The organism is Pseudomonas sp. A39 (assembly GCF_058145955.1).
This window is the reverse complement of the sequence record NZ_JBYVMD010000002.1, coordinates 1-56769: the sequence shown is the minus strand read 5'-3', so window position 1 is coordinate 56769 and position 56769 is coordinate 1. Positions and strand designations below refer to the sequence as shown.

The following is a 56769-nucleotide window of genomic DNA, read 5'->3' as shown; positions in this document are numbered from 1 at the left end:
CACGTGGCCACCAAGTCGAACTGGTGCGCCCGCGCCAAGGCGTCGATCAGAGCCGTCCCAGCGATGACGAATTGCTGCTGTGTCGCGGCTGGCCGCTACCGGGTTATCCGGGCCTGCAATGGGGGCAGTCGTCGATGCACAAGTTGCTGCGGCGCTGGACACGCCAGCGCCCGGACGTGCTGTACATCGCCACGGAGGGGCCATTGGGCCTATCCGCCTTGCGCGCCGCGCGGCGTCTGGGGATCAGTGTGGTCAGCGGCTTTCACACCAACTTCCAGCAGTACTCGAACCAATACGGCCTGAGCCTGCTGAGCCGGATGGTCACCCACTACCTTCGCTGGTTTCATAATCGTTCGACCCTGACCCTGGTGCCCAGCGCCAGCCAGCGCCTGGAACTGGAACGCCGGCATTTCGAGCGTCTGGGGATGTTGGCGCGCGGGGTAGACAGCCAACTGTTTCATCCCGCCAAGCGCGACAATGCACTGCGGGAGAGTTGGGGGTTGAACAGTGAGCAAACCGCCGTGCTCTATGTCGGCAGGCTGGCGCAGGAAAAGAACCTGGGACTGCTCAAGCGCTGCTTCGAGACCTTGCAGGACAGCTACCCGCTGCGTCAGATGAGACTAGTCGTCGTCGGCGATGGGCCACAACGCGCGATGATGGAAAAGGAACTGCCGGAGGCGATCTTCTGCGGCACCTTGCGCGGTGAAGAACTGGCGCGGCATTACGCGTCAGGCGATGTGTTTCTATTCCCCAGCCTGACCGAAACCTTCGGCAACGTGGTACTCGAAGCGATGGCGTCGGGATTGGGCGTGGTGGCCTATGACCAGGCCGCAGCGACCCAGCATATACGCCATGGCTACAACGGCGTGCTGGCGATGCCGGGGGACGAGGATGCATTTTGCGATGCCGCCAACTGGCTGCTGGAGGACGCCGAAAGCCTGCGCCGCATGCGCCTGAATGCACGCCAGCATGCGAGCCGCCAGGGCTGGCCGGCGATTATCGAGCAGTTCGAGCGCCAACTGCGCGGGGTCTGCAAGGACGGGCACCCGGTGCCCGCCCTGTCGCCGCTTACACCAGGCTCGTCAACGCCTCACGACTGAAGGGCAGGATGTCGCCTTCGCGGCCTTCGCGCACCTTCACGGCCCAATCCGGATCCACCAGCAGGGCTCGGCCCACGGCGACCAGGTCGAATTCGTCGTTGTTCAAGCGCTCCAGCAACTTCTCCAGGCTGGCCGGTTGCGCGACCTTGTCGGTGTTGAACATGAACTGCAGGAACTCGCCATCCAGGCCGACGCTGCCCACGGTGATGGTCGGCTTGCCGGTAAGCTGGCGGGTCCAGCCGGCCAGGTTGAGGTCGGAACCGTCGAATTCAGGCTCCCAGAAGCGGCGGGTGGAGCAGTGGAAAATGTCCACACCCGCGTCAGACAGTGGCTTGAGGAACTCACCCAGCGCCTCGGGGGTTTGCACCAGGCGCGCGGTGTAGTCCTGCTGTTTCCACTGGGAGAAACGCAGGATGATCGGGAAGTCCGGGCCAACGGCGGCGCGGGTGGCCTGGATCAGCTCGATGGCAAAACGTGAGCGGTTGGCCAAACTGCCGCCGTATTCGTCGGTCCGCTGGTTGCTGCCTTCCCAGAAAAACTGGTCGACCAGATAGCCGTGGGCGCCGTGGATCTCCACGCCGTCCATGCCGATACTCTGGGCATCCTTGGCGGCTTGGGCGAAGGCGTCGATCACCGCCTTGATGTCTTGCTGGGTCATGCCGTGCACGACCACGTTGCCATCTTTGAGTTTTTCCATCGGGCCGTAGGCTGGCACGCTGGCGTCAGGTTCAGTGCCGATACGCCGTACGCTGCCCACGTGCCACAACTGCGGAACGATCTTGCCGCCTTCGGCGTGCACGGCGTCGACCACTTTCTTCCAGCCGGCCAAGGCGGCCTCACCGTAGAAGTGTGGAACATTGGGGTAGCCGTTGGACGCCTGATGGCCGACCACAGTGCCTTCGGTGATGATCAGGCCCACGCCGGCGGCAGCGCGGCGGCGGTAGTACTCGATCACCTTGGAATTGGGCACGCCGCCTGGGGAGAACGAGCGCGTCATGGGCGCCATGACGACGCGGGTCGACAGTTGCAATGCACCGAGCTGGAAGGGTTTGAACAAGGCCTGGACGGGCATGGGAGCACTCCACGAGAGACGGGGTTTATGATGGGGATCATATGGGGAGTGCAAAGCGCTGGGTAGCACTATTGATCTGAGTGATTAAGGGGTAAAAGCGGCAGAGCCCGGTTGCCGCTGACCTGTAGTGAGCGGGCTTGCCCCGCGCTGGGTGGCGAAGCCGCCCCAGTAAAAACGCCGCATTCTGTCTAGAAATGCGGCGTCTGATTTTAGGGCGGCTTCGCCACCCAGCGCGGGGCAAGCCCGCTCACCACAAAAGCCTCCCGGACGTGTTCAGGCCAGGGCTTTCTCAATGGCTTGGACGACCGTGGGGTCATCCGGCGCGGTGCGCGGGGAGAAGCGTGCGAGCACTCGCCCATCCTTGCCCAGCAGGAATTTTTCGAAGTTCCAGGTGATATCCCCAGGAAACTCGGCGCCTTCGCCCGCCAGCAGGCGGTACAGCTGATGACGATCGGGGCCGTTGACCTCAAGCTTGCTGCCCAGCGGGAACGTCACCCCGTAGTTCAGGCTGCAGAACTGCTGGATCTCTTCTTCGGTACCCGGCTCCTGGCCTGCAAATTGATTGCACGGCAGGCCGAGCACGGTAAATCCCTGGGCCTTGTACTGCTGGTAGAGGTTTTCCAGCGCAGCGTATTGCGGGGTCAAACCACATTTGGAGGCTACGTTGACCACCAGCACCACTTGCCCCTTGAAGGGCGCCAGCGGCAGCTCTTGTCCGTCCAAAGCTTTGAGTTTCAGGTCGTGGAAAGCACTCATGACGAACTCCAGATATCCCATGTTCTTCGCATTGCGGCCCTTCGAGATTACAACCCGCAAGCCTGCAATCATAGACGCCGATTGCAAAACTCGCCTGCGGGTTACTGAGCGGTCGGCCAGGGCAAAATCGGAATGGCCGTCACGGCGTTCTGCGGGCTGCCTTCGATCAGGCGGTCACTGTAGACCAGGTACACCAGCGTATTGCGCTTCTTGTCGAGGAAGCGCACCACTTGCATGGTCTTGAACACCAGCGAGGTGCGCTCCTTGAACACTTCGTCACCGTCCTTGAGCTCGCCCTTGAAGCGGATCGGGCCCACCTGACGGCAGGCAATCGAGGCTTCAGCGCGGTCTTCGGCCAGGCCGAGGCCGCCTTTGACACCGCCGGTCTTGGCGCGGGACAGGTAGCACGTCACGCCGTCAACCTTGGGGTCGTCGAAGGCCTCGACCACAATGCGGTCGTTGGGGCCGACAAACTTGAACACCGTGGACACTTGGCCAATTTCTTCGGCCGAGGCCAGCAGCGGCATGGCCAGCAGCAGGCCGAGCAATCCCTTCATGACACGCATTGTGTATTCCTTTGGTTAGACCAGGATCAGGTTATCGCGGTGCACCAGTTCCGGTTCCGCCATGTAGCCTAATAGTCCGACAATCGCGTCGGACGATTGTCCAATAATTTTCTGCGCTTCAAGGGCACTGTAGTTGGCCAGGCCGCGAGCAATCTCACGACCGTCCGGCGCCACGCACACCACCATTTCCCCACGGCGGAAACTGCCCTGCACCAACTTGACGCCGACCGGCAGCAAGCTCTTGTTACCCTGGGACAAGGCCGATACCGCGCCATCGTCCAGCACCAGGGTGCCACGGGTTTGCAGATGACCGGCCAGCCATTGTTTGCGCGCGGCGAGCATGCCGCGTTCCGGCGACAGCAGCGTGCCGATGCGCTCACCGGCCTTGAGACGATCCAGCACGCGCTCCAGGCGCCCACCGACGATGATCGTGTGGGCACCAGAGCGTGCGGCCAGGCGCGCTGCGCGCAGCTTGGTCTGCATGCCACCACGGCCCAGGGCGCCGCCAACGCTGCCGGCCACGGCATCCAGCGCCGGGTCATCGGCGCGCGCTTCATAAATAAGCTGGGCGTCGGGGTTGTTGCGCGGGTCGGCGTCGAACATGCCGTCGCGGTCGGTGAGGATCACCAGCAGGTCAGCTTCCACCAGGTTGGCAACCAGGGCGGCCAGGGTGTCGTTGTCGCCGAAGCGGATTTCGTCGGTGACCACGGTGTCGTTCTCGTTGATCACCGGGATCACCTTCAGCTCCACCAGCGCGCGCAAGGTGCTGCGGGCATTGAGGTAGCGCTTGCGGTCGGACAGGTCGTCGTGGGTCAGCAGGATCTGCGCCGTGTGGCGGCCGTGCTCGGCAAAGCTGGATTCCCAGGCTTGCACCAGACCCATCTGGCCGATGGCGGCGGCAGCTTGCAGTTCGTGCATCGCGCTGGGTCGCGCGGTCCAGCCGAGGCGGCTCATCCCGGCGGCAACCGCCCCGGACGACACCAGCACCAACTCAACACCGGCCTCATGCAAGGCCACCATCTGCTCGACCCAGACGCTCATGGCTGCGCGATCCAGCCCCTTGCCATCCGCCGTCAGCAACGCACTGCCGATCTTTACGACCCAGCGCTGCGCACCTGTCACTTTGCTCCGCATCATCTTCAACCTTAGATTGAGGGTTGCGCGACCCAGCGCCGCCCATAACGTTAAACCCGGATACTAAAACGCCGCTCTCTAAGGAGCGGCGTTCAAGTTTATCGCAACGGATCAGTCACGCACGTAAATGATTTCCGGACCGTCTTCATCATCCACGTCTTCTTCGTCCCAATCATCGTCGCCGATGTCGTGGACCGACTTCACGCCGCTGCGGCGCAGGGCACGCTGGTCGTCCAGGGCTTGCAGCTGGGCACGGGCTTCGTCTTCGATCTGCTGGTCAAGCTCGGCGAGTTCGGCCTTGAATACCGGGTCGGCCGCCAGGCGGTCGGCGCGGTCTTCGAGGTAGCGCATGATGTCGCGGGTCAGGCGCTCGGTGCCTTCTTTGGCGATGGCCGAGATCACGTAGACCGGGCCGGTCCATTCCAGGCGATCGACGATTTCCTTGACGCGCTCCTCGTGTTCTTCTTCGAGGATCTGGTCGCACTTGTTCAGCACCAACCAGCGATCACGCTCGGCCAGGGCCGGGCTGAACTTGGTCAGTTCGCTCACGATCACTTCGGCGGCGTCCGGGGCGCTGGTGTCATCCAGCGGCGCCATGTCCACGAGGTGCAGCAGCAAACGGGTGCGCGACAAATGCTTGAGGAAGCGGATGCCCAGGCCGGCGCCATCGGAGGCACCTTCGATCAGGCCGGGAATGTCGGCGATCACGAAGCTTTTCCAGCGGTCGACGCTGACCACGCCCAGGTTGGGTACCAGGGTGGTGAACGGGTAGTCGGCAACCTTTGGCTTGGCAGCCGAGACCGAGCGAATGAAGGTACTTTTGCCGGCGTTCGGCAGGCCCAGCAGGCCCACGTCGGCGAGCACTTTCATTTCCAGCTTGAGGTCACGCTGCTCGCCCGGCTTGCCTGGCGTGGTCTGGCGCGGTGCACGGTTGGTACTGGACTTGAATCGGGTGTTACCCAGACCGTGCCAGCCGCCCTGCACAACCATCAGTTTCTGGCCGGCCTTGGTCAGGTCGCCAATCACTTCCTGGGTAGCGGAGTCGATGATCGTGGTGCCGACCGGCACGCGCAGTACCAGGTCTTCGCCTTTTTTACCGGTGCAGTCGGTGCTGCCGCCGTTGGAGCCACGCTCGGCATCAAAGTGCCGGGTGTAACGATAGTCGACCAGGGTGTTGAGGTTTTCGTCGGCCATCATGTAGATGGAACCGCCGTCACCGCCATCACCGCCGTTTGGGCCACCGTTTTCGATGAATTTTTCGCGACGGAAACTCATGCAACCGTTACCGCCGTCGCCTGCTTTTACTCGGATGGAAACTTCATCAACGAACTTCATAACAAAACGCCTCTCGCCGCACGGACGAGCTTAAGAAACCAAGACATAAGACTCTTGCAAAAATGAGCGCAGCGACCTCAATCAACGACCGCAAATCCAGCGCTTGAGCCCATTACAAACAGCTTTGCAAGAGACTCACCCCACAAACGAAAAAGCCCCGTCGCAAGACAGGGCTTTTCCAGCGATCTCGCAATTAAGCTGCGACAACGCTCACGTAACGGCGGTTGAAAGCGCCTTTTACTTCAAACTTGATCACGCCTTCGATTTTCGCGAAGAGGGTGTGATCTTTACCCATGCCAACACCGTAACCGGCGTGGAATTGGGTGCCGCGCTGACGCACGATGATGTTGCCCGGAATGATTTTCTGGCCGCCATACATCTTCACGCCAAGGCGTTTGGCTTCTGAGTCGCGACCGTTACGGGTACTACCACCAGCTTTTTTGTGTGCCATGAGTCAATTCTCCTAGTGAGGAATTAGGCTGAAATTAAGCCTGAATACCGGTGATTTTGATCTCGGTGTACCACTGGCGGTGGCCCATACGCTTCATGTGGTGCTTACGACGACGGAACTTGATGATGCGGACTTTATCGTGACGACCTTGGGAGATCACTTCAGCCACAACGGTAGCGCCAGCAACAACTGGAGCGCCGATGTTCACGTCATCGCCATTGGCGACCAACAGAACGCGATCAAAAGTAACGGATTCGCCGGTAGCGACTTCCAGTTTTTCGATCTTCAGGTATTCACCTGGGGCGACTTTGTATTGCTTGCCACCAGTAACAATTACTGCGTACGACATGGTATTTCTCCGATAATCCTGCTCACCCAGCGCTTTATAAGAAGAGGTATTGGCTGGCATGGCTGCATGGGATGGACGTCCCGAATGCAATTGCGTAAGGCAGGTGCTGCCCAGGAAGTTCAGGGTGCGCGATTGTACGCAAGCTATGGGAGGCTTGCAAGTGGCCGTCTATCGCGCCTTGACACCCGGGGGCCTGGGTCCTAGCATGCCGCGCAACCCTTCTGGAGCGACTGTCGCTGATGCAACCCCAAGCTTTCTACCGCGCGGTCGCGGACGATTTTAGCGCCGTCGACGGCATCATCAAGAAGCAGCTGACTTCTAAAGTGCCGCTGGTCTCCAAAATTGGCGACTATATTACGTCGGCGGGCGGTAAGCGCCTGCGTCCTTTATTAGTGTTGCTGTGTGGCAAGGCCCTGGGCCGCGAAGGTGATGACCTGCGCCTGCTGGCGGCCACTATCGAATTCCTGCACACCGCGACCCTGCTGCATGACGACGTGGTCGACATGTCCGGCATGCGCCGTGGCCGCGAGACCGCCAATGCCATGTGGGGCAACGCCCCTAGCGTGCTGGTGGGCGACTTCCTGTACTCGCGCTCATTCGAAATGATGGTTGAACTCGGCTCGATGCCGGTGATGAAGATTCTTTCACAGGCCACGCGCATCATCGCTGAAGGCGAAGTGCTGCAACTGTCAAAGGTCCGCGACGCCAGCACCACTGAAGAAACCTACATGGAAGTGATTCGCGGCAAAACCGCGATGCTCTTCGAAGCCTCCACCCACAGCGCCGCCGCGCTGTGCGGCGCAACGGTCGAACAGGCCGAAGCCCTGCGCACCTTTGGTGATCACTTGGGCGTGGCCTTCCAACTCGTGGACGACCTGCTCGACTACCGTGGCGATGCCGAGACCCTGGGCAAGAACGTCGGTGACGACCTGGCCGAAGGCAAGCCGACCTTGCCGCTGATCTACACCATGCGCGAAGGTACGCCGGAACAGGCTGCCCTGGTGCGCAAGGCGATCCAGAAAGGCGGGATCGAAGACCTGGAGGCCATCCGTGCCGCTGTCGAAGCGTCGGGTTCCCTGGAGTACACCGCGCAACTGGCACGCGATTACGTGGCCCGTGCGATCAAGTGCCTGGAAGCCCTTCCAGCCAGCGAATACCGGGACGCCCTGGTTGAGCTGAGCGAGTTTGCGGTCGCGCGTACGCACTAAAATAATGTGGGAGGGGGCAAGCCCCTCCCGCATTTAGTTTGTATTACCTATCCAAGACCACGCCCTGCCTTGGCTCAATTCCCTATATAATGTGCGACTTTTAGCCATCCTGACTTTCAAGGAGCTGTAGTGAGCACGTTGCCACCCTGCCCGAAATGCAATTCCGAATACACCTACGAAGACGGCGCCCAGCTGATCTGCCCGGAATGCGCCCATGAGTGGTCCGCCAGCGGCGAGGCCGACACGGCCAGCGACGAAACCGTGAAGAAAGACTCTGTGGGCAATGTCCTGCAGGACGGCGACACCATCACCGTGATCAAGGACCTCAAGGTCAAGGGCACCTCCCTGGTGGTCAAGGTCGGCACCAAGGTCAAGAACATCCGCCTGTGCGACGGCGACCACGATATCGATTGCAAGATCGACGGTATCGGCCCGATGAAGCTCAAGTCCGAGTTCGTGCGTAAAGTCTGAACCTGTTGCTTCCATCCCGCGCCCGCCGCGGGATGGCGTTTCGCCCTCCCCGTTGATCGAACGCAATATCCACACAGAAAAAAACACAAACCGCCAATAGGCACTTGCTATTCTACGAATAAGAATTATTCTCATTGAACTCATCAAGGAGAACGACCATGACTTATTTGATCGATGCCTGGCTGGACCGCCCACACCCTTACCTGCGGATCCTGCATCGGGAAACCGGTGAAGTCTGTGCGGTACTGGAAGAAGAAGCGCTGAATGAACTGCAGGACCAGGGCGACCTGGACGTCAACGGGCTGAGCTCGAGTGAACCTGGGGTGCTGAAGGAGGTGGTGCGTAATCTGTTTCTGTTCTGCTATGCCCGAGCGTTGCGCCCGGCGACGGAGCTGAACGGCAAGTTCCATCCATGAACCACCACGCACATTCTGTGAGTACGGGCCTTATGTGGGACCGGGCTTGTTGTGGCGAGCACGCTTGCTTGCGCTGGGGTGCGAAGCGCCCCTAACTGCCGACGACTGCTGCGCAGCCGAGCGGGGGCATGCGCCCTCGCCACAACAAACCCGCTCCCACACAAGCCCAACACCCACAGAAATCAGCAGGTCTTACAGAACGTCGAGCAGCTCGACGTCAAACACCAGAACGCTGTGCGGCGGGATGCTGCCAACGCCTTGAGCGCCGTAAGCCAGTTCGCTCGGCACGTACAGGCGCCATTTGCTGCCGGCATTCATCAGTTGCAGGGCTTCGGTCCAGCCGGCGATCACGCCGCCCACCGGGAATTCTGCAGGCTGGCCGCGATCGTAGGAGCTGTCGAACACAGTGCCATCGATCAGCGTGCCGTGGTAGTGAGTACGCACTTGGTCTTCACGGGTCGGCTTGGCGCCGTCACCGGCCGTCAGCACTTCAAATTGCAGGCCGGAAGCCAGGGTGGTGATGCCATCACGCTTGGCGTTTTCAGCCAGGAATGCCAGGCCAGCGCCAGCCGCCGCTTCAGCCTTGGCGGCCGCTTCGGCTTGCATGATTTCGCGGATCACCTTGAAGCTGGCGGCCATTTGTTCCTGGTCGACACGGCTTGGCTTGCCGGCGAATGCGTCGGTCAGGCCAGCGAGGATCGCGTCCAGGCTGACGCCCGGTGGTGGGTTGTCGCGCAGTTGGTCGCCCAACTGACGGCCGATACCGTAGCTGACGCGGGTTTCGTCGGTGGACAGATTAACTTCGGACATGAAGAGGCTCCGCTGTAGGACAGCACGGTTTCCCGCGCCATCCAGAACTAAAAGGGCCCGCAGACTAGCACACAAGACCCGCCCATGATCAGCCCCCTCCCCCGTCAGCCACCGCGCTGGCACCCCTTCGTCGCTCTGCGACGAAATAGCATTTCAGATTCATCTCTTGTCGCCGATACAGCCCTACACAGCAGCTGGCTCCAAAATCAATAACCGTCCAGCACACCCCCATTTTTCTTGCGGAGCATTCAATGAACAGCTGGTTCGGCAACATCAGCGTCAACCTCAAACTCGGCCTGGGCTTCGGCCTGGTGCTGGTCCTCACCTCGATCCTGGCCCTCACCGGCTGGACCAGCCTCGGCGGCCTGATCGACCGCAGTAACTGGATGAGCGATATCACCCAGCTCAACGCATCGTTGACCAAACTGCGAATCGTGCGCCTGCAATACATGCTCGCCAACGGCGACGAAGCCGTGGCCCAGAATGTACAGACCAGCCTGGATGCTTTCGCGGCCCAGCAACAGAAACTCCTGGACAGCTTCAAGAGCCCGGAAAACCTCAAGCTGCTCAACGAGCAGAAAGGCGTCATCACCGCCTATCAACAGTCCCTGAACAAAATGCGTGAGGCCTACCGTAACGGCAATGCCTCTCGCCAGGTGATGGGCGACAAGGCCGATATCGCCAACGCACAGATCGAAGCGTTGGACACCAAAGTGCAGCAGATGCCCGAAAGCCCGGAGCGTTTCAGCCAATTCCAGGCCGTGACGCGAGCCAAAGAAGAGTTCATGTTGGCCCGCTATGAAGTGCGTGGCTACATCGCCAACGTCAGCCCGGACACCGAAGCCCGTGCCGCCGCACAAATTGAAAAAGCCATCAGTGGCTTGAAAGGTCTCAGCGCCGTATTCGGTGCGAGCGAGCAAAGCGCTTTGACTGCGCTTGAAACCGCCCTTGGCGCCTACCGCACGGCCGTGCAGAACTACAAGGCAGCCAACGCCAACATCGTCACCGCCCGTGCCGAGATGACCACACAGGGTGCCGACATCGTCACCATCAGCGACAAGCTGTACGAAATTCAACTGAACCGCCGCGATGCCGAAAGCGCCCAGGCCCGTAGCCTGCAATTGATCAGCACCTTGCTGGCCCTGCTGGTTGGCGTCATCGCCGCATGGGTCATCACCCGCCAGATCACCCGACCGATCCAGGAAACCCTGGCCGTGGTAGAACGCATTGCCTCCGGCGACTTGAGCCACAACATCCAAGTCACACGCCGTGATGAACTGGGCGTGCTGCAACAAGGCATCCAGCGCATGGGCACTACCCTGCGCGAATTGATCAGCGGTATTCGCGACGGCGTGACGCAGATTGCCAGCGCCGCTGAAGAGTTGTCGGCGGTGACCGAGCAAACCAGCGCCGGCGTGAACAGCCAGAAGATCGAGACCGATCAGGTCGCCACCGCGATGCACGAAATGACGGCCACTGTGCAGGAAGTCGCGCGTAACGCCGAACAGGCGTCCCTGGCCGCCGCAGATGCCGATGGTCAAGCCCGCGCAGGCGACAAAGTGGTCGCTGAAGCCATCGCTCAGATCGAGCGCCTGGCCGCGGAAGTGGCCCGTTCCACCGACGCCATGACCCACCTGCAACAAGAGAGCAACAAGATCGGCAGCGTGATGGACGTGATCAAGGCTGTGGCCGAACAGACCAACCTGCTGGCCCTCAACGCGGCGATTGAAGCGGCGCGTGCCGGTGAAGCCGGCCGTGGGTTTGCTGTGGTGGCTGACGAAGTGCGCGGCCTGGCCCAACGCACGCAAAAATCCACCGAGGAAATCGAAGGCCTGGTCGCCGGCTTGCAGAACGGCACCCAGCAAGTGGCCAACGTGATGAACAACAGCCGCAGCCTCACCGACAGCAGCGTTGAGCTGACGCGCAAGGCCGGTGTGTCGCTGGAGAACATCACCCGTACGGTGTCGAACATCCAGTCGATGAACCAGCAGATCGCCGCCGCCGCAGAACAGCAAAGCGCCGTGGCGGAAGAGATCAGCCGCAGCATTGTGAATGTGCGTGATGTGTCGGAGCAGACTGCTACGGCGAGCGATGAGACGGCCAAGTCGAGTGTGGAACTGGCGCGGTTAGGTAGCCAACTGCAGCAGATGGTCAGTCACTTCCGGGTATAAAACCGCAATCCCTGTGGCGAGGGAGCAAGCTCCCTCGCCACAGGCAAACAACCCCAGCCACTCACGGGGATTGCAAAAAAACCGCCCTACACAGGCGGTTTTTTATTGCCTGCGATTTGCCCTTCAGCCCTCGCCTTCCTCGACAAACACCACCCGATTTCCAAATGGATCCTTGATGCTCATCTCCCGCGATCCCCAAGGCGTTTCCTCAACCCCGGGCTTGGCATACCGATAGTCCTTGCCCGCCAACTGCTGCTGATAGGCATCCACGCCTTGCGCCTGAATCCGCACCGCCGCACCCGGCGAGGCATCGCCATGGTGCTCAGTCAAATGCAGCACACATTCGCCCAGCGACACCTGCAAATACAGCGGGAAATTCGCCTCGAAACGATGCTGCCAATCCACTTTGAACCCCAGGAAGTCGACGTAGAACTCCAAGGCCTTGGCCTCGTCGAAAATTCGCAGAATGGGGGTGACTTTTCCTAAGTGCATGGTGACCGCTCCGTGTATGAGAACGCCCACTATAGAGACGAAAACCCACGACGCAAATCCCCACTGCGTGCCAGGAAACGACCCGGCCGCTGGCCATTCGCCTGCCCGTCGCTGTAGCTCAACACGCCGTTGACCCATACCCCATCGATGCCCTCGGCCGCGCGCTGCGGTTCCTTGAAGTCCGCCACATCACGCACGCGCAACGGGTCGAACAACACCAGGTCAGCCCAGTGTCCCTCGCGGATTTCACCCCGATCAGCCAGGCCAAAACGCGCCGCGGACAAGCCGGTCATCTTGTGCACAGCGGTGTGCAACGGGAACAACCCCACATCGCGGCTGAAATGCCCCAGCACCCGTGGAAACGCGCCCCACAAACGCGGATGCGGGAACGGATCCTCAGGCAAACCATCCGACCCCACCATCGATAACGGATGCGCCAGGATCCGCCGCACATCCGCCTCGTCCATCCCGTAATACACCGCCCCTGCCGGTTGTAGCCGGCGTGCGGCGTCCATCAACGAAACGTCCCACTCAGCGGCAATCTCCTGCAAATCGCGCCCGCCCATCGCCGGGCACGGCGTCGACCAGGTAATGGTGATACGAAACGCGTCCGTCACTTGCTTGATGTCCAGGGTCGAAGAACTCGCCGCATAGGGGTAGCAATCACAGCCCACCGGATGGGTTTTGGCCGCCCGCTCCAGCGACGCCAACAGCTGCGGACTACGCCCCCAATTACCGGCACCCGCACATTTGAGGTGGGAAATGATCACCGGCACCTTGGCATGTCGGCCGATCAGAAACGCCTCGTCCATCGCCTCCAGCACCGGTTCGAATTCACTGCGCAAATGGGTGGTGTACACCGCACCGAACGCGGTGAGTGCCTCACTCAGTTGCAGCACTTCGTCGGTCTCGGCATTGAATGCACTGGCGTAGGCCAGGCCTGTGGATAAACCGAGGGCGCCGGCTTCGAGGCTCTCTTGCAACTGCACGCGCATGGCGGCGGTTTCATCCGCCGAGGCGGTGCGGTGCAGGTCGTCCATGTGGTTGCTGCGCAACGCGGTATGGCCGATCAACGCCGCGACGTTCACCGCAGGATGTGCACTTTCTACTGCAGCCCGGTAATCGGCAAAACGCGGGTAAGCAAACGCCTCACGCGTGCCCAACAGGTTCATCGGGTCCGGCGGATCGCTGCGCAAACTCACAGGCGATGCGCTGATGCCGCAGTTGCCGACAATCACCGTGGTCACGCCCTGGCTGAGCTTGGGTAGCATCTGCGGGTGGCGGATCACCACCGTGTCGTCGTGGGTGTGCACGTCAATGAAACCCGGCGCCAACACGCGGCCGGCGGCATCAATTTCATGCTCGGCCATGGCCGTCGACAAATCGCCAATCGTCTCGATGCGCCCGTCGCGCAGCCCCACATCAGCGACATAGCCGGGCGTGTTGCTGCCATCAATGATCAGCGCCTGGCGTATCAACGTGTCGTACTTCATTTCAGTCTCCAAGCGGCAGGCTGTCAGGGCCGCCGCGATAATCGTCCAGGGCCAGCTTGATCCGGCGCAGGCGCTCCTGGTTGTCGTCCGGCAGGGCCAAGGCCAGCTCGGTAGCGAGCAGGTCGATGGCCAGCAGCATGCCGTAGCGCGCTGCCGTGGGTTTGTAGATAAAGCTGGTTTCGGCCGGTTGCAGCGGCAGCAGCACATCTGTCAGTTGCGCCAAGGGTGAATCCGCAAGGGTGATAGCGACGATGCGCGCGTCGTAGTTGCGCGCCAGTTCCACCACGTCCAGCAGTTCGGGGGTGAGGCCGGTCAAGGAGCACACGATCAGCGCATGCTCCGGCCCCAGGGTCGCGGCCGTGACACGCATCATCACGGGGTCATGACAGGCGGCAATCGGATAGCCCAGACGCACCAGCCGTACCTGCAACTCATCGCTGCACAGGCTCGACGGGCCGCCCATACCGAACGCATGGATCATCCGCGCCTTGCCCAGCAGGTTGACCGCATCAACAAAGCTCGCCTGGTTGAACCCCGACAAGTGCTGCCGCAACGTCGCCTCGATATCCCCCAGGATCTGCCGATGAAACGCCGATTGCTCCGGTAACCCCGCAGGGTCGAGGAAGCGACTGCCGACCCCACTGGCCTGCGCCAATTGCAGGCGCAAGTCACGCAAGTCCCTACACCCCACACTGCGCGCGAACCGCGACAAGGTGGCCGTGCTGACCTCGGCCCGTTGGGACAATGCCTCCAGGCTGGCCGACGCGGCAAAGCCCACATCATCGAGCATCAGCTTGGCGATACGCCCTTCGCCGGCGCTGAAGGAATCCAGACGGGCGCGGATCTGGTAGAGGATGTCCATGGGGTCTCCGGGTTACAAAATGAGGCTCATAAAACAAGAGACAGGCCGTAGGTGAGACCGAATGCCACCACAGAAATCAACGTCTCCAGCACAGTCCAGGTCTTGAAGGTCTGGATCACCGTCATATTGAAGTATTCCTTGATCAGCCAGAAGCCGCCGTCGTTCACGTGGGAAAAGATCACCGAGCCCGCACCGGTGGCCAACACCAGCAATTCGGGGTGTGGATAACCCAGGCCCATGGCGACTGGAGCTACAACACCGGAGGCGGTGGTCATGGCAACGGTGGCCGAGCCGGTGGCGATCCGCATCAACGCGGCAAACAGCCACCCCATCACCAGCGGCGACAAGTGGAACGCGTGGGCCAGACCAAGAATTTCGTTAGTCACTCCGGCGTCCACCAGGATCCGGTTCAAGCCGCCCCCCGCCCCCACCAGCAAGGTGATGCTCGCGGTCGGCGCGAGGCATTCATTGGTGAACGTGAGGATCGACTCGCGGTTGAAACCCTGCGCAATACCCAAGGTCCAGAAGCTCACCAAGGTCGCCACCAGCAACGCAATCACCGAGTTGCCGATAAACAGCAGGAACTGGTTGAAACCGGTGCCCGGCGTGGAAATCACGTTGGCCCAGCCGCCGATCATCATCAGCACCACCGGCAACAGAATGGTGCCCATGGTCAGCGTAAAGCTTGGCAAGCGTGTACGCGGTTCGCGGTCGATGAACTGGCGTTCCAGCGGATTTTCCGCCGGCAGGTGAATGCGCGGCACAATGAATTTGGCGTAGAGCGGGCCGGCGATGATTGCCGTGGGGATACCAATGAGGATCGCATACAGCACGGTCTGCCCCACCGATGCGTTATACGCCAGCACCGCCATCATCGCGGCCGGGTGCGGCGGCACCAGCGCATGCACCACCGACAGGCCGGCGACCATCGGCAAACCGACCATCAGGATCGACACGCCCACACGCCGCGCCACGGTAAAGGCGATCGGAACCAGCAGCACAAAACCCACCTCGAAAAACAGCGGCAATCCCACCAGGAAGGCGATGCACACCATGGCCCAGTGCGCATTGCGCTCGCCAAACCGGTTGATCAACGTACGCGCCACCTGCTCGGCACCGCCGGACTCGGCCATCATCTTGCCAAGCATGGTGCCCAGCGCCACGACCAGGGCGATATGCCCCAGGGTCTTGCCGACGCCCGCTTCGTAAGAGCCCATAATGGTGTCCGCCGGCATCCCGGCCATCAGCGCCAAGCCGATGGACACCAGGGTGATGACGATAAACGGATTGAGCCGGTAACGTGCAATCAGCACGATCAAAGCAATGATGGCGATGGCAGCGTATGCCAATAGCCCGAAGCCCGGTGATGCGGCCATGCGGTACTCCTCGGAAAGGGTCACGTCGAATGAGTTGTGAAACTCATAAATCATTACCGAGGAGTGTTTTCAATTTTTATGAAAGTAATTTTCGCCCACGGACAAGCGGTGTCGCGATGGGATATGCCCGACAACCGTGTATGAAAATTCGAGGGGTGTTCTTACATGAAGATCAGACGATGCCGGAAACTCAATGTGCGCCATCGAGTCATAGAATGCGCCTCCACTCATGCCCAGGAACCCCGACCATGATTCGCACCGCCCTTGCCGCCAGCGCCCTGCTTCTCGCCCTCTGCGGCACCGCCTCGGCCGCCGACAACGCCGCCTTGAAAAAATGCATGGACAGCGCCAACACGACCGCAGACATGGTCAGTTGCAACGCCAAGGAAACCAAGGTGCAGGATGCGCGCCTGAACAGGGCCTACAAGACCGCCCTCGCCGCCCAGGAAGGCGCGCGCAAACAGCAACTGCAAGACGTGCAGCGCCTGTGGATAAAATACCGTGACGCCAATTGCGGTTTCGCAGGCTCCGCCACCGGCGGCACCCTCGACCAGGTCAACGGCTCAGGCTGCGTACTCGACATGACCCAAACCCGCGCCCAAGAGCTGGAAGACCTGGTCGGGCCATAACTGCACAAGCCGACCTCCCGTGGCAAGGGAGCTTGCTCCCGCTGGGCTGCGCAGCGGCCCCAAAAACCTTCGCAGCGCTGCGCTCAGCAGACCAGCCCGGTAATGCGGGAGCGGCTCTATCAGTCGTGGTGAACCTTGGCACGCTTGAGCAACTTCTTGCAGCGCTCGGACAAATGCAGCACCCGCAAGTGCTTGCCCGCCTTGGTGTAACGCTCACGCAGGGTCATCAAGGCGGCAATCGCTGAATAGTCGACAAAACTCAGGTGACGGCAATCCAGCGTCACTTGGTCCGGGTCGTTGGCCGGGTCGAACTGATTCAAAAACGGCGTGGTCGAGGCAAAGAACAACGTGCCATGCAGGCGATAGAGCTTGCTGCCATCGGCTTCCAGGTGCTCATCCGCATACAGCTCCCGCGCTTGTTGCCAGGCGAAATTCAGCGCCGCAATCACGATCCCGCACAGCACCGCCGTGGCCAGGTCGGTGAACACGGTGATCACCGTCACCGCGATGATCACCAGCACGTCATTGAGCGGCACCTTGTTGATCACCCGCAGCGACGCCCAGGCAAAGGTCTGCTGGGACACCACGAACATCACGCCCACCAACGCCGCCAGCGGGATGCGCTCGATCAACGGCGACAGGAACAGAATGAACAACAGGATCATCACCCCGGCAAACACCCCGGAGAAACGCCCGCGCCCGCCGGAGCTGAGGTTGATCACGGTTTGCCCGATCATCGCGCAACCGCCCATGCCGCCGAATACGCCCGAAACCATGTTAGCCGCGCCCAGCGCCACGCTTTCACGGTCCGGGTAGCCACGGGTCTCGGTGATCTCATCGGTGAGGTTGAGGGTCAGCAGGGTTTCCAGCAGGCCGACCATGGCCATCAGGAACGCGTAGGGGGCAATGATGCCCAGGGTTTCCAGGTTCCACGGAATCTGCGGTAGCGCGAAGGTCGGCAGGCCGCCGGCGATGTGGGCCATGTCACCCAACGTGCGGGTCGGCAGGCCGAGCAGGTACACCGCCAGGCCGACGCCCAGGATCGCCACCAGCGCGGGCGGCACGGCGCGGGTGATGCGTGGCAGCAGGTAGACGATGGCCATGGTCACCAGCACCAGGCCGGTCATCACGTACAGCGACGTGCCCGTGAGCCAGTGTTCACCGCTTTTGAAATGCTCCAACTGCGCCAGGGCAATGATGATCGCCAGCCCGTTGACGAAGCCCAGCATCACCGGATGCGGCACCATGCGCACCAGCTTGCCCAGGCGCAGCAGGCCGAAGGCGACCATGATCAGCCCGCCCAGCAATACCGTAGCCAGCAGATACTCCACGCCGTGCTGAACCACCAACGCGACGATCACCACCGCCATCGAGCCTGCCGCACCGGACACCATGCCAGGGCGACCGCCGAATAACGCGGTCAGTGTGCAGATGATAAAGGCGCCATAGAGCCCCATCAGCGGGTTGAGGTGAGCCACCAGGGCAAAGGCGATGCATTCGGGCAGCAGCGCAAAAGACGTGGTGAGGCCGGCCAGGGCATCGGCGCGCAGACGGGTGAGGTTCATGAGGTACCAGGGTAATGCGGGGGATAAGGCGGGGAATGGTACGGAATTGCGGCGAGGGGAGCTAGTCAGGGAGACCAAGTCGAACCCATCGGGGGCAAGCCCCCTCCCACAGTTGACCGAGTTCCACGCTTGGAATGCCAACAAATGTGGGAGGGGCGTGCCCCCGATGGCGACACCTCGGACTCAGGTGAACATCACACCATTTCGTGGCGAATCCACTCCACGACCGACGTACGCTTCGGCACCCAGCCCAGCAACTCACGGGCATGCTTGCCACGCACCCGGCTGTTGGAGCCCAAGCCATAGTTGGCCATTTCATAGCCCCACTCGGCTTCAGCGTCGGCCAAAGGCCAATCCTGCGGTTTGCCCAGGTTCAGGGCTTCGGCAATCGCGGTGGTCATGTCGATAAACGACGCCTCGCCACTTTCCACGAAGTAGAAGGTGCCCGGCACGTTCTTGGTCAGTGCCAGCAGGTACAGCGCCACCACGTCATCAATGTGCACGTTGGACCAGATGTTCTGCCCGCTGCCCACATGGCGCACCACGCCGCTTTTGCGTGCCTGCTTGAGCAGACGCGGCAATTGCACGCTGTCGCGCTTCACGCCCAGGCTGTGGCCGTAGATCAGGGTGTTGCAAATCACCGCTGAATTCACGCCGTCCTGGGCCGCCGCCAGGATCAGGTTGTCGATGGCCACGCGGGCAGCCTTGTCGACGGTCGGCTCCGGCAGATTGTCTTCAACGTAGATGACATCGCTGGACTTGCCACCCGACGCATCACCGACAATGCTCGAACCGCTGGTGTGCAGGAACGGCTTGTTCGAGCCCTGCAATGCCGCCAACAGGGTTTCCACGGCGACGCGATGGTCGCTGCTCGCGGCATTGATCACCGCGTCAGCCTTCTGCGCTTGTTCGGTCAACACGGCGTCGTCGTCAAGGGTGCCGATCACCGGGGTGATGCCCAAGGCGGTCATCTCAGCCGCTTGCTCAGCGCTGCGCACCAGGCCGGTTACCGTGTGGCCAGCCTTGACCAGGCCGGTGGCGATGGAACCACCGATAAAACCGGCGGCGCCGGTAACGAATACGTTCATGGAGAGTGCTCCTGACTGGGTAAGTGATGCGCTGAGTATCAAGGGCTCATCCCTGACGAATAAGCCCCTGCTGCCCAATTCACTCTTGCGTGCAGATCACGAATCAGCAGGCATACCGCGCCAGTTTGGCCTGGATAAAGTCGAGGAAACACTGGATGCGCAACGCCAACTGCGAGTTGCGATAGAACACCGCGTGGATCGGCTGGCGATAACCGCTGTTGAACGCCTCCAGCACCGGCACCAGGCGACCGGCGTCAATATCGTCGACGGTCATGAAGTTCGACAGGCAGCAGATGCCCTGCCCTTCCAGCGCCAATTGCCGCACGGTTTCGCCGCTGGACGCCGCCACGCGGGGCTGGATCAACCAGCGGTCGCCCTCCACATGGCGCAGCGGCCAGTGGTTGAGGGTTTCGGTCTGGGTGAACCCCAGCAGCGTGTGGCCCGCCAACTCGGCGACCGTGGTTGGCGTGCCGTGTTGCTTGAGGTACTCGGGGCTGGCGAGGATATGCAACGGCGTAGAACCGAGCGCGCGCGCATGCAGGGTGGAGTCAGCCAGGGCGCCAATGCGAATGGCGATGTCCGTGCTCTGTTCCAGCAGGTCGATGATCAAGTCATCGCTGTTCAGCTCCAGCAGGATCTCCGGGTAGAGGCTGCGAAACTCGGCGATGTACGGCACGATCCCATGCAGCATGAACGGCACGGCAGCATTGATGCGCAGGCGCCCCGCCGGTGTCTTCTGGCGCGACGACAGGCGCTCTTCCAGCGCCTCCATCTGCGCCAGGATCACCTTGGCCTGTTCGAAGAAGTACTTGCCCTCCTCGGTCAGGTCCATGCGCCGCGTCGTGCGGTTGATCAGCGTGGTGTCGAGCTTGGCCTCCAGGCGCGACAAGGTGCGGCTGACCGCCGAGGGCGTCTGCCCGACCTGCTCGGCGGCAGCGGAAATCGAACCGCATTCAATCACGCTGACGAAGATCTGTAGCTCATCGGATCGGGCTTTCACGGGCGCGCCTCGTTATCGGTTCACAGCAGCTTACACCGAGAAATTGAACACCTGCGCCAGATGCTGCTCGTAGCGCACCACATGAGCCTCGATGGCCGGGCGCTTCATCACGTCCCACTGATCAGCAGATGGCCGCCGAGCAATGCCATGCCGATGAAGAACACGCGCTTGAACAACAGCGCACTGATGCGCTGGCGCACCACCTGGCCCAGCCACATGCCCAACAGTGCCGGCACCAGCGCCAGCAATGACGCGTTCAGCTCTCCACCGTCCAAAGTGCCGCGCCAGGCCAGACCGGCAGCGAGTGCCAGCGTCGACACGGTGAATGACAGCCCCAGCGCTTGCACCAACTGATCACGGCTCAAGCCGAGGGCTTGCAGATACGGCACGGCAGGAATCACAAACACACCGGTCGCCGAGGTGATGATGCCGGTGATCCCCCCGCACAGCGGGCCCAGCCAGCGTTCGGTGTGCGGCGCTACCTTGAACGAGGGCAGGAACAAGCCGCTCAGTGCATACACCAGCAACGCCCCGCCCAACGCATGAACGACCCAGCCACCCCCGTCCATGCCCAGCCATAACGTGCCAAGCCCGGTGCCGAGGAAGATCAGCAGCAGCATCGGCCAGAGGCGCTTGATCAAGGCGCTCAAGTGACCGCCGAATGCCAGTTGCCACAGGTTGGTGACGGTCGAGGGAATGATCAGCAATGCGGCTGCCTGCGCCGGGAGCATAGCCAGGCCGAGCAGGCCCATGGCGACGGTGGGCAGACCGAGGCCGATCACGCCTTTGACAGTACCGGCCAGCAGGAAGGTGCCGATCACCAGCAGCGTCAAGGCGGGGCCGATATGTTGGTAGAACGCGAGGAAGGTATTCATGGGCGGATTGTCGAGCATTGAGGCACGTTGGAAAATGCGCCATATACTGAGGCAGACTCTTGTTTTGCCTGAGGCTGGTGCCCATGCACTTTGACCTGATAGACCTGCGCCTTTACCTGCACATCGTCGACACCGGCAACATCACCGCCGGGGCGGCCCGCAGTCATTTGTCCCTGGCCGCCGCCAGTGCGCGTATCCGTGCAATGGAGGCGTCGCTGGGTATCGAGTTTCTTCAACGCGGCCGCCGTGGCGTCACACCCACGCCCGCCGGTAAAGCCCTCGCCCGTCACGCCCGGCTGTTGCTGCAACAGGCCGAGCACCTGCAACAGGACCTGGCGGAATACGCCAACGGCGTCAAAGGCCAGGTGCGCCTGCTGTGCAACACCACCGCCCTCAGCGAATACCTGCCCGAACTGCTGGCGGACTTTTTGCGCGAGCATCCCAACCTCGATATCGACCTGCAGGAACTGCCGAGCTTGCGCATCACCCAGGCCTTGCGCCAGGGCACGGCAGACCTCGGGATCATTTCTGACGCAGTCGACACCCACGGCCTGCAAACCCTGCCGTTTCGCGATGACCCGCTGGTATTGATCATGCCGCTGGACCATCCGCTCACCACCCAACACGTGAGCTTCATCGACAGCCTTCAACACGACTACGTCGGCCTGGCCGCTGACAGCGCCCTGGCGGTGTACCTGGAAGAACAGGCGCTGCACGCCGGTTTCCGCTTGCAGACACGCATCCGTGCCGAGGGGTTTGATGGGGTGATTCGCATGGTCGCCCGTGGCGCCGGCTTGGGTATCGTGCCCCAGGCGGCACTGGAGCGTTGGCGCTCAGAGCACTGCTTCAAGGCCCAGCCGCTCACGGAGGACTGGGCCTGTCGCCGGCTACTGCTCTGCGCACGCGCATTTGAGCATCTGCCCGGTTACGCCAAAGCCTTGTTCGACGCCTTGGCCCTGCCCTTGCGGAAAAACCCGTAGTACACCGCCGACAGAATCAGCAGGAACGGCACGCCAAACACCAACGTCATCTTGAACGCCTCGGTGAAATAGGTGGTGACCATCACCGCGCCCATCAGCACCAGGCCCAGCAGCGTGCTGTAGGGAAACAGCCGCAGTTGGAACGACAGCTTCGGCCCGCCATGGCGCCTGCGGTAACGGCGGAAGCACAGGTGCGTGAGGAAGATCATGAACCAGGTAAAGATCGCGCCAAACATCGAGATCGCCATCATCAGGGTGAACGAGCTTTCCGGGTACACCACGTTCAGCAAGGTCGCCAGGGCAATGCCCGAGCTGGACAGCAGCAACGCGTTCAGCGGAATGCCGCTCTTGCTCAAGGCGCCCATGGACTTGGGCGCAAAGCCGGCGCGGGACAGGCTGAACATCATGCGCGTGGTGATGTAAAGCTGGCTGTTCATCGCCGACAGCGCCGCGATCAGGATCACGAAATTCATCACCCCGGTGGCGCCGGGAATACCGATGGTCTGCATCACTGTGACGAACGGGCTTTGGGTCTGCCCGGCCTGGTTCCACGGCACGATGGCCAGCATCAGCGCCAGGGTCAGCAGATAAAACACCACCAGCCGCACGAGGGTGGCGCGGAAAGCTTTCTTCACCGCCTGTTCCGGGTCCGCCGCTTCACCGGCGGCCACCGCGATCATCTCCACACTCAGGTAGCTGAAGATCGACACGATCACCGCGATCCACATGCCGCTCAGGCCATGGGGGAAAAAACCATCGTGGGCCGTGTAGTTCTGCACGCCGTAGTCCGGGTTGCCGGAACCGAATACCACGTACACGGCGAGGAGGATGAAGCCGACGATGGCGCTGATCTTGATCGTCGAGAACCAGTATTCGAAGTTGCCGAAGGTCTTCACGCTGATGGCGTTGAGCAGGATCAGCACGCTGGAAAACGACACGATCCACACCCATTCCGGCACGTTGGCGAACCAGTACTTCATGTACATCGCCACCGCCGTGACCTCGGCGCCCACCGCCAGCACAATCGCCGCCCAGTAGGCGTAGCGCACCAGGAAACCGGCCAGCGGGCTGATGTAGAACTCGGCGTAGGCGCCGAAGGAGCCCGAGGTGGAATGGGCCACCGTCATCTCCGCCAGGCACCCCATCAGCAGCAACGTAATCAACGCGCCGATAGCGTAGCTCACCAGCACACTGGGCCCGGCATAACCGATGGCGTAGGCGCTGCCCATGAACAGCCCGGTGCCGATGGCGCCACCGATGGCGATCATGCTCATCTGGCCGGAAGTGAGCTGGCGCCGCAGGCCCAGTTCGCGGTGGGTGATCTCGGCAAAGCCCTTGCCTGGCGTGGTCACGTGGTGTGCCCCTTTATTATTGTGATTGCACCGTTTGGATATTCACACAGACCCCCTGTGGGAGGGGGCAAGCCCCCGATAGCAGTGTGTCAGGTAGCTATAGGTTGAGTGACCCGACGCCATCGGGGGCAAGCCCCCTCCCACAGTTTGATCGGCGTTGTGTCAGGTGACGCTGTTACGGACTTTGAATTGCGGTTGGTCCCAGGTGCGGTTGTCGAGGATGTCGCCCAGGATTTCGACGGCATCAAACACTTCGGTAAAGCTTGTGTACAGCGGCGTAAATCCGAAACGCATGATGCGCGGCTCGCGGTAGTCACCGATCACGCCACGGGCGATCAAGGCCTGGATCACAGCGTAGCCTTCAGGGTGTTCGAAGCTCACATGGCTACCACGCCGGGCATGCTCACGCGGGGTGATCAACACCAGTTCATGGGCCGCGCAACGCGCTTCCACCAGTGCAATAAACAGGTCGGTCAACGCCAGGGATTTGCTGCGCAGGCTGGCCATGTCGGTCTGGGCAAAAATCTCCAGGCCGCATTCCACCATCGCCAGCGAGGTGATCGGCTGCGTGCCGCACAGGTAGCGTGCGATACCGGCACTCGGTGCGTAAGTCGATTCCATGGCGAACTGCCGGGTGTGCCCGAACCAGCCCGACAGCGGCTGACGCACCAGGTCCACCAACGCCGGGTTGACCCACACAAATGCCTGGGAGCCAGGGCCACCGTTGAGGTACTTGTAGGTGCAGCCGATCGCGTAATCGGCACCGGCCTGATGCAGGTCGATGGGCACTGCGCCCGCCGAGTGCGCCAGGTCCCAGAGGCTCAACGCGCCACACTCATGGCTCAGGGCGGTCAGCGCCTGCATGTCGTACATGTAGCCGGTCTTGTAGTTGACGTGGGTGAGCATCACCACCGCCACGTCCTGGTCAATGGCCTGGGGCAATTCGTCCGGGCTGTTCACCAGGCGCAAGGAATAGCCGTGTTGCAGCAGTTCGGCCAGGCCCTCGGCGATGTACAGGTCGGTGGGAAAGTTGCTCGCCTCGCTGACGATCACCTTGCGATTCGGCTGGCGTTGACGCTGCACGCTCAACGCGGCGCTGAGCACCTTGAACAGGTTGATGGAGGTGGTATCGGTGATCACCACTTCGCCGTCACGCGCACCGATCAGCGGTGCCAGGCGGTTGCCCAGGCGCTGGGACAAGTCCGCCCAACCGGCGCTGTTCCAGCTGCGAATCAGGCCATTGCCCCACTCTTCGACAATCACCGCCTGCGCCCGCGCCAACGCCGCCACCGGACGGGCACCGAGGGAGTTGCCATCGAGGTAGATCACCCCCTCGGGCAAGGCGAACTGACTGCGCAATGACGCCAGCGAGTCCTGCGCGTCGAGGGCTTGGCAATGGCTTCGATTGGTCATGGGCTGTCCTGGTTTTTATAAGTAAGAATGGACCAAATTTTGAACGAAGTTTTAGAGAATTTTCGTGCAAAGTGACGGGCAACAGGCTAATTAAGCTGTAGGAAATTCGAATTTAACCCCCAAACACGCGGATTTATTCTAACCATGATTCTTGACGCCACCGACCTGCGCCTCCTGCATTTCCTGCAACAGGATGGCCGCATCAGCAACCAGGAACTGGCGGAAAAAGTCGCGCTGTCGCCCTCCGCGTGCCTGCGCCGTCTGCGTCTGCTGGAGAGCGAAGGCATCATCTGCGGCTACCGCGCGGTGCTGAATGCCGAGCAGTTGGGGATCGAGCTGGAGGCCATCGTGCACCTGTCCCTGCGCCAGGATGTGGAGGATTGGCACGAGACGTTTATCAAGAAGGTGCAGGGCTGGCCGGAAGTCGCCAGTGCGTATGTAATCACCGGTGCCAGCAACTATGTGCTGCGGGTGCAGGCGCGCAATCTCAAGCACTTTTCGGACTTTATCGTGAACCACCTGAACCGCACGGCGGGGGTGATGGATATTCGCTCGGAGATTGTGTTGCAGAAGATCAAGGATCGGGATGAGGTGCTCGACTTGGTCGTGCGTAAGTAGCAGCAACACCACGGGTCAAATGTGGGAGGGAGCAAGCCCCCTCCCACACTTTTTGACCGCGTTGATCAATCTTCCAGGGCACGGACGCGTTGCATGCGCTTCTGCTCCACCGGGGCATCCGCCACCTGCAACTCAAAGTCAAAATCAATCTGCGCAAACCGCCCCTCCACGCCAAATTCGCGCGCCAGCTGCGGATCCTCACTGAAGCGAATCTCGGCGATCAACTCATCCCGCGTCGCGTAGGCAAAATCATCATGCAGGTACGGGTCGTCCGAGAGGTTGATCTGCGTGGTCAGGTGCCGATGCCCCGGCGCCGAAATGAAGAAGTGGATATGCGCCGGCCGCTGCCCGTGGCGCCCCAGTTGATCGAGCAACTGCTGAGTCGGCCCGGTCGGCGGGCAGCCGTAGCCGGATGGCACGATACTGCGGAATCGGTAGTTGCCCTGGGCATCGGTCTCGATGCGTCGGCGCAGGTTGAATTCGGATTGCGTCGGATCAAACCACGAATACGTACCGCCGGTGTTGGCCTGCCACACGTCCACAATCGCCCCCGCCAGCGGCTTGCCGTCGGTGTCGCGCACCTGCCCACGCATGAACAGCGGCACCGCGTCGTCCTGGCCATCGTCCAGCCGCGCCTCGACCTTCGATAACGGCGCACCGGCCACATACAGCGGGCCTTCGATGGTGCGCGGGGTGCCGCCGGATTTACCGGCTTCTTCATCAGCGGCGTCCATCAGCAAGTCCAGGTAATGCTCCAGGCCCAGCCCGGCGGCGAGCAGACCGGCTTCCTGGTGCTTGCCCAGCTCATTGAGGTAATTGACCGCCTTCCAGAACTCTTCCGGGGTCACGTCGAGGTCTTCGATGATGTTCACGGTGTCGCGCAGGATCCTATAGATCAGCGCCTTGGTGCGCGGGTTGCCGGCGTCGTTAAGGTTGCCGCTGGCTTCTTCGAGAAACTGTTGGGCATGGGCAGTCTGGGACAGTCGGGTGGACATGGTGCATTCCTCATCTTGTCATTATTGGGTGCATCACCGGCCTAGCGGTCGTCCTCATGGATCGACGACGGGTGCCGGCACAGGGCGTTCACTTCGATGGCCATGTAGGGGTAAAGCGGCAGTTGCATCAGCAGGTCGTGCAGCTCTTGCACGCTGTCGACGTCGAACACGCTGTAGTTGGCGTAGTGCCCGGCGATGCGCCACAGGTGGCGCCATTTACCTTGCTCCTGCAGCCGCTGCGCCAGCGCTTTTTCGTCAGCCTTGAGGCTGGCAGCGCGCTCGGGGTTCATATCGACGGGCAGGTTCACGGTCATTTTTACGTGGAACAACATGGCAGGCGCCTCTTAGTGTTTGTCACGACGGAAGAACGCCAAACGCTCTTCATCGATGGCCAGGCCCAAGCCCGGTGCGTTGGAGACATGCAGTTGGAAATCGCGGTACACCGGTGGCTCGGTGAGGATGTCTTCGGTGAGCAGCAACGGGCCGAACAGTTCGGTGCCCCACGCCAGTTTGTTCAGCGTGAGGAAAGCATGCGCCGACGCCAGGGTGCCGATGCCACCTTCGAGCATGGTGCCGCCATACAGGCCGATCCCCGCTGCCTCGGCAATCGCCGCGGTACGCAACACCGCGCGGGGGCCGCCGTTCTTGGCGATCTTGAGGGCGAACACCGACGCCGCGCCTTCGCGGGCCAGGTTGAACGCATCCTCGACACACTCAATGGATTCATCCGCCATGATCGGCGCCGGGCTCGACAGATTAAGCCGCGCCATGCCGCCACGGTTGTTGCGTGAGATGGGCTGTTCGATCAGGTCGATGCCGTTGTCACCGAGCACCTTGCACGCCCGCAGTGCCACCGCTTCGTCCCAGGCTTGGTTGACGTCAACGCGCACACTGGAGCGGTCCCCCAAGGCCTTTTTGATCGCGATCACATGGGCCAGGTCATGGCTGACTTCGCCCGCACCAATCTTCAATTTGAAGATGCGGTGGCGACGCAGGTCGAGCATTTTTTCCGCTTCGGCGATGTCTTTTTCGGTGTTGCCGCTGGCCAGGGTCCAGGCCACCGGCAGTGCCTCGCGCACGCGGCCACCGAGCAGTTCGCTGACCGGCAGGTTCAGGCGCTTGCCAAGGGCATCGAGCAAGGCGCTTTCGATACCGGACTTGGCAAACGTGTTGCCACGGATGCTGCGCTCCAGGCGCAACATGGCGGCGTTGATATTGCTGGCGTCCTGGCCGATCAGCAGCGGCGCGAAGTGGCGGTCGATGTTGACCTTGATGCTGTCGGGGCTTTCATTGCCGTAGCTCAGGCCGCCAATGGTGGTGGCTTCGCCGATGCCCTCGATGCCGTCGGCGCAGCGCAGGCGGATAATCACCAGGGTCTGGTTTTGCAGGGTGTGCATCGCCAGCTTGTGCGGGCGAATGGTCGGGAGGTCGACAATGATCGTGTCGATCGACTCGATGGGGCAAATCGGCATGGCTATACCCGCTGGGTTCTTTTTAGGTTTGAGCCGATTCTGTCCCTTAACTTTAAAGGCTTCCAATATAGAATGGGTCTCAAGCAATACCCGCAAGGTATGAAAGGAGCCGTTATGGAACTGCGTCACCTGCGCTATTTCCAGGTGCTGGGGGAAACCCTGAATTTCACCCGCGCCGCCGAACGCCTGCACATCGCGCAGCCGCCGTTGAGCCGACAGATCCAGCAATTGGAGGATGAACTGGGCGTCATTTTGCTCGAACGTAGCCGACCGCTGCGGCTGACCGAAGCCGGGCGGTTTTTCTATGAACACGCCAATGCGCTGCTGGAACAGCTGAACAAGGTCTGCGACAACACGCGACGTATTGGCCTGGGTGAAAAGACCTGGCTGGGCATCGGCTTTGCGCCTTCGACCCTGTACGGCGTGCTGCCGGAATTGATTCGGCGACTGCGCAGCCATGAGGCGCTGGAGCTGGAGTTGGGGTTGTCGGAAATGACCACCTTGCAACAGGTTGAAGCGCTCAAGGCTGGGCGGATCGATGTGGGGTTCGGACGGATTCGTATCGACGACCCGGCCATTGTCCAGCGCGTGCTGGTCGAGGACCGGCTGGTCGCCGTGCTGCCCGCTGGCCACCCGCTGCTGGGCGCGCCGGCCACGCTTGCTCAACTGGCCGCCGAACCGTTTGTGCTCTACCCCGGCAACCCGCGCCCCAGCTATGCCGACCATGTGATCGCGCTGTTTGATGCCCATGGCTTGGGCCTCAAGGTGGCGCAGTGGACCAACGAGTTGCAGACCGCCATCGGCCTGGTCGGCGCCGGCATGGGCGTGACGCTGGTACCCGCTTCGGTGCAGGTGCTGCACCGCGCGGATATTGGCTATACGCCGATTGTGGAAGCCACGGCGACGTCGCCGATCATTCTCAGCCGGCGGGTGCATGATCAGTCGCCGGGGTTGAGTCATTGCCTGCAACTGGTGGAAGAGTTGATCTAGCCACGCAGGCGGCGCGCATCATTGCGCTGCAACGTCTGGCTCGGCGACTCATCAAACAGCTTGCGGTACTCCGCCGAAAACCGTCCCAGGTGGGTAAAGCCCCAGCCCAGGGCGATCTCGGAGATGGTGCGGGTGGAGCCGTGCTCAAGGATTTCCTGGCGAACCGCACTCAGCCGGTACTTCTTCAAATAGGCCATGGGCGACAGGGCGAAGTATTTGCGAAAGGCATCGAACAGCTTGAAACGCGACACCCCCGCAGCGGCTTCCAGGTCTTCCAGGTGCACGGCTTCGCGGGCGTTGTCGTGGATGTACTGGCGCGCACGGATCAGGTAATGCGGCAGTTTCACCCCCAGGACATCGCGCAGTTCTTCGGAGTAGTTGTTCGGCTGGGCCAGGATAAGGCCCTTGATCAGCGAGCTTTCCAGGTCACGGGTAAAGGCAGCCTGCTCATACAGCTCGCTGCCGTGCTCCAGCTCGGCGATGAAGTAACGCGCCATGCGCCACCACGACGCCGACGCCCCCTCTACCGCGTCCATCACCGACTCAAAGCGCAACGGCGCGTCAATCGGCCGTTGCAGCAAACCTTCCAGCGACTCACTCATGGCCGCGCGCGTGATCACCACCTGCAACTTGCGGCAGTCGCCGGAGATCGCCAGCACCTGATGCTCGTTGGGCGAGATGATCACGCCCTGGTCGCGGTTGGAACTCAGGCGTTCACCGTTCTTGCTCAGCTCCTGCTCACCCACCAGGGGCAGGCTCAGGCTGTAGCTGCTGAAGTGCTCGGCGTCTTCGATGTCGATGGTCACGTCCGTGCCGTACTCGATCACGCCCAAGGTGGTGGCGCGGGACTTGAACACGTTGGCACTGTGGTGAAAACGCAGGCGCTCAGGCGTGGCGGTGGCCAGGCGATGGGGCCCGCAAATGCCGGACATCCAGCTGCGGGCGCCTTCCAGGTCGAAGCGTTGAATCGTTTGGCTGCTCATCAGGGTGCACCCACGGCGGTTAGGCTGTTGCGCGCTCTGGCGGCGCGTCGTTGGTGTAGGACAGCAAGTAATGCGCCACGCCAGCGCAATGGCCACTGGGTGGATAGCAACGGTCGATTAAGTGGATAAGAAGCGGTCTTTTCCGACAATTGCCCTGCCAGACAGTAGCGCATCCCGTCACCGTGCTGCACCGGGTTGGGTATTTGCTGCCCATTTTTCGGCCCAGGTTCCCCCATTAAGCGGATAGCCCGCGCCCTGCCCCGCTGCCTCTAATAAACCACCGATTAGCCCCTATCAAAAAGGTGCCTCCCATGAGTGGTGCAAGAAGCGTCGAGCAGTGGAAAACGTTTATCGAAGGCTGCCTGGACTTTCGCCCGGCAGACGAAGTATTCCGTATCGCCCGCGACATGTTCACCGAGCCGGAACTGTTCGATCTGGAGATGGAACTGATCTTCGAAAAGAACTGGATCTATGCCTGCCACGAAAGCGAACTGGCCCATAACCACGACTTCGTAACGATGCGCGCCGGGCGCCAGCCGATGATCATCACCCGCGATGGCGAAGGCCGGCTCAATGCGCTGATCAACGCCTGCCAGCACCGTGGCACCACCCTGACGCGGGTCGGCAAAGGCAACCAGTCCACCTTTACCTGCCCGTTCCATGCCTGGTGCTACAAGAGCGATGGCCGACTGGTGAAGGTCAAGGCGCCGGGGGAATACCCGGAGGGCTTCGACAAAGCCACACGCGGCCTGAAAAAGGCGCGTATCGAGAGCTACAAAGGCTTTGTGTTCATCAGCCTGGACGTGAAGGGCACCGACAGCCTGGAAGACTTCCTGGGCGATGCCACCGTGTTCTTCGACATGATGGTCGCGCAGTCCGCCACCGGTGAGCTGGAAGTGCTGCCCGGCAAATCCTCCTACACCTACGACGGCAACTGGAAACTGCAGAACGAAAACGGCCTGGACGGTTATCACGTCAGCACCGTGCACTACAACTACGTGGCCACGGTGCAGCATCGCCAACAGGTGAACACCGAGCATGGCGCTAGCGCAGGCAGCACCCTGGACTACAGCAAGCTTGGCGCCGGCGACGCCAACACCGATGACGGTTGGTTCGCCTTCAACAACGGCCATAGCCTGTTGTTCAGCGACATGCCCAACCCCAGCGTGCGCTCCGGCTACGCCACCATCATGCCGCGCCTGATTGAAGAACACGGCCAGCAAAAAGCCGAATGGATGATGCACCGCCTGCGCAATTTGAATATCTACCCGAGCCTGTTCTTTCTCGACCAGATCAGCTCGCAACTGCGCATCATCCGCCCCGTGGCGTGGAACAAGACCGAGATCATCAGCCAGTGCCTGGGGGTGAAAAACGAGTCTGACGCCGATCGCGAAAACCGCATTCGCCAGTTCGAGGATTTCTTCAACGTGTCCGGCATGGGCACGCCGGATGACCTGGTGGAGTTCCGCGAAGCCCAGCGCGGTTTCCAGGGCCGGCTTGAACGCTGGAGCGATATCTCACGCGGCAGCCACCGCTGGGAAACCGGCCCCACACCGAACAGCGAAGCCATCGGTATCCAACCAGCGATGACCGGCACCGAATTCACCCACGAAGGCCTCTACGTGAACCAGCATCGCAACTGGCAGCAGTTCCTGCTCAAGGGCCTCGATAACCAAGCGCTGAAATTGCGGGAGGTGGAATGATGAATGCGCAATTGCAGTACCAGATCGAGCAGTTCTTCTACCGCAAGTCCGAGCTGTGCGATGCGCAGGACTGGGACGCCTATGTGCAGCTGTTCGACCCGCAGAGTGAATTCCACCTGCCGCAGTGGGATTCGGAACACGTCTACACCCGCGACCCCAAGCGCGAGATGTCGCTGATCTATTACGCCAACCGTTCGGGCCTGGAAGACCGCGTATTCCGCCTGCGCACCGGCAAGGCGGCGTCGGCCACGCCGATGCCGCGCACGTTGCACCTGATCAACAACGTGCGCATCGCCGAGCGGGCGGAGGGCACGCTGGAGGTGAAACTGAACTGGCAAACGCTGTTCTATCGCCTGGCCACGTCGGAGCAGTTTTACGGCCACGCCACTTACACCCTCAAGCCTGATGGCGACAGTTGGTTGATCACCCGAAAGCACGCGCTGCTGCTCAACGACACCATCAACTCGGTGCTGGATTTCTATCACCTCTAAAGCACCCTTGTTGTGGTGGTGAGCGTGCTTTTTTGTGGTGAGCGGGCTTGCCCCGCGCTGGGGCGCGCAGCGGCCCCTGGTGCAGGCACTACGGTTTGACTGGAGAAATGCGGTGACTTTATTGGGGCCGCTACGCGCCCCAGCGCGGGGCAAGCCCGCTCACCACAAAAAGCACGCTCACCACAACAGGCCGTGCGTACGTCATAAATAGGCAGAGAACAACACATGAATCACAAAGTGGCCTTCAGTTTTGCCGACGGCAAGACCCTGTTTTTCCCGGTGGGTGCGAATGAAATCCTGCTGGATGCAGCGCTGCGCAACGGCATCAAGATCCCCTTGGATTGCCGCGAAGGGGTGTGCGGCACCTGCCAGGGTCGCTGCGAATCCGGCGACTACAGCCAGGACTATGTGGATGAGGAAGCCCTCTCCAGCCTCGACCTGCAACAACGCAAAATGCTCAGTTGCCAGACGCGTGTGAAGTCCGATGCGACGTTCTATTTCGACTTTGATTCGAGCCTGTGCAATGCGCCGGGACCGGTGCAGGTACGCGGCACGGTGAGCGCGGTACAGCAGGTGTCGACCAGTACGGCGATCCTGCAGGTACAGTTGGATCAGGCGCTGGATTTTCTACCGGGCCAATACGCACGGCTGTCGGTACCTGGCACCGACAGTTGGCGCTCGTATTCCTTCGCCAACCTTGCGGGCAACCAATTGCAGTTTTTGGTGCGACTGTTGCCCGACGGGGTGATGAGCAACTACTTGCGCGAGCGCTGCCAGGTGGGCGATGAGCTGTTGATGGAAGCGCCCCTCGGCGCCTTCTACCTGCGTCACGTCACCAAACCCGTGGTGCTGGTGGCAGGCGGAACCGGGTTATCGGCCTTGCTGGGCATGCTCGACGAACTGGCCGCCAATGGCTGCGACCAACCCGTGCACCTCTACTATGGCGTGCGCGGTGCCGAGGACTTGTGCGAAGCGGCGCGCATCCAGGCCTACGCCTCAAGCATCGCGGACTTCCGCTACACCGAAGTCCTCAGCGCTCCCTCAGAGGATTGGCCCGGCAAGCGCGGCTACCTGACCGAGCATTTTGACCTGGCCGAATTGCGGGACAGATCGGCAGATATGTACCTGTGCGGTCCCCCGCCAATGGTCGAATCCGTCCAACAATGGCTGGCGGATCAGGCACTTGATGGCGTTCAGTTGTATTACGAAAAGTTCACGCAGAGTAATATCTGACCCTCAGCACTTCTGAGGGGCTGATGCGGCGTGCACTCAACCCTGAGAAAAACAAGTAGAAGGGAATGTTAATGGCGGATGACATGGTTAACCCGGTAGGCCTCAAGCGTGGCCTGAAGAACCGGCACATTCAACTGATCGCCTTGGGAGGGGCGATTGGTACGGGGTTGTTCCTCGGCTCGGCCGGGGTACTCAAGTCGGCGGGGCCGTCGATGATCCTGGGCTACGCGATTGCTGGTTTTATCGCGTTCCTGATCATGCGCCAGCTCGGGGAGATGATCGTCGAAGAGCCGGTAGCCGGTTCCTTCAGCCACTTCGCCCACAAATACTGGGGCGGCTACGCAGGCTTCCTGGCAGGCTGGAACTACTGGGTACTTTACGTGCTGGTGGGCATGGCCGAACTGACGGCGGTGGGCAAGTACATCCAGTTCTGGTGGCCGGAAATCCCGACCTGGGTCAGCGCACTGGTGTTCTTCGTGGCGGTGAACCTGATCAACACCCTGAACGTGAAGTTCTTCGGTGAGGCCGAGTTCTGGTTTGCGATCATCAAGGTGGTGGCGATTGTCGGCATGATCGCGCTCGGCTGCTACTTGCTGTTCAGCGGCACCGGCGGCCCACAAGCCTCGGTCAGCAACCTGTGGAGCCACGGCGGGTTCTTCCCGAATGGCGGCATGGGGCTGTTGATGTCCATGGCGTTCATCATGTTCTCGTTCGGTGGCCTGGAGCTGGTAGGCATCACCGCTGCCGAGGCCAGCGAGCCGCGCAAAGTGATCCCGAAAGCGATCAACCAGGTGGTGTACCGAATCCTGATTTTCTACGTCGGCGCGCTCACCGTGCTGCTGTCGCTGTACCCATGGGACCAGCTGCTGCAAACCCTCGGCGCGTCGGGCGATGCCTACAGCGGCAGCCCGTTCGTGCAGATCTTCTCGCTGATCGGTAACGACACCGCCGCGCACATCCTCAACTTCGTGGTGCTGACTGCGGCGCTGTCGGTGTACAACAGCGGCGTGTACTGCAACAGTCGCATGCTGTTCGGCCTGGCCGAGCAAGGCGATGCGCCAAAGGCGTTGATGAAACTCAACAAGCAAGGCGTGCCGCTGCGGGCGCTGGCGATTTCGGCACTGGTGACGATGCTGTGCGTGGTGGTCAACTACGTCGCGCCACAAAGTGCCCTGGAGTTGCTGTTTGCGCTGGTGGTTGCCTCGCTGATGATCAACTGGGCGCTGATCAGCATCACCCACATCAAGTTCCGCAAAGCCATGGGCGAGCAAGGCGTGACGCCGTCGTTCAAGACCTTCTGGTTCCCGTTCAGCAACTACCTGTGCCTGGCGTTCATGCTGATGATCATCAGCGTGATGCTGGCGATCCCGGGGATTCGTGAGTCGGTGTATGCGATGCCGGTGTGGGTGGGGATTATCTATGTGGCCTATCGGTTGCGGGTTCGCAGGAGTAACGCGGTAGTCAACACACAGTGATCCCTGTGGGAGCCGGGCTTGCCCGCGATGCAGGCGACTCGGTTTCCAGTGAGACCGAGGTGATGCGATCGCAGGCAAGCCAGCTCCCACAGTTGATTGCATTTCATAATGAAAAGCCCCGGTAATCCGGGGCTTTTTGTTTAGAGCGTGGAGCGTACTCGCCATAGCTCGGGGAAGAGCACGGTATCGAGCATCTTGCGCAAATACCCCACGCCTTCGGTACCACCGGTACCAGGCTGGAAGCCAATGATCCGCTCCACCGTGGTCACATGGCGAAAGCGCCACTGGCGGAACGAATCCTCCAAGTCGATAAACTTCTCGGCCAACTGATACAAATCCCAGTAACGGTTCGGGTCGCGATACACCTCCCGCCACGCCGCCTCCACGGATTCATCGTGAACCGTCGCCGCCGTCGGGTCACGCTCGGCACGCTTGGGATCAATCGCCAGGCCCGCCTTGATCATCAGGTTGATCGCCTCGTCATACAGCGACGGCGTGGCAATCGCCACTTTCAGCTCGTTCAACAGCTCCGGCCGGTGGGCGTGAGGCCGCAACAGCGCCGCACTTTTATTGCCGAGGATAAATTCGATCTCGCGGTACTGGAACGACTGGAACCCCGACGACTGCCCCAGGAACGGGCGGATGGCCTTGTATTCCGACGGCGTCATCGTCGCCAGCACTGCCCAGGCGTGCACCAGTTGATCGAAGATCCGCGACACCCGCGCCAGCATCTTGAACGCCGGCGGCAACTCGCCCAGTCGTACGTGCTCGCGGGCAGCTTTGAGTTCGTGGAGCATCAGTTTCATCCACAACTCGGAAGTCTGGTGCTGGATGATGAAGAGCATTTCGTTGTGGTCCGGCGACAGCGGGTGCTGGGCGCTGAGGACTTTGCCCAGGTCCAGATAATCGCCGTAGCTCATGGACTCGGAAAAATTCAGTTCGGCGTTATGCCATTCTTCGGGCGGCTGGTAATCAGCAGAGAAAGGACATTGGCTCATCGCGTGGGCTCCTTGAGCGGACGGAGAATGGCGCGGACCGGGCTCGCGTCCAGGTGGGCAAAACGCAGCGGCAACGCGATCAGTTCATAGTCGCCTTCCGGTACGTCATCGAGCACGATGCCTTCGAGAATCGCCATGCCATGGCGAGCCACGGCGTTGTGGGAATCCATGGTCTTGGACTGCTGCGGGTCCAGCGAGGGTGTATCGATACCGATCAGGCGCACCCCCAGGCTGGCCAGCAGCTCGATGGTTTGCGGGGCAATGGCAGTGAAGTCCGCATCCCATTCGGTCAGCGGCGCTTGTGGATAAGTGCGCAGCAACACACGCTCGGGCATGTTATCCACACGTCCTTCCAACTGATGCGGCTGCACCAACGCGCCGCTGTCCAGGCAATGCAGCACCCGACACGGCCCCATGTACACGTCCAGCGACACTTCACCGATCGGTGCACCGTCGGCGCTGTAATGCAGCGGCGCATCCACATGGGCGCCGGTGTGCGGCGACAAGGTGATGCGCCCGACATTCACCGGGCACTCCGGGCCGAACTGCCACACGCGCTCTTCCTGGAACGGCGTGTCTCCCGGCCAGGTCGGGGTCGCCGTACTCAAGGGCGGGCTGATATCCCACCACGTTTTTATTGGGTTCATTTGCAGGCTCTCGGCGGTTACTGGGGTGAATGATACGAGGGCCGGCTGCGAATTTTCTTGCGAATTCTGGCGTGAAGCGGGAAATCTTTCGCACTTACTGCGAGGAAATAGCGGATTGGTGATGGGTTATATCAAATAAATACCGCTGCGCTTCTGGGCATCCCGATGTCGAGTTCAGACCACTGGTGCAACGCCCAAGGCCTTAGGGTGGATCCTTCCATTCCCTGCCTCGGAGTCATCATGTCCAAGCCCATCACCGTACTGCGCGATACCCACCCACTGCCGGTCCTGGACGCGTGCAAATGGGAAAAGCTCGAAGGCGACCCGCACACCGTCAACCTCAACGCCTACACCAGCGAAGACGGCAGCAAGATCATGGGCACCTGGATCTGCACACCGGGCAAGTGGTACGTGGACTACGTGAAGTGGGAATACTGCCACTTCCAGGAAGGCTACTGCATCATCACGCCAGAAGGCATGGAGCCGATTCACTTGCGGGCTGGGGATATCTTTGTGGTGGAACCGGGGATGAAGGGAACGTGGGAAGTGGTCGAGACGGTGCGTAAGTATTTTGTGTTTGCTTGACCCGCTATGCCTTGGCGCACTGAACACGGATTCGGCACAGTGCGCTCTTCAAGGCCCAAACTCATGGCGTATTAAGTGCTTTCCTACAGGCCTTCCGTGGGCTGATCGACAAGATCTGGACTGACTTCATCAAGCGAATTGAACAGTCGCCAGAGGGTAATCATGATCCGTACCGCGCCCCCAACTGCCTGGCCCTCAGTCATCCACCAACCGCCAGACTCGGTCAGCCAAATTGCCAAAAAGCAGGTGTTTCCCAACTCCTGCGGCGCGGCTGCCCTGCTGTGCGCGGCCAAAGAACTGGGGGTCGATAAAATCCCGGTTCTTACCGGATCAATGTCTGAGCATTTAGGCGTCGACACACTGGAGTTGGACAATCGTTGTGAAAGCGACCTGTACAGGATCACCAGCGGCTGCACAACCGTCAGGCACGGGCAGACCGACCTGGAACAAGCCGGTTATTCGATGCCGGACAGTATTGTCATCGCGGGAAGGCTTTTGGGCTTGGACATGAAGGTGGAAAAGAACCCGGGCATGCTTGTCGCCGGGTTGAACTGGCTTTATCCGACGATCGAAAACAAGCTCAGAGGCATTGGCTGCCCTATTGACCTGCCGGGTCCAGCACTTGACAGCAACGAGGTAAAACTAGAGGCCATGGCGGTGTCGTGTGTCGGCTTGCCGATCGGATTGCACTGGGTGGTACAGCGGGCAGACGGCAGCTATATGGATCCCGCAACCGGCGAGAACCAAAAAAACTTTTCCGCGTTGAACAACAGGCTTAAAAAAGCCGCGGGCAGGGCACTCGGCTATTACCCTTCGGGGATTTCAATCGTTGCCAAATTGGCCCCCTTAAACACGGGTGTAAAAGCCGGGAGCCAGCCTTACGCCGGCCCCCCTCCCCTTAATTGGTTTTAAGGTAGCTGTTGATAATCGCTGAAAAGTCCTTGCCCCCCTCCCCGCGCTGGCTCATCGCCTGATACAGCTGCTGGGCCACGGCGCCGAGGATCACCGGCTGGTGCACCTGGCGCGCGGCTTCGGTGGCCAGGCCCAGGTCCTTGAGCATCAGGTCGGCGCCAAAACCGCCGGTGTAGCCACGGGACGACGGTGCACTTTCGATCACGCCAGGCCATGGGTTGTAGGTATCGGAACTCCAGCAGCGCCCAGTGGAGCTGTTGATGATCCCCGCCAGCACTTGCGTGTCGATGCCCAATGCATCACCCAGCGCCATGGCCTCGCTGACGCCGACCATGCTGATGCCCAACAACAGGTTGTTGCAGATCTTGGCGATTTGCCCGGTGCCCACGTCGCCGCAATGCACGATGTTACGGCCCATCTGCGCCAGCACCGGTTGCAGGGTGGCGAACAGTTCCGGGGTGGCGCCGACCATGAAGGTCAGCGTCCCTGCGGCGGCCCCACCGGTGCCGCCGGAGACCGGGGCGTCGGCTACGACGACACCTTGCTTGGCCGCCGCAGCCGCGACGTCGCGAATGGTTTGCGGGTCGATGGTGCTGCAATCCACCGCCGGTACACCTTTGCCGATGCCAGCCAAAACCCCGTCGTCATTCAGCCATACGCTGCGCACATGCGCCGCCGCCGGCAGCATGGTAATCACCAGCTCAGCGTCTTTCGCCGCATCGCGTGGCGAAGCGCTGATGGTGCCGCCCAGCTCGGCCAGTTCCTTGAGCACCGTCTGGTTCAAGTCGAACAGGTTCAGCGCGTGGCCGGCCTTGATCAGGTTGCGGGCCATGGGCGCGCCCATGTTGCCCAAGCCGATAAATGCAATTTTCATGGTCGTCTCCCGATCTCAGCGCAGGTTGATGGTGGTGTTGACGCCATCATTGACCGTGTCGTCATCGAACCAGCGGCTGGTGACGGTTTTGGTCTGGGTGTAGAACTGCACCACTTGCTTGCCGTACGGGCCGAGGTCGCCGAGCTTGGAACCACGGGAACCGGTGAAACTGAAGAACGGCACCGGCACCGGGATCGGGATATTGATGCCGACCTGGCCGACATCGATTTCGCTCTGGAACTTACGCGCCGCCGCACCGCTCTGGGTGAACAGGCCGGTGCCGTTGCCGAACGGGTTGGCGTTGACCAGCGCGATGGCCTCATCGAGGGTCGCCACTTCCAGCACCACCAGCACTGGGCCGAAGATTTCCTGGGTGTAGATCTGCATGGAGGGGGTCACGCCCGAGAACAGGGTCGGGCCGACAAAGTTGCCTTGCTCGAAGCCCGGCACCTTGATGTCGCGGCCGTCCAACTCCAGCTTGGCGCCTTCTTTCACGCCGCTTTCGATCAGTTCCAGGATACGTGCCTTGGCGCGCTTGGAAATCACCGGGCCCACATCCGTGCCCGCTTCGCTGCCCGCGTTGACCTTGAGCTTTTGCGCCAGCGCCTTGAGGTCTGGCAGCCATTGCTTGGACGCGCCCACCAGCACCACCACCGAGGTGGCCATGCAACGTTGGCCCGCCGCGCCGAAACCGGCGCCGACCAGGGCATTGAGGGTGTGTTCGCGGTTGGCATCCGGCAGCACCACCGCGTGGTTCTTGGCGCCCATCATCGATTGCACGCGCTTGCCGTGTTTGCCGGCCAGGTCATAGACGTGGGTGCCCACGGCGGTCGAGCCGACGAAGGACACGGCCTTGATGTCTTTGTGGGTGCACAGCGCATCCACCACGTCCTTGCCGCCGTGTACCACGTTGAGCACACCGGCCGGTACACCGGCTTCCAGCGCCAGCTCCACCAACAGCATGGTCGACAGCGGGTCCTGTTCGGACGGTTTGAGTACGAAGGTGTTACCGCAGGCAATCGCCATCGGGAACATCCACAGCGGAATCATCGCCGGGAAGTTGAACGGGGTGATACCGGCGCACACGCCGATGGGTTGGCGCAGCGTGTAGGTATCGACGCCACCGGCAACGTTTTCAGCGAATTCGCCCATTTGCAGGGTGCCGATGGAACAAGCGTGCTCCACCACTTCCAGGCCACGGAAAATATCGCCCTCGGCATCGGCAATGGTCTTGCCCTGCTCGTTGCTGAGCACCACGGCGATGCGCTTGGAATGTTCACGGATCAAGGCTTGCAGCTTAAGCATGATGCGCATGCGCGCGCCGATTGGCGTCAGCTTCCAGGTTTGGAAGGCGCGGTGGGCGGCGTCGATGGCGGCGTTGACTTCATCGGCGGTAGCGAACGGGACTTTGGCCAGCACCTCTTGGGTAGCCGGGTTGACGATGTCTTGCCACTCGGTGGTCTTGGACTCGACCCACTCGCCGTTGATCAGCAACTTGACCTGTTGCACGGAAATATCGGCAGATGCGTTCATGTGGTCTCCAATCTTATATTTATACAGAGACAAGGCGCGTAACCGCCTTGGGAAATGAGGCGTTCGGACTGTTTTTGGAGTATAGATGTGCAAATCTCTAATAAGAACGCACATAAAAGCCGGACCAATATGCAAAAAAACATCACGTCGCTGGGCTCCCTGAACTGGGATGACCTGAAGTTTTTCCTCGAAGTGGCCCGCACCCGCAAGGCCAGCGTGGCCGCCAAGCGCCTGGCGGTGGACTACACCACCGTGTCGCGGCGCATCAGTTCACTGGAAGTGTCCCTCGGCACCCTGCTGTTCGAAAAATCCCGGACCAACGGTTTCGTCCTCACCCCTGAGGGCCAGCGTTTGCTGGGCTACGCCGAGTCCATCGAAAGCACCCTGCACATGGCCTGCGAACAAGTCTCCGGCTCCGGCGTGGCGCTGTCCGGCCACGTGCGCATGGGCTGCACCGAAGGGTTCGGCAGCTTCTTCGTCACCCCGCAATTGAGCCACTTCGTAGACACCTACCCGGCCATCTCGGTGGACATCCTGCCCCTGCCCCACTTCATCAGCCTGTCCAAGCGCGAAGCCGACATCGTCATCGCCCTGGAACGGCCGGAACATGGACCCTATGTGTGCTGCAAATTGTGCGACTACAAACTGCAGCTGTACGCGACCCAGGAATACCTGGACCAACACCCGCCGATCCGCAAACCCACGGATTTGGCCGAACATCCGTTTATCAGCTACGTGGATGATTTGGCGTTCAGTTCAGAGCTGCTGTACCTGGCGAACGTGGTGCCCGGCGCCAGCGCCAGCCTGCGCAGTACCAGCGTGATCGCGCAGTACGTGGCGGCGCAGCAGGGTCGGTCGATGGCGATATTGCCGTGTTTTTTGGCGGCGCAGGATTCACGGTTGTTGCCGGTGTTGGGGGAGCAGATTTCCATCACTCGCCAGTTCTGGATGTATTGCCGGGAGGATTTGCGCAAATTGAAGCGGATTACGTTGTTGTGGGACTACATCAGGGAAGTGACGGAGCAGAATCAGGGGTTGTTGATGGGGGAGACACGGGAGATGCGGTTTGCCGAGGACTGAGTGGATAAGGAGTAAGGGTGTCCCTTCCTACATAACCGCACGGGGCGAGAACAACGACTTGTGACAGGGTTTGTAACAGTATTAGTGACAGGAATTTTACATCTGAACCCCTTCTACAATACGTTGAGAATCGTGTCTACCACCTAGACTGCGGCTAGCCATCCACATGTGATACGAGCACCTAGGCGACTACCAGTTCTTCATAGATCGACTACTATCACGACCACAACAGCATAAGCGTCAACCAAGCTTGCCATCTCGGTAGCAGGTACTGCTAATATGCCATCATAGCAAAAACCAAAGAGAGAATAATTCTCAAAAACACATAGGCTTACACTTTGGCGCAGCTATCACAAACGAAAAATAATTACTCAAAGTGCTATTAAGGAGAAATACACGTGGCATATCGAAATGGAAATTATTGCGCCTTTTATGTTTCCGAGCCGTTCAATCCAAGCGCATTAGGTGCTAATGCGACCAAAGATTTCGTTTACTACAATATGTTAAAGGCGTGGAAGGCAGCGGATTCACTATTCCCCTTCAATGACTCACACGCTAAAACTTACAGCGTTCGTGATGGTAGCGATTGGGAAACAACACTAAAACCACGATTGCGAGAGCGCCTTCAGTCTTCAAAAAATATTATTTTCTTCCTTAGCAGCAAGACTTTTGAATCTAGAGCGGTTAAGGAAGAAATCGAGTACGGAATTAATAACCAGGGACTGCCCATCATTGTCATTTACCCTGAATACAGCGAAAAATCGGACTTGGTCGCTAATGGCGAAATCAAGACAGAAATAAAAAATCTATGGAATAAGCTTCCAACCTTCAAAACACTGAAAATCAACGTCCCAGTACTGCACGTCCCAATGAAGAAAGAGCTCATAAAAATCGCGCTAGCGGACAGTGAGTTAACTCTTGCAGGAAAGATTAAGCCCGGAAACTACTGGTATACCGTCTAACCTTTCGAGCAATAACTGGAATCAGTGGTGAAAGTAGATGAGCAAAGTAAGTTTTACTGACAAAACCCTGTGGGTGAGATTTAAAGAACGAGTATCGTGGATTAGTACGATTTTCTCATTACTGCTGATATTTGTGAGCATTCCGGATCAGTGCAAATATCTTGCAGGGATTCTATTCTTGCTTGGCTTATTTGTATTTTACATCATCAGTTGGATCGAAGCGAATCGCCTAAAAATAGTAGACCTGGACATCGAGGGCAGCACCGTCACCATAAAAGCAGGAGACATTTTTAAAGAGCAAGACTATAAAGTTATCGCATTCAATGAGTATTTTGACACTCAGGTGGATGATAAAATCATATCAAGCAAATCTCTAAACGGAATTTTCGTAAATGAGCATCTACCTGGAACTCTCGATGACCTTAACAAGTATTTAGAAGAGTACCAGTTCGAAAATAGCGATATAGGAGAGCTCAATGAGCAAAGGCGCTCAGAAAAAAAACAGAAGTACGAAATAGGTACAGTGTGTGTCTACCACGACTACATCCTAGCGGCATTTACTAAGTTTGACGACAGAAACAAGGCCGAGCTAACAATGCCAGAGTACTTGGCATTTCTCATTAAATTCTGGGACAAAATCAACAATGTTTATGCTCAAAAGAGCGTTTCGACTCCCGTATTCGGCTCGGGAATTACGCGCATCAAAGAGCACAAAAATATTACAGACGAGGATTTGCTAAAAATAATGCTCTGGACCTTTAGGATTAGCGAAATGCGCTTCAAGTACCCAGCCAAACTAACCATCGTTATTCACGAGAGCAAAATAGACAAAGTCAACCTACTAGACTTTAGAATGACCAAAAATGGTCTATAGTTCTGATCCAGACTGAAAATTCAAATTTCACACCAGTCAACAGCTCAGTAACTCAGTAACTCAGTAACTCAGTAACTCAGTAACTCAGTAAACTTTAATGCCAAACATGATCTTCCTCAATTGGGTGGAAGGTCAAATTCTGGTACTACACTCTAAATTCAAGTCCGCAACTGCTCAATCGCTGAGCCAATGGCCTCGGTGTTGGTATCCAGTGTCTGGACTGCCCCTCTCCAGCCTATGCTTGTTGATGGGGGAGACGCAGGAGATAAGGATCGCGGATTAAAGGGCCATCAACGATGATTCGTTTTAATTTGCAGGACGTTTCCTAGAGACTCTCTACCCCATTGCGCCTTACCGTTTGGGTCACTAGCCTCCTGACTTCGCTGCTCATCAGCGATCGGGTTTAGCGACTCGGATTAGTTGGGATGTGATGCCAAAGTATTGCCAGGCTTTTTACCTGTCTTTACCGTTTTATGGCGGCTGTGCGCGGGAGGCCTTCGGGTCTGCCGGGTTCCCAAATTTACCGGTTCGCTAACCCGTGTACAGCTGCCACCTATTCATGTTTAGCGACATGCCGTGGTGACCCCTACTGCAAATTTGGGAAACATCATGTCAAAAATCGTCCCCGATCCACCGCTCTCCTCCATCACCACCCTCGGCGTCGTCACCTTCGGCGATTACGGCGAAAACGAAAAACCCCTGTTCCGCGTCAATTCCGGCATGCCGATTGAGGAAGCCTTAGAACACGCCTCCACCCTGCTTTTTTACTCCAAGAAACTCGCGATGGAAGCTGCCATGGATGTTCGCGGCGAGCAATACGCGTGGGCCGCGCATTACCTGTGTGAGATGGGCAAAGCTGTGGTTGATGACCTGACGCAAGCTATGACACCGGGCCGTTAAGCGAACACCGTTCAAATGTGGGAGGGGGCTTGCCCCCGATGGCGGGGTGTCAGTTGACATCTAATCGACTGCTCTACCGCTATCGGGGGCAACCCCCCTCCCACATTTTGATTGCATTTCAGGTCGGGACTGGGCGAAACCTATCAATCCGCAATCACCACTATCGACACCCGTCGATTCTCCGTGCGCCCTGCCGCGGTGTCATTGGACGCCACCGGCTCGCTGCTGCCCAAGCCGCGCAGTTGGATGTTTTCTTCCTTCATGCCCACACTCATCAACACCGTCGCCACACTTTTAGCGCGGCGCAGGGACAGTTGCTGGTTGTAGGTTTCCTTGCCCGATGCGTCGGTGTGACCGTCGACGCGTACGCGTTCAATCCCCACGCCCAACAGGGCCTTGCCGATGCGCTGGACGATGTCGGTGCTGGGTTGGTTGAGCGCCTCGACATCGCTGCCAAACAGCACTTTGCCGGACAAGCCGAATGCCCAGCCGTCGTCGGTCAGTTCAAAGCCTTGCTGCTTGAGCACGGCGACTTGCGCCGGGGTCAGGCCTTTGGGTGGGGCCGTCTGGCAACCGCCGAGGGCGAGCAATGACACGAGCAGGGTGATAAACATGAAACGCGCGGTCGAGAACAAGGGATCAACTCCTGTGTTTAACGTTGACGACGGGGTTCTCCGACTCCGCCGTTTGCTGGCCGCCCGAGGACAAACGCTTGGCCTGGTACATCGCTGCGTCGGCAGCATTGAGTAAGGTGCCAGGGGTGGCGCCATGATCGGGGTAGATGGCGATGCCGATACTGAGAGAGGTCAATACCTGGGTGTTGCCGGGCACGGAGATCGGCAGGTCCATGCTGGCGATGATCTTGTCGGCGATGCGCTCGGCGTCTTCGACCTTGTGCAACGGCGCCAGCAGTATGGCGAACTCGTCGCCGCCCAGGCGCGCCACCAGGTCGTCTTCGCGCAATTGCGCGCGCACACGCTCGGCGACGGCCACGAGGACGGCATCACCGGCGGCGTGGCCAAAGCTGTCATTGATCTCTTTGAAGCGGTCGCTGTCGAGGTACAGCACTGCCACTTGTTCCTTGGCCTTGGCTGCGCTGCGCAGGGCGCGGATCAAACGGCCTTCGAAGAAGGCGCGGTTGGGCAGACCGGTGAGGCTGTCGTGGTTAGCCTGGTGGGCGAGGGATTCGTTTTCGCTTTGCAAGTGGCTTTGCCAGGCTTCCATCTCGCCGAGCAAGGCGTTGAAGTCACTGCCCAGGCTGTCGAGTTCGGCGATTTTTGCCGGCGGTACGCGGCGGTCGAAGTCGCGTTCGCTGCGGGCGGCGTGGGCCACGGCGGCGAGGCTTTGCAGCGGGCCGGTGATGCCGCGCAACAAGCGTCGCGCCAGGTGCAGGGCGATCCACGCGCTGAGGGCGGTGCAGATGAAGATCCCGGCCAGGCCGCTGAGCAGGAAGCGCAACAGGCTACCGCCGTGGCCGATGAGATGGATGCTGCCGATGGTTCGCCCTTGGTGAAGGATCGGCTGGCTGATGGGTTGTTCGAGCAGCGTATGCGCCAGCTCCAGTTCCACACGCGAGAGCAGGCCGGTATCCGGGCGTATCCACTGCGCCAGCAACTTGCCATTGGCATCGAGGACTTCGGCCTGGGCCACCTCTTCGGTGGAGGCAATCAGGCTGAGGGCTTCGGTGGCTGCGGCGCTGTCGTTGAACACCACCGCCGCTTCCACGGTGTAGTTGATGGAGCGCGCGATCAGGTGCAGGTTGTGTTCGGCATACACCCTCAGCGCCAACACACCCAGCAGGGTCAGGGACACGCTGGCCAGGGTCACGGCCAACAGCGCCAGGATCAGATGCCCTCGGCCGATGACCGAGCGCAGCGTCGGTCGCACCTTGGCGCCGCTCATTGCGCGGGCGCCCGGCGACGGGACAGTTGCAAGACGCTGGGGTGAATGCGCACGCCACTGCGGGCCACGGAGTCCAGGTTAACTTCGAAGGACACCTGTTGATCCCCCACCCGCAAGCAGAACAGGCTGCCCACGGTGCACTGGTCGCCGCCTTCGCTGATGCTGAGCACCGGGTGGCCGATTAATGCGGCAAACAGGTGGCTGCGCTCATCCGCGGTGAGTTTGCCGATGTACACCGCATCGCACGCGGTGACGATATCGGGATGGTTGGCCAGCAGGCGCTGCACCACGACCGGACGGCCGGTGGCCTGGGTAGTGCCTTTGATCAGGTCGTCGGTGTACTGGGTCGGGCCGACGATACACAGGCGCAATTGCGCCGGCTCGACTGGCCAGCGGGCGTAACTGAGGATGCCAAGCACCACTTGGGTGACCGCCTGGGCGCGCTGGTCTGCAAGGTCTGCGGGATCGGGCGCCTGGGCGAAGGCGTGCGGCGCGAGCACACACAGGATTGCCAGCAGCAGGCGTCTCCAGCTCAAACTTCGCTCTGTGGGCGAGACGGCCACGTTCATGCAGCGATACTCTCAGGTGTTTTCGGGGTGATGCCGCAACGATAGCACAGCGTCGGATATTTCTGACTCCTGACCCAACTCCAGCATCAACCCACTCAAGCGCTTGACCTTGCGCCGCACGGCCTCTTCAAACACGCCGCCCCGGGGTTCGATCAGGCTGAACCAGCGTTTGGCACGGGTGATGCCGGTGTAGATCAACTCTTTGGTGAGCACCGGGTTCAGCGCATCCGGCAGGATCAGCGCCGTGTGGGTGAACTCCGAGCCCTGGGATTTGTGCACCGTCATGGCGTACACGGTTTCCACATCATTCAGACGGCTGGGCAGCACAAAACGCACGCCGCCCTGGCCATCGTTACGTGGGAACGCTACGCGCAGCACTGGGGGGCCGCCGTCGCTTTCGGGCAGTTTCAGCGCGATGCCGATGTCACCGTTCATCAAGCCCAGGCCGTAATCGTTGCGGGTCATCAGCACCGGGCGCCCTTCGTACCATTGCTCGTCGCCTTCGATCAGGCGCACCTTGCGCAGGGCGGCGGTGATGCGCAGGTTGAGGCCTTCAACGCCCCAAGGGCCCTTGCGTACCGCGCAGAGCAGTTGGAAAGCATCGAAGGCTTGCAGCAGTTGTTGCGCCCAGTGGGTCCAGGCGGTGTCTTCGCGCGGGGTGTCGGCGGATGGCCGGGCGCTTTGCAACAGATTGAGGTAATAGCGATAGCCCTCGGCACCGTCACCCTGTCCGTCCAGTACCAGACGCTCCAGGGCGTAATCGTGTTCGCCTTTGAGGCTGACGCAAAACAGATCATCGTGACTACGCGCCGCCAGCAGCTTGCGGGCTTCTTCAGCGTTTTGCTGGTTGACCCAGCGCGCCAGTTGGCCGATGCCACTGCCTTCGCCGAAACGGCGTGAGTAACGCAGCATCACCACTTGCTGGGCCAGGGGATGGGTACCGTCGAGGTCTTCCTGCAAGCCACTGGCACTGAGGTCTTCGCCACTGACGGCTTGCAGCCATCGGCGGGTCTCGGCGCTGTAGAAGCCGGCTTCGGCATCACGGCACAAATCACCGAGTACGGCGCCCGCTTCTACCGACGCCAGTTGATCCTTGTCGCCCAGTAATACCAGGCGAGCATGGGGTGGCAAGGCGTCGAGCAGGTTGGCCATCATTTCCAGGTCGATCATCGAGGCTTCATCCACGACCAACACATCCAGGGGCAACGGGTTACCGATGTGATGACGGAAATGCCGCGTGCCTGGGCGACTGCCCAGTAGCCGGTGGACGGTGGTGACCTGGGTCGGGATTTTTTCCTTCACGTTGTCCGGCACTTTCAGCGACAGCACTTGCTGGCTGATGGACTCGGTGAGGCGTGCGGCAGCCTTGCCGGTGGGCGCGGCCAGGCGAATGCGCAACGGGCTGCCGGTTTCGACAGCCGGCGCCTGTAACAGCGCGAGCAGGCGCACCACGGTGGTGGTCTTGCCGGTGCCGGGGCCACCGGTGACGATGCTGAATGCACCGCGAGTGGCCAGGGCGCAGGCGAGCTTTTGCCAGTCGATCACGCCGTCGGGCGGCGGTTGGTCGAACAGGCTGTCCAGGCGCTGCGGCAAATCGGCGGCGACACGTTCCTGGCTGGCGAGCCGCAGGCGCAAGGCGGTGTCGATGCGCCGCTCGTAGGTCCAGTAACGGCGCAGGTACAGGCGTTTGCCGGACAGCACCAAGGGGCGACTTTGGGCGGATTCGCTGCCATCGACTGCCAACGCGACCAAGTGGCTGGCAGCCAGCGCATGGCACCAGTGGGCGCCGTCCAGGCCTTCCAGCAACTGCGACGGCAGCAGCATGGCACCGGTTTGCAGGTCGCCTTCAGGCGGCAAAGACAGGGCAAAGTCCGGTGCCTTGAGGGTTTCGAACAGGTCGAGGCAGACGTGCCCATGGCCCAATTGATGGCTGGTCAGCGCGGCGGCCAGCAATACCAGCGGGTCAGCGTGCGGGTCAAGCTCGTGCAGGAAGCCGACGAAGGCTTTGTCCAGGGCGCGCAACCAACCGCGATCGACCCAACGCTCCAGCAGTTGCACCAGGTCGGCGGCGCGACTGAGCGGCATCAACGCCTCCAGCGGTAACGGCGACAGGCTCATAACAGCACTCCTTGTTCCCAGGCGGGCTCAACCTTGGGCGGGAGGGTCTTGCCCTGGAACAGCAGGTCCAGGCCTTCGATCAGGTCCCGTGGCGGTCGGGTGAAATACGCACCCTGGCTCGCGGACCGGGTCCCGCGCAGGAACAGATACAGCGCACCGCCGACATGGCGGTCGTAGTCGTAGTCCGGCAGGCGCGCCTTGAGTTGGCGGTGCAGGGCCAGCAGGTAAAGCACGTATTGCAGGTCGTACCGATGTTCGAGGATCGACTGTTCCATGGCGTCCTGGGTGTAGGCCGAATCGTCGGGGCCGAGCCAGTTGGATTTGTAATCCGCTACGTAATAGCGGCCGTCATGTTCAAAGGTCAAGTCGATAAAGCCCTTGAACATACCGTTGAGCAGCACGGGTTCGGCGGCAACGCGGGACACGCCGCTGTGGGTGTACTGGCACACCAGTTTGTCGAGGGCGAGTACGTCGACTTTGTGGCTGGCGAACCAGAACTCCATTTCGATCTGGTACTGCTGCAAACCGTTGAGGGAAACGTGACCGTTATCCACCGGCAATGGCGTTTGCAACAGGTGGCCGAGCCAACCGCTGAGGGTGATGATCCAGCCTTCCCAGTTACGACGATTGCAGCGGGCGCCCACGGCCTTTTCGATGGCCTCGGGTGTGACGTTGAAGCCCTCCTCCCCTGCCCACTCGAGCAGACCGTGAAGGAAAGTCCCTGGGTTAGGACCGCGCGGGAAACGGTGGATGTCGCCGCCGGATGCCACCACTTCGCGGGGGGCATCGGGGTCGAGGCGTTCGTCATCGAACAGCTTCTGGGCCTGGGGGCTTTCCGGCGCTTCGAGCGTGGCGGCACTCATGCTGTCGCCGATACGCAAGGCGCTGTAGGAGGCAATCCACCAGTTTTCCGAGGCCTTGCGCTTGGGCAACAAGGGCGTCCGCAGTGTGGCTTCGTTACGGGGTGGGTGGAAGACGATGGGTTGCGCTTCGGGCACCTGGGCATAGTCGATGGCAGGGCAACCTGCTTGCAGGTCCAACAGCCAGCGCGCCAGACCGGCAGACTCCCCCAGCGAAGCACCAGCGCCGAGCAGATAGCCCAACGCCGACAGGTGCAACACGGAGCTATTGCTGTTGCCACGCTTGAGGTCAGCGATGCCCAGCCAGCATGCATGCTTGGCGCGGGTCAGGGCGACATACAACAGGCGCAGGTCTTCAGCCAGGCGCTCGTTGTCGGCCTGGGCGATCAACTCGGGCGTAGGGCGCAGGCTGACGTGGGATTTGCCGTGTTCATCGTGGTAGTGCAGCGGCAAGCGGCTGCCGTCGACCGGTTTGGCCGAGCAGATGAAAGGCAGGAAAACCAGGTCGTACTCCAGGCCTTTCGACTTGTGGATCGTCACCACCTTGACCAGTTGCTCATCACTTTCCAGGCGCAGGATTTGTTCTTCACCCGCCTGGCCGGAGAGTGCCAGGTGTTCCGCCAGGTGTCGGATCAGTGCCTGTTCGCCGTCCAGTTCCGTGGCTGCCTGTTGCAGCAATTCGCTGAGGTGCAGCAGGTTGGTCAGCACCCGTTCGCCATCACTGCGTGCGATCAGGGTTTGCGGCAGTTTGAAGTCGTGCAGCAGGCGGCGCAGCATCGGCAGCACGCCTTGGGTCCGCCAGATCGCGCGGTAGCCACGGAACTGCATGACACGGCTTTCCCACGCAAGCTCATCCTGGTTCAGACGCTCCAGTTCCGGCAACGACAGGTTCAGCGTGACGCAGGCCAAGGCGGCGCGCAGCGGGCGCTCGACATCCGGCTCGGCGCAGGCCTTGAGCCAGGCGAGCAGGTCGTGGGCTTCCTGGGCGGCGAAGACTGAGTCCTTATCGGAGAGGTAGACGCTGCGTACGCCACGGGCTGCCAGTTCGGTGCGCACGGCTTGGGCTTCCTTGCCGTCGCGAACGAGAATGGCGATGTCTGACGGAAGCACACCGGTGAAGCTCACGTCCGGCCGTAGGAAACCGGCGGTACCTTGCTGCCCGCCGTTGAGCAATTCAACAATGTGCGTGGCACAGGCGGCCGCCAATTGCTGACGATAAACCGCATTGGACACTGGCTGGTCGGTAGGTAAGTGCCAGAGGTTCATGGCCGGCAGCGTTTGCCCATTAACCTGCAATTGTTCCTTGCGACCCTGGGACAGCACCGAGTGGAAAGGCACCGGGTTTTCACCGTTGGGCTCGCGGAACAGGAACGCACCGCGACCTGTCTCTGCACGCTGGAATACGTGATTTACCGCCTCGACCATCGCATGGCTGGAGCGGAAGTTGGTGCCCAATGTGTGGTGGCGACCGGTAGTGGATTGTCGGGCGCGCAGGTAGGTGTAGATGTCGGCGCCACGGAAGGCGTAGATCGCTTGCTTGGGATCGCCGATCAGGAACAGCCCGCTGTCGAGGTGGTTTTCTTCGATGCGGTAGATGCTGTCGAAGATGCTGTATTGCACCGGGTCGGTGTCCTGGAATTCATCGATCAAGGCCACCGGAAACTGCTCGCGGATCACACTGGCCAAGCGTTCACCGCCGTCGGCTTGCAGGGCGGCGTTGAGGCGGATGAGCATGTCGTCGAAACCCATCTCGGCGCGGCGACGTTTTTCGTCCTCGAAGCGTTTGCCCACCCAGCCGGCGGCGTGTTGCAACACGGCGGCGTCGGGGGTCGGCAGCGCATCAAGGGCGGCCTTGAGGCCGGCCATGGCGTCGATACCGGGATGCTGCGGCGGCTCGCCCTTCCAGGCTTCGGCCATACCGTCGGGCGTGAGGCGGGTGAAACCGGTACCGATGTCCAGTTGCTCAAGGGTTTCGTCAGCGGCCCAGGCGCTGATCTTTTCGAACCAGGGCTCGAAGTAACGGGCTTGCATCTTGCGGCCGTCGACGGTTTTTGCGGCCACGGCTTGCAGGCAGATATCGCGCAGTTCGGCGGCCCATTGTTGCCAGGGGGCCTTGAGCGTTTGCAGTGCTTCGCGGCGTTCCTGCAGGCACGCGTTGATCAGCTCGGCGGGCTCGCGGGTTTCACCCGTCGGCCGTTCGCTGCCAAATAGCGCACGTACTCGCGGCATTAACGCGGCGGGGCCGCCCCAGTTGCTGCGCACCCAGTTGAGAGCGTCGTCGTGCATCGGGTAGCAGAACAGCCGCCAGTAATCGCGCAACACTTCGCCGAGCAGGTCGCTGTGGTCGGTTTCCAGGGTCTGGGTGAACAGGCTGCCGCTGTCGAAGGCATGTTCGCGCAGCATGCGCTGGCACCAACTGTGGATCGTCGAGACGGCGGCTTCATCCATCCACTGGGCGGCGATGTCCAGTCGGTTGGCGCAGGCAGGCCATTGTTCGGGTGGGTACTCGGCGCGCAGATCGGCGATCAGGGCATCGGGCTGTTGGATTTCTTCGCGAAAAAAGCGTGCGGCTTCGGCCAGGCGAATGCGGATGCGTTCGCGCAGCTCCTTGGTGGCGGCGTCGGTGAAGGTCACCACCAGGATTTGCGGCGGCAGCAATTCACGGCCGAAGCCTGCTTCGTCGCCACCGTGGCCGAGGACCAGGCGCAGGTAGAGGGCGGAGATAGTGAACGTCTTGCCGGTACCCGCGCTGGCTTCGATCAGCTGGCTGCCTTTGAGCGGGAAGGCCAGGGCCAAGGGTTTACGGGTCATGCGCCGTCCTCGCCGGAGAGTGATCGCCATGGTGCGTTGAGCAAGGGGCGATACAGGGTTTCGCACCAACCTTCGAACTCTTCGCTGGCGATCAGTGTGGCGTAGTCGGGGAATTGCCGGGTGAGCGCCGGGGTTTCGCGACGCTCGCCATGGTTGGTCAGGCCATCGCCTTCGTAGGTTTTACTGGCGACGGCTTCGGCCTTGACTGGGTCGGTTTGGCTGAGCCACGCGAAGGCGGTTTTCACGGCAACGGGTAGCGGTTTGCTCATTCCGGTATGCCAGGCTAGCAGCAAGTTGCAGAGGATTTCCCGGGCATTGGATGTATCCAGTGGTGGCAGGAGCAGGGTGTCGTCGCTGGCCACCAAGCCAGTGCTTAACGGCAAGCCGCAGGCGCAGGCAACCACGTGATTGACCCAGGGGCGAATCAGGCGATGCCACTTGCGGGTCTTGATCGAGCCGATACTGTTGGGAATGGTGGTGACGCTGAGCAGCCCGCCATCACTGCGCCGATGCAATCCGCTGATCCAGCCTTCCAACTGAACGCCATGATGCTCAAAACTGACGGGTTCGGCGCCGGGGTGCGGGGTGGGCCAAAGGGCCAGTAATTGCTGGTAGCGTCGCAGCAGGTCGGGCAAGGGCTCGATCAGTTCGTTACGCAGGCATTCGCCGAAACCGACCATCGGCAATAGGCCACTGCCTTGCAGACGCAGGGCTTGGGCATTCAGCGCCTGCTCGAGGTGATCGGGTTGGGTGAGTGCAGCGCTGAGCAGGCTGTCGCTCAGGCTGTAGCGTTGCAGTGCGTCGAGAACGAAGGGCTCTTCGTCGGCCAGCGGGACTTCGGCGGCCTCGAAGAATACTTTCAGGCGTTGGCTGAAGAAGTGTTTGACCGGGTTACGCAGGAAGTCTTGGAGCTGGCCGAGGCTCAGGGGCTCTTCCTGTTGGTGAGGAGCCAGGTCGTGTTCGGTTGGGAGGGCATCGGACGCTTCGTGGAGCAACTGCCATTCGCGCGCGTAGCTGAACAGCGCATCGCCCTCATGGAAATAGCGGGCGCTGAACGGTTGCAGCGGATGCTCTTGTGTCATGGCATCGATCAGTGGCTCGTCGCTGTTTGCGTGGTGCCAGCCACTGGCGAGATGGTCACGCAGTTGACCGATCAGTACCGAGGCAGGGCGATCACTGTTGTCACGGATGCTACGGCCGACCCAACTGATGTACAGCTGGTCCCTGGCTGAAAGCAGGGCTTCGAGCAGCAGGTAGCGGTCGTCTTCACGGCGTGAGCGGTCGCCGGGGCGGTAGTCACTGCCCATCAGGTCGAAGTCCAGCGGTGGTTGCGCACGTGGGTAATCACCGTCGTTCATGCCGAGCAGGCAGACGAGCTTGAAGGGGATCGCACGCATGGGCATCAGGGTACAGAAATTGACAGCTCCGGCGAGGAAGCGCTGGGACAGGCGGCCTTGGTCGAGGCCGGCCAGCCAGGCTTCACGGACTACAGTGAGGGGTAACTCGTCCTGCAGACCTACGGACTCGCAGGTTTCCAGCCAGGTTTCTCTGAGTTGTTCGAGTTGGCCCAGCAGGTAATCGTCGTGTTCGCTGCTGGGCAGGAAGAACAGTTGCATCAGGCGTTGCAGACGCTCACCCCACACCCTCGGAGGTGCGGGTTGGGACAGGGCTTGGTGGGCGTCGTTGAGTGCGTCGAGCAAGGCGACCAATGGGCCGATCAGCGCGGCGTCCAGACCACCTATTTCGTCGTAGGGCTCGATGCCGTCACACGCGGCGCCGGTGCCTACGGCGTAACCGAGCAGCATACGGCGCAGGCCGAAACGCCAGCTGTTTTGCTCCAGCTCCGTTGGCAGGCCTAGGCCGGCACGTTGTTCGGCGTTAAGCCCCCAGCGGATGCCGGCACCTTCTATCCAGCGGTGCAATGTGGGCAGGTCGCGTTCCTTGATGGCAAAGCGTTCGCGTAGGGCCGGAACATCAAGCAGGTCGAGAATCTCGCTGACGGGGAAGCGGCTGTCGGGGAGTTTCAGCAGGTGTTCGACGGCGATGAGCAGTGGGTCGCGGCCACGTTGGCCCTGGTCGGTCAGGGTGAACGGGATGAAGCGCGGGTCATTGCGCTCGAGCTGGCCGAACACGGCGCGGATGTGCGGCGCGTAACTATCGACGTCGGGAACCATGACGATGATGTCCCGGGGGCGCAGCGCGGGGTCCGCACTGAAGCGTTGGAGCAGTTGATCGTGGAGGATTTCCACTTCGCGTTGGGCGCTGTGGGCGATGTGGAAGCGGATTGAGGTGTCGCGGTCCAGGTCGACGGCAGGCCAAAGCTCGCGGGTTTCGTTGAGTGGGCGCAGTTCGAGGATGTCGTCCTGGAGCTGGTTGAGCAGTGTGGTGGGCTCGCTGTCGCTGAACAGGTCGATACGACCATCGCGGAAGGCAGCGCGGTAGCTGTTGGGGTCGTCGTAGCTGTCCAGCAGGCTGATGTAGTCGCGGCCCTGTTTGCCCCAGGCAGCCAGCAGCGGGTGGGCATGCTGGTGCAGGGTTTGTGGGTCGATGGTGACCGGCATGCCACTCTTACGCGCTTGGCGTTTGTATTCGTTACGCAGCAGGTCTTTGTCGGCGACGATGTCTGACCAATGGTGGCGACAGGGGTTGTGCACGCAGAGTAAAACTTGGCTGAATCGTGCGAGACCGGCGAGGGCTTCGAGTGCCTGCGCAGGTAACGAGGAGATGCCAAAAACGATGACTCGGGATGGAAGGCCTGGGGGCGCGTGCTCGAGTGTGTTTATGCGCTCAATAAAGCGCTGGTGAACGCCTGCACGACTTTCGGCCATGCCTTCTTCACCTACATCCAACAGCAGCGCACGCCACAGCTCGGCTTGCCAGCAGTTAGCGAGGTTGAGGGGTTTGGACTCGCCTCGGCCATTGCGCAGTTGGTGACGGCCAGCAGCCCAGTCTTCCAGCCAATCGGCACGGTAAACTTGGTATTGGTCGAACAAATCAGCCAGGCGCTCGGCGAGTTGATAGCGTTTTCGCAAATCAGTGTCGTGGGTGAGGAAACGCTGCAGCGGTTCGAAGTGCGGCTGATCGATAAGCTCCGGGAGCAGGCGCATCAGGCGCCAGGTCAGTGGGGCTTTATCGAGCAGGGACTTGGGGGGGATTTCGTCACGGCCCAGGACCATGCGGTACAGCTGCCACATGAAGCTGCCGGGCAGTTGCACGTCGATTGCTGCGGCGATTCCACAACCGCCCATATCATCATCTTCAGGATCTTCAGCCAAAGCCAGCTTGAGCCACTGGGCGATGCCGTTGCTTTGCACCAAGGCGATTTCGTTTTCCAGGGGAGCCAGTGGGTAGCGGCGCATCCAACTGACCACCAGGCTGCGCAGTTCGTCCAGGCGGTTGCCGTGAACCACCATGAATCCAGCACTGAGGGACGTCGCGTCCGGCATAACGGCTTCCTTGGGAAAAGCAAAAATCGAAGGTGCGACTTTAGCACTGTGGGCAGTTATTGGCGGAATTGGCATGTGTTAGACATTTTCGACCGCCCAAAACAAAACCCCATCTGCTTTCGCAAATGGGGTTTCGGAATTTAATCTTGACGATGACCTACTCTCACATGGGGAAACCCCACACTACCATCGGCGATGCATCGTTTCACTACTGAGTTCGGGATGGGATCAGGTGGTTCCAATGCTCTATGGTCGTCAAGAAATTCGGGTACTGAGTCGTGGCCAGCTGGCCTCGCTTCAGCAAATTGGGTATGTGACAGCTTTCGGTGTTTTGTGAGCGTCGAACTTTCGGTTCATTTCGTCTTCACACACCGCAATCTGATGCTCGTTAGAGTAGTCAAATTGCTTGGGTGTTATATGGTCAAGCCTCACGGGCAATTAGTATTGGTTAGCTCAACGCCTCACAGCGCTTACACACCCAACCTATCAACGTCGTAGTCTTCGACGGCCCTTCAGGGAACTCAAGGTTCCAGTGAGATCTCATCTTGAGGCTAGTTTCCCGCTTAGATGCTTTCAGCGGTTATCTATTCCGAACATAGCTACCCGGCAATGCCACTGGCGTGACAACCGGAACACCAGAGGTTCGTCCACTCCGGTCCTCTCGTACTAGGAGCAGCCCCTCTCAAATCTCAAACGTCCACGGCAGATAGGGACCGAACTGTCTCACGACGTTCTAAACCCAGCTCGCGTACCACTTTAAATGGCGAACAGCCA

51 protein-coding genes, 2 rRNA genes and 2 pseudogenes (1 of these 55 only partly in view) are annotated in these 56769 nt (G+C 60.6%); 20 read left to right on the top strand and 35 right to left on the bottom strand.

From position 1 onward, the window contains the following. Window positions 1–1100, top strand: partial view of a glycosyltransferase family 4 protein gene (locus AC3ZU9_RS01845; RefSeq protein ID WP_015885838.1) — the 3' portion only. 103 nt of this gene lie to the left of the window's left edge; the window shows 1100 of its 1203 coding nt (coding positions 104–1203); its start codon lies off the left edge, out of view; its stop codon occupies window positions 1098–1100. On the opposite strand, the gene AC3ZU9_RS01840 is transcribed toward AC3ZU9_RS01845, so the two are convergent. The 7 genes from AC3ZU9_RS01840 to rplU all read right to left on the bottom strand — a co-directional run bounded on the left by AC3ZU9_RS01840 (window position 1069) and on the right by rplU (window position 6763). After that, window positions 1069–2172, bottom strand: a complete 1104-nt coding sequence (locus tag AC3ZU9_RS01840) for an NADH:flavin oxidoreductase (RefSeq protein ID WP_490090242.1) — start codon at window positions 2170–2172, stop codon at window positions 1069–1071. The two genes, AC3ZU9_RS01845 and AC3ZU9_RS01840, sit on opposite strands and share 32 nt — an antisense overlap. A 273-nt stretch (window positions 2173–2445) precedes the next feature. Next, a complete protein-coding gene (locus AC3ZU9_RS01835) occupies window positions 2446–2928 on the bottom strand; it encodes a glutathione peroxidase (RefSeq protein WP_043205883.1) in 483 nt (160 codons plus the stop codon). A gap of 101 nt (window positions 2929–3029) precedes the next feature. Further along, the gene (locus AC3ZU9_RS01830) at window positions 3030–3494 is read right to left on the bottom strand and encodes a CreA family protein (protein WP_015885841.1); all 465 of its coding nucleotides are present in this window, start codon (window positions 3492–3494) and stop codon (window positions 3030–3032) included. A gap of 15 nt (window positions 3495–3509) precedes the next feature. After that, entirely contained in the window at window positions 3510–4628 is a 1119-nt protein-coding gene (gene proB, locus AC3ZU9_RS01825) for a glutamate 5-kinase (RefSeq protein WP_026013771.1), read from the bottom strand. Window positions 4629–4739: 111 nt separating this feature from the next. Continuing rightward, on the bottom strand, window positions 4740–5963 hold the full coding sequence (cgtA, locus tag AC3ZU9_RS01820) for an Obg family GTPase CgtA (protein ID WP_015885843.1): 1224 nt from the start codon (window positions 5961–5963) through the stop codon (window positions 4740–4742). Between the two features lie 193 nt (window positions 5964–6156). Next, window positions 6157–6414 (bottom strand): 50S ribosomal protein L27, encoded by a 258-nt coding sequence (rpmA, locus tag AC3ZU9_RS01815; RefSeq protein ID WP_003176049.1) that lies wholly within the window; start codon window positions 6412–6414, stop codon window positions 6157–6159. A gap of 34 nt (window positions 6415–6448) precedes the next feature. Beyond that, complete coding sequence (rplU, locus tag AC3ZU9_RS01810) at window positions 6449–6763, bottom strand: 50S ribosomal protein L21 (RefSeq protein ID WP_007950961.1); 315 nt, start codon at window positions 6761–6763, stop codon at window positions 6449–6451. 239 nt (window positions 6764–7002) lie between these two features. Here rplU and AC3ZU9_RS01805 point away from each other — a divergent pair, with 239 nt between their 5' ends. The 3 genes from AC3ZU9_RS01805 (at window position 7003) to AC3ZU9_RS01795 (ending at window position 8858) form a co-directional block, all read left to right on the top strand. Next, window positions 7003–7971, top strand: a complete 969-nt coding sequence (locus AC3ZU9_RS01805; RefSeq protein ID WP_015885844.1) for a polyprenyl synthetase family protein — start codon at window positions 7003–7005, stop codon at window positions 7969–7971. Window positions 7972–8100: 129 nt separating this feature from the next. Next, window positions 8101–8442 carry a zinc ribbon domain-containing protein YjdM gene (locus AC3ZU9_RS01800; protein ID WP_015885845.1) on the top strand — a complete coding sequence of 114 codons (342 nt, stop codon included), beginning with the start codon at window positions 8101–8103 and terminating at the stop codon, window positions 8440–8442. Window positions 8443–8600: 158 nt separating this feature from the next. Further along, complete coding sequence (locus AC3ZU9_RS01795; protein WP_003194088.1) at window positions 8601–8858, top strand: PA4570 family protein; 258 nt, start codon at window positions 8601–8603, stop codon at window positions 8856–8858. Window positions 8859–9050: 192 nt separating this feature from the next. Here the strand turns inward: AC3ZU9_RS01795 and bamJ are convergent, their stop codons facing one another. After that, window positions 9051–9668, bottom strand: a complete 618-nt coding sequence (gene bamJ / locus AC3ZU9_RS01790; protein ID WP_015885846.1) for a BamJ family beta-barrel-assembly machinery protein — start codon at window positions 9666–9668, stop codon at window positions 9051–9053. A 251-nt stretch (window positions 9669–9919) separates the two neighbouring features. On the opposite strand from bamJ, the pseudogene AC3ZU9_RS01785 reads away from it, so the two are divergent. Both AC3ZU9_RS01785 and AC3ZU9_RS01780 read left to right on the top strand, forming a co-directional pair. Next, window positions 9920–10984, top strand: a pseudogene (locus tag AC3ZU9_RS01785) (methyl-accepting chemotaxis protein); the annotation flags it as partial. Next, on the top strand, window positions 10976–11839 hold the full coding sequence (locus AC3ZU9_RS01780; protein ID WP_370636473.1) for a methyl-accepting chemotaxis protein: 864 nt from the start codon (window positions 10976–10978) through the stop codon (window positions 11837–11839). The pseudogene AC3ZU9_RS01785 and the gene AC3ZU9_RS01780, both read left to right, overlap by 9 nt. Before the next feature lie 123 nt (window positions 11840–11962). Here AC3ZU9_RS01780 and AC3ZU9_RS01775 read toward each other — a convergent pair whose 3' ends face one another. Genes AC3ZU9_RS01775 through AC3ZU9_RS01760 form a run of 4 tightly spaced genes read right to left on the bottom strand, consistent with a single transcriptional unit; the run spans window position 11963 to window position 16062 of the window. Then, on the bottom strand, window positions 11963–12331 hold the full coding sequence (locus AC3ZU9_RS01775) for a glyoxalase superfamily protein (protein ID WP_010206499.1): 369 nt from the start codon (window positions 12329–12331) through the stop codon (window positions 11963–11965). A gap of 29 nt (window positions 12332–12360) precedes the next feature. After that, on the bottom strand, window positions 12361–13824 hold the full coding sequence (locus tag AC3ZU9_RS01770; protein WP_490090241.1) for an N-acyl-D-amino-acid deacylase family protein: 1464 nt from the start codon (window positions 13822–13824) through the stop codon (window positions 12361–12363). Window position 13825: 1 nt separating this feature from the next. Further along, the gene (locus tag AC3ZU9_RS01765; RefSeq protein ID WP_490090240.1) at window positions 13826–14686 is read right to left on the bottom strand and encodes a MurR/RpiR family transcriptional regulator; all 861 of its coding nucleotides are present in this window, start codon (window positions 14684–14686) and stop codon (window positions 13826–13828) included. Between the two features lie 26 nt (window positions 14687–14712). After that, entirely contained in the window at window positions 14713–16062 is a 1350-nt protein-coding gene (locus AC3ZU9_RS01760) for a GntT/GntP/DsdX family permease (RefSeq protein ID WP_015885851.1), read from the bottom strand. Window positions 16063–16310: 248 nt separating this feature from the next. On the opposite strand from AC3ZU9_RS01760, the gene AC3ZU9_RS01755 reads away from it, so the two are divergent. Then, the gene (locus tag AC3ZU9_RS01755; RefSeq protein ID WP_490090239.1) at window positions 16311–16691 is read left to right on the top strand and encodes a lysozyme inhibitor LprI family protein; all 381 of its coding nucleotides are present in this window, start codon (window positions 16311–16313) and stop codon (window positions 16689–16691) included. A 119-nt stretch (window positions 16692–16810) separates the two neighbouring features. On the opposite strand, the gene AC3ZU9_RS01750 is transcribed toward AC3ZU9_RS01755, so the two are convergent. From AC3ZU9_RS01750 to AC3ZU9_RS01730, 5 genes and pseudogenes are all read right to left on the bottom strand, one after another. After that, window positions 16811–18256, bottom strand: coding sequence for a SulP family inorganic anion transporter (locus AC3ZU9_RS01750; RefSeq protein WP_015885853.1), 1446 nt, complete (start codon window positions 18254–18256; stop codon window positions 16811–16813). 194 nt (window positions 18257–18450) lie between these two features. Next, window positions 18451–19344, bottom strand: a complete 894-nt coding sequence (locus AC3ZU9_RS01745; RefSeq protein WP_043205888.1) for an NAD-dependent epimerase/dehydratase family protein — start codon at window positions 19342–19344, stop codon at window positions 18451–18453. A gap of 103 nt (window positions 19345–19447) precedes the next feature. Then, complete coding sequence (locus tag AC3ZU9_RS01740; protein ID WP_046035186.1) at window positions 19448–20344, bottom strand: LysR family transcriptional regulator; 897 nt, start codon at window positions 20342–20344, stop codon at window positions 19448–19450. A 30-nt stretch (window positions 20345–20374) separates the two neighbouring features. Next, window positions 20375–20458: pseudogene (locus tag AC3ZU9_RS01735) on the bottom strand (NADPH quinone reductase MdaB); the annotation flags it as partial. Continuing rightward, the gene (locus AC3ZU9_RS01730; protein WP_490090238.1) at window positions 20452–21219 is read right to left on the bottom strand and encodes a sulfite exporter TauE/SafE family protein; all 768 of its coding nucleotides are present in this window, start codon (window positions 21217–21219) and stop codon (window positions 20452–20454) included. The gene AC3ZU9_RS01730 and the pseudogene AC3ZU9_RS01735, both read right to left, overlap by 7 nt. A gap of 83 nt (window positions 21220–21302) precedes the next feature. Between AC3ZU9_RS01730 and AC3ZU9_RS01725 the strand changes: the two genes are divergently transcribed. Continuing rightward, complete coding sequence (locus AC3ZU9_RS01725; RefSeq protein ID WP_122811843.1) at window positions 21303–22199, top strand: LysR substrate-binding domain-containing protein; 897 nt, start codon at window positions 21303–21305, stop codon at window positions 22197–22199. Here the strand turns inward: AC3ZU9_RS01725 and AC3ZU9_RS01720 are convergent. Together AC3ZU9_RS01720 and kynU are read right to left on the bottom strand one after the other, a co-directional pair. After that, window positions 22145–23551, bottom strand: coding sequence for an amino acid permease (locus AC3ZU9_RS01720; RefSeq protein WP_490090237.1), 1407 nt, complete (start codon window positions 23549–23551; stop codon window positions 22145–22147). The genes AC3ZU9_RS01725 and AC3ZU9_RS01720 overlap by 55 nt on opposite strands. A 162-nt stretch (window positions 23552–23713) precedes the next feature. Next, a complete protein-coding gene (gene kynU, locus AC3ZU9_RS01715) occupies window positions 23714–24964 on the bottom strand; it encodes a kynureninase (RefSeq protein ID WP_490090236.1) in 1251 nt (416 codons plus the stop codon). Between the two features lie 144 nt (window positions 24965–25108). On the opposite strand from kynU, the gene AC3ZU9_RS01710 reads away from it, so the two are divergent. Beyond that, the gene (locus AC3ZU9_RS01710) at window positions 25109–25582 is read left to right on the top strand and encodes an Lrp/AsnC family transcriptional regulator (protein ID WP_015885860.1); all 474 of its coding nucleotides are present in this window, start codon (window positions 25109–25111) and stop codon (window positions 25580–25582) included. Window positions 25583–25647: 65 nt separating this feature from the next. On the opposite strand, the gene catA is transcribed toward AC3ZU9_RS01710, so the two are convergent. Genes catA through AC3ZU9_RS01695 form a run of 3 tightly spaced genes read right to left on the bottom strand, consistent with a single transcriptional unit; the run spans window position 25648 to window position 28049 of the window. After that, a complete protein-coding gene (gene catA / locus AC3ZU9_RS01705; RefSeq protein WP_015885861.1) occupies window positions 25648–26577 on the bottom strand; it encodes a catechol 1,2-dioxygenase in 930 nt (309 codons plus the stop codon). A gap of 41 nt (window positions 26578–26618) precedes the next feature. Further along, the gene (gene catC / locus AC3ZU9_RS01700) at window positions 26619–26909 is read right to left on the bottom strand and encodes a muconolactone Delta-isomerase (protein WP_046035183.1); all 291 of its coding nucleotides are present in this window, start codon (window positions 26907–26909) and stop codon (window positions 26619–26621) included. A 12-nt stretch (window positions 26910–26921) separates the two neighbouring features. Continuing rightward, window positions 26922–28049: a muconate cycloisomerase family protein gene (locus AC3ZU9_RS01695; protein ID WP_490090235.1), complete on the bottom strand. Its 1128-nt coding sequence runs from the start codon at window positions 28047–28049 to the stop codon at window positions 26922–26924. Between the two features lie 114 nt (window positions 28050–28163). Here AC3ZU9_RS01695 and AC3ZU9_RS01690 point away from each other — a divergent pair, with 114 nt between their 5' ends. Continuing rightward, window positions 28164–29039: a LysR family transcriptional regulator gene (locus AC3ZU9_RS01690; RefSeq protein ID WP_015885864.1), complete on the top strand. Its 876-nt coding sequence runs from the start codon at window positions 28164–28166 to the stop codon at window positions 29037–29039. Here the strand turns inward: AC3ZU9_RS01690 and AC3ZU9_RS01685 are convergent. Continuing rightward, window positions 29036–30022 (bottom strand): AraC family transcriptional regulator, encoded by a 987-nt coding sequence (locus AC3ZU9_RS01685; RefSeq protein WP_093543396.1) that lies wholly within the window; start codon window positions 30020–30022, stop codon window positions 29036–29038. The genes AC3ZU9_RS01690 and AC3ZU9_RS01685 overlap by 4 nt on opposite strands. Window positions 30023–30333: 311 nt before the next feature. Between AC3ZU9_RS01685 and antA the strand changes: the two genes are divergently transcribed. The 4 genes from antA to AC3ZU9_RS01665 all read left to right on the top strand — a co-directional run bounded on the left by antA (window position 30334) and on the right by AC3ZU9_RS01665 (window position 34924). Next, window positions 30334–31725: an anthranilate 1,2-dioxygenase large subunit gene (gene antA, locus AC3ZU9_RS01680; protein ID WP_490090234.1), complete on the top strand. Its 1392-nt coding sequence runs from the start codon at window positions 30334–30336 to the stop codon at window positions 31723–31725. Beyond that, a complete protein-coding gene (gene antB / locus AC3ZU9_RS01675) occupies window positions 31725–32216 on the top strand; it encodes an anthranilate 1,2-dioxygenase small subunit (RefSeq protein WP_490090233.1) in 492 nt (163 codons plus the stop codon). Before antA ends, antB begins: the two co-directional genes overlap by 1 nt. A 225-nt stretch (window positions 32217–32441) precedes the next feature. After that, window positions 32442–33449, top strand: a complete 1008-nt coding sequence (gene antC / locus AC3ZU9_RS01670) for an anthranilate 1,2-dioxygenase electron transfer component AntC (protein ID WP_490090232.1) — start codon at window positions 32442–32444, stop codon at window positions 33447–33449. A 71-nt stretch (window positions 33450–33520) separates the two neighbouring features. Then, complete coding sequence (locus AC3ZU9_RS01665; RefSeq protein ID WP_043205891.1) at window positions 33521–34924, top strand: amino acid permease; 1404 nt, start codon at window positions 33521–33523, stop codon at window positions 34922–34924. Between the two features lie 140 nt (window positions 34925–35064). On the opposite strand, the gene kynA is transcribed toward AC3ZU9_RS01665, so the two are convergent. Together kynA and kynB are read right to left on the bottom strand one after the other, a co-directional pair. After that, window positions 35065–35922, bottom strand: coding sequence for a tryptophan 2,3-dioxygenase (kynA, locus tag AC3ZU9_RS01660; RefSeq protein WP_015885870.1), 858 nt, complete (start codon window positions 35920–35922; stop codon window positions 35065–35067). After that, the gene (gene kynB, locus AC3ZU9_RS01655) at window positions 35919–36569 is read right to left on the bottom strand and encodes an arylformamidase (RefSeq protein ID WP_102062138.1); all 651 of its coding nucleotides are present in this window, start codon (window positions 36567–36569) and stop codon (window positions 35919–35921) included. The genes kynA and kynB overlap by 4 nt, the downstream gene beginning before the upstream one ends. Before the next feature lie 240 nt (window positions 36570–36809). Between kynB and AC3ZU9_RS01650 the strand changes: the two genes are divergently transcribed. Beyond that, window positions 36810–37154 (top strand): cupin domain-containing protein, encoded by a 345-nt coding sequence (locus AC3ZU9_RS01650; protein ID WP_015885872.1) that lies wholly within the window; start codon window positions 36810–36812, stop codon window positions 37152–37154. 162 nt (window positions 37155–37316) lie between these two features. Then, the gene (locus AC3ZU9_RS01645) at window positions 37317–38066 is read left to right on the top strand and encodes a T3SS effector IpaJ family cysteine protease (RefSeq protein WP_102062137.1); all 750 of its coding nucleotides are present in this window, start codon (window positions 37317–37319) and stop codon (window positions 38064–38066) included. Here the strand turns inward: AC3ZU9_RS01645 and mmsB are convergent. Together mmsB and AC3ZU9_RS01635 are read right to left on the bottom strand one after the other, a co-directional pair. Next, window positions 38053–38940, bottom strand: a complete 888-nt coding sequence (gene mmsB / locus AC3ZU9_RS01640) for a 3-hydroxyisobutyrate dehydrogenase (protein WP_046035177.1) — start codon at window positions 38938–38940, stop codon at window positions 38053–38055. The two genes, AC3ZU9_RS01645 and mmsB, sit on opposite strands and share 14 nt — an antisense overlap. A 15-nt stretch (window positions 38941–38955) precedes the next feature. After that, window positions 38956–40473 (bottom strand): CoA-acylating methylmalonate-semialdehyde dehydrogenase, encoded by a 1518-nt coding sequence (locus AC3ZU9_RS01635; protein WP_015885874.1) that lies wholly within the window; start codon window positions 40471–40473, stop codon window positions 38956–38958. A 129-nt stretch (window positions 40474–40602) separates the two neighbouring features. Between AC3ZU9_RS01635 and AC3ZU9_RS01630 the strand changes: the two genes are divergently transcribed. The 4 genes from AC3ZU9_RS01630 (at window position 40603) to AC3ZU9_RS01615 (ending at window position 44289) form a co-directional block, all read left to right on the top strand. Then, window positions 40603–41553: a LysR family transcriptional regulator gene (locus tag AC3ZU9_RS01630; RefSeq protein ID WP_490090231.1), complete on the top strand. Its 951-nt coding sequence runs from the start codon at window positions 40603–40605 to the stop codon at window positions 41551–41553. A gap of 398 nt (window positions 41554–41951) precedes the next feature. Then, window positions 41952–42515 (top strand): TIR domain-containing protein, encoded by a 564-nt coding sequence (locus AC3ZU9_RS01625; RefSeq protein ID WP_490090230.1) that lies wholly within the window; start codon window positions 41952–41954, stop codon window positions 42513–42515. Window positions 42516–42552: 37 nt separating this feature from the next. Further along, window positions 42553–43389, top strand: a complete 837-nt coding sequence (locus AC3ZU9_RS01620) for a macro domain-containing protein (protein WP_490090229.1) — start codon at window positions 42553–42555, stop codon at window positions 43387–43389. A gap of 609 nt (window positions 43390–43998) precedes the next feature. Beyond that, entirely contained in the window at window positions 43999–44289 is a 291-nt protein-coding gene (locus tag AC3ZU9_RS01615) for a DUF3077 domain-containing protein (RefSeq protein ID WP_490090228.1), read from the top strand. A gap of 143 nt (window positions 44290–44432) precedes the next feature. Here the strand turns inward: AC3ZU9_RS01615 and yfiB are convergent, their stop codons facing one another. The 8 genes from yfiB to AC3ZU9_RS01575 all read right to left on the bottom strand — a co-directional run. After that, window positions 44433–44924: an outer membrane lipoprotein YfiB gene (yfiB, locus tag AC3ZU9_RS01610; protein WP_490090227.1), complete on the bottom strand. Its 492-nt coding sequence runs from the start codon at window positions 44922–44924 to the stop codon at window positions 44433–44435. Window positions 44925–44928: 4 nt separating this feature from the next. Further along, complete coding sequence (gene dgcN, locus AC3ZU9_RS01605; protein ID WP_015885881.1) at window positions 44929–46191, bottom strand: diguanylate cyclase DgcN/YfiN; 1263 nt, start codon at window positions 46189–46191, stop codon at window positions 44929–44931. Beyond that, window positions 46188–46760, bottom strand: a complete 573-nt coding sequence (gene yfiR / locus AC3ZU9_RS01600) for a regulatory sequestration protein YfiR (RefSeq protein ID WP_490090226.1) — start codon at window positions 46758–46760, stop codon at window positions 46188–46190. Before yfiR ends, dgcN begins: the two co-directional genes overlap by 4 nt. Before the next feature lie 12 nt (window positions 46761–46772). Next, on the bottom strand, window positions 46773–48878 hold the full coding sequence (recD, locus tag AC3ZU9_RS01595; RefSeq protein WP_490090225.1) for an exodeoxyribonuclease V subunit alpha: 2106 nt from the start codon (window positions 48876–48878) through the stop codon (window positions 46773–46775). Further along, window positions 48875–52549 carry an exodeoxyribonuclease V subunit beta gene (gene recB / locus AC3ZU9_RS01590; protein WP_490090224.1) on the bottom strand — a complete coding sequence of 1225 codons (3675 nt, stop codon included), beginning with the start codon at window positions 52547–52549 and terminating at the stop codon, window positions 48875–48877. The genes recD and recB overlap by 4 nt, the downstream gene beginning before the upstream one ends. Further along, window positions 52546–55995 (bottom strand): exodeoxyribonuclease V subunit gamma, encoded by a 3450-nt coding sequence (gene recC / locus AC3ZU9_RS01585; protein ID WP_490090223.1) that lies wholly within the window; start codon window positions 55993–55995, stop codon window positions 52546–52548. Before recC ends, recB begins: the two co-directional genes overlap by 4 nt. Before the next feature lie 144 nt (window positions 55996–56139). After that, window positions 56140–56255: ribosomal RNA gene (gene rrf / locus AC3ZU9_RS01580) — 5S ribosomal RNA — on the bottom strand. Window positions 56256–56412: 157 nt separating this feature from the next. Further along, window positions 56413–56769 (bottom strand): 23S ribosomal RNA (locus AC3ZU9_RS01575); the annotation flags it as partial.

Coding starts and splice junctions, on each gene's coding strand:
- kynU (WP_490090236.1), bottom strand. CDS start 24,964: ATGACCAATCGAAGCCATTGCCAAGCCCTCGACGCGCAGGACTCGCTG.
- AC3ZU9_RS01645 (WP_102062137.1), top strand. CDS start 37,317: ATGATCCGTACCGCGCCCCCAACTGCCTGGCCCTCAGTCATCCACCAA.
- AC3ZU9_RS01750 (WP_015885853.1), bottom strand. CDS start 18,256: ATGAACCTCACCCGTCTGCGCGCCGATGCCCTGGCCGGCCTCACCACG.
- catC (WP_046035183.1), bottom strand. CDS start 26,909: ATGTTGTTCCACGTAAAAATGACCGTGAACCTGCCCGTCGATATGAAC.
- AC3ZU9_RS01730 (WP_490090238.1), bottom strand. CDS start 21,219: ATGAATACCTTCCTCGCGTTCTACCAACATATCGGCCCCGCCTTGACG.
- AC3ZU9_RS01710 (WP_015885860.1), top strand. CDS start 25,109: ATGATTCTTGACGCCACCGACCTGCGCCTCCTGCATTTCCTGCAACAG.
- rplU (WP_007950961.1), bottom strand. CDS start 6,763: ATGTCGTACGCAGTAATTGTTACTGGTGGCAAGCAATACAAAGTCGCC.
- rpmA (WP_003176049.1), bottom strand. CDS start 6,414: ATGGCACACAAAAAAGCTGGTGGTAGTACCCGTAACGGTCGCGACTCA.
- recB (WP_490090224.1), bottom strand. CDS start 52,549: ATGACCCGTAAACCCTTGGCCCTGGCCTTCCCGCTCAAAGGCAGCCAG.
- AC3ZU9_RS01765 (WP_490090240.1), bottom strand. CDS start 14,686: ATGGACATCCTCTACCAGATCCGCGCCCGTCTGGATTCCTTCAGCGCC.
- AC3ZU9_RS01665 (WP_043205891.1), top strand. CDS start 33,521: ATGGCGGATGACATGGTTAACCCGGTAGGCCTCAAGCGTGGCCTGAAG.
- AC3ZU9_RS01650 (WP_015885872.1), top strand. CDS start 36,810: ATGTCCAAGCCCATCACCGTACTGCGCGATACCCACCCACTGCCGGTC.
- AC3ZU9_RS01685 (WP_093543396.1), bottom strand. CDS start 30,022: ATGAGCAGCCAAACGATTCAACGCTTCGACCTGGAAGGCGCCCGCAGC.
- antC (WP_490090232.1), top strand. CDS start 32,442: ATGAATCACAAAGTGGCCTTCAGTTTTGCCGACGGCAAGACCCTGTTT.
- AC3ZU9_RS01755 (WP_490090239.1), top strand. CDS start 16,311: ATGATTCGCACCGCCCTTGCCGCCAGCGCCCTGCTTCTCGCCCTCTGC.
- AC3ZU9_RS01725 (WP_122811843.1), top strand. CDS start 21,303: ATGCACTTTGACCTGATAGACCTGCGCCTTTACCTGCACATCGTCGAC.
- AC3ZU9_RS01690 (WP_015885864.1), top strand. CDS start 28,164: ATGGAACTGCGTCACCTGCGCTATTTCCAGGTGCTGGGGGAAACCCTG.
- yfiR (WP_490090226.1), bottom strand. CDS start 46,760: ATGAACGTGGCCGTCTCGCCCACAGAGCGAAGTTTGAGCTGGAGACGC.
- AC3ZU9_RS01775 (WP_010206499.1), bottom strand. CDS start 12,331: ATGCACTTAGGAAAAGTCACCCCCATTCTGCGAATTTTCGACGAGGCC.
- AC3ZU9_RS01615 (WP_490090228.1), top strand. CDS start 43,999: ATGTCAAAAATCGTCCCCGATCCACCGCTCTCCTCCATCACCACCCTC.
- AC3ZU9_RS01760 (WP_015885851.1), bottom strand. CDS start 16,062: ATGGCCGCATCACCGGGCTTCGGGCTATTGGCATACGCTGCCATCGCC.
- bamJ (WP_015885846.1), bottom strand. CDS start 9,668: ATGTCCGAAGTTAATCTGTCCACCGACGAAACCCGCGTCAGCTACGGT.
- AC3ZU9_RS01780 (WP_370636473.1), top strand. CDS start 10,976: ATGGGCACTACCCTGCGCGAATTGATCAGCGGTATTCGCGACGGCGTG.
- AC3ZU9_RS01630 (WP_490090231.1), top strand. CDS start 40,603: ATGCAAAAAAACATCACGTCGCTGGGCTCCCTGAACTGGGATGACCTG.
- recD (WP_490090225.1), bottom strand. CDS start 48,878: ATGAGCCTGTCGCCGTTACCGCTGGAGGCGTTGATGCCGCTCAGTCGC.
- kynB (WP_102062138.1), bottom strand. CDS start 36,569: ATGAACCCAATAAAAACGTGGTGGGATATCAGCCCGCCCTTGAGTACG.
- catA (WP_015885861.1), bottom strand. CDS start 26,577: ATGTCCACCCGACTGTCCCAGACTGCCCATGCCCAACAGTTTCTCGAA.
- cgtA (WP_015885843.1), bottom strand. CDS start 5,963: ATGAAGTTCGTTGATGAAGTTTCCATCCGAGTAAAAGCAGGCGACGGC.
- AC3ZU9_RS01840 (WP_490090242.1), bottom strand. CDS start 2,172: ATGCCCGTCCAGGCCTTGTTCAAACCCTTCCAGCTCGGTGCATTGCAA.
- AC3ZU9_RS01795 (WP_003194088.1), top strand. CDS start 8,601: ATGACTTATTTGATCGATGCCTGGCTGGACCGCCCACACCCTTACCTG.
- AC3ZU9_RS01695 (WP_490090235.1), bottom strand. CDS start 28,049: ATGCCGATTTGCCCCATCGAGTCGATCGACACGATCATTGTCGACCTC.
- antA (WP_490090234.1), top strand. CDS start 30,334: ATGAGTGGTGCAAGAAGCGTCGAGCAGTGGAAAACGTTTATCGAAGGC.
- AC3ZU9_RS01770 (WP_490090241.1), bottom strand. CDS start 13,824: ATGAAGTACGACACGTTGATACGCCAGGCGCTGATCATTGATGGCAGC.
- mmsB (WP_046035177.1), bottom strand. CDS start 38,940: ATGAAAATTGCATTTATCGGCTTGGGCAACATGGGCGCGCCCATGGCC.
- kynA (WP_015885870.1), bottom strand. CDS start 35,922: ATGAGCCAATGTCCTTTCTCTGCTGATTACCAGCCGCCCGAAGAATGG.
- AC3ZU9_RS01805 (WP_015885844.1), top strand. CDS start 7,003: ATGCAACCCCAAGCTTTCTACCGCGCGGTCGCGGACGATTTTAGCGCC.
- AC3ZU9_RS01835 (WP_043205883.1), bottom strand. CDS start 2,928: ATGAGTGCTTTCCACGACCTGAAACTCAAAGCTTTGGACGGACAAGAG.
- antB (WP_490090233.1), top strand. CDS start 31,725: ATGAATGCGCAATTGCAGTACCAGATCGAGCAGTTCTTCTACCGCAAG.
- recC (WP_490090223.1), bottom strand. CDS start 55,995: ATGCCGGACGCGACGTCCCTCAGTGCTGGATTCATGGTGGTTCACGGC.
- AC3ZU9_RS01635 (WP_015885874.1), bottom strand. CDS start 40,473: ATGAACGCATCTGCCGATATTTCCGTGCAACAGGTCAAGTTGCTGATC.
- AC3ZU9_RS01745 (WP_043205888.1), bottom strand. CDS start 19,344: ATGAACGTATTCGTTACCGGCGCCGCCGGTTTTATCGGTGGTTCCATC.
- proB (WP_026013771.1), bottom strand. CDS start 4,628: ATGCGGAGCAAAGTGACAGGTGCGCAGCGCTGGGTCGTAAAGATCGGC.
- dgcN (WP_015885881.1), bottom strand. CDS start 46,191: ATGAGCGGCGCCAAGGTGCGACCGACGCTGCGCTCGGTCATCGGCCGA.
- AC3ZU9_RS01830 (WP_015885841.1), bottom strand. CDS start 3,494: ATGCGTGTCATGAAGGGATTGCTCGGCCTGCTGCTGGCCATGCCGCTG.
- AC3ZU9_RS01620 (WP_490090229.1), top strand. CDS start 42,553: ATGAGCAAAGTAAGTTTTACTGACAAAACCCTGTGGGTGAGATTTAAA.